This window comes from Brevundimonas sp., assembly GCF_031412435.1.
Taxonomy (GTDB): Bacteria; Pseudomonadota; Alphaproteobacteria; order Caulobacterales; family Caulobacteraceae; genus Brevundimonas.
Genome location: NZ_JANODA010000074.1, coordinates 1 through 54,496, shown reverse-complemented (window position 1 = coordinate 54,496; position 54,496 = coordinate 1). Strand labels below are relative to the sequence as shown.

The 54,496-nt window shown below is 67.3% G+C and carries 54 protein-coding genes; 27 read left to right on the top strand and 27 right to left on the bottom strand.

The features are described from left to right. Positions 1–595 precede the first annotated feature (595 nt). The 5 genes from RMO01_RS14435 (at position 596) to aguB (ending at position 7,589) form a co-directional block, all read left to right on the top strand. On the top strand, positions 596–1,987 hold the full coding sequence (locus RMO01_RS14435; protein ID WP_309629755.1) for a capsular biosynthesis protein: 1,392 nt from the start codon (positions 596–598) through the stop codon (positions 1,985–1,987). A gap of 180 nt (positions 1,988–2,167) precedes the next feature. Next, positions 2,168–2,794, top strand: coding sequence for a peptide-methionine (S)-S-oxide reductase MsrA (msrA, locus tag RMO01_RS14430; RefSeq protein WP_309629754.1), 627 nt, complete (start codon positions 2,168–2,170; stop codon positions 2,792–2,794). Between the two features lie 185 nt (positions 2,795–2,979). Continuing rightward, positions 2,980–5,577, top strand: a complete 2,598-nt coding sequence (locus RMO01_RS14425) for a TonB-dependent receptor domain-containing protein (RefSeq protein ID WP_309629753.1) — start codon at positions 2,980–2,982, stop codon at positions 5,575–5,577. A gap of 156 nt (positions 5,578–5,733) precedes the next feature. Further along, positions 5,734–6,720 carry an agmatine deiminase family protein gene (locus tag RMO01_RS14420; protein ID WP_309629752.1) on the top strand — a complete coding sequence of 329 codons (987 nt, stop codon included), beginning with the start codon at positions 5,734–5,736 and terminating at the stop codon, positions 6,718–6,720. After that, on the top strand, positions 6,720–7,589 hold the full coding sequence (gene aguB / locus RMO01_RS14415) for an N-carbamoylputrescine amidase (RefSeq protein WP_309629751.1): 870 nt from the start codon (positions 6,720–6,722) through the stop codon (positions 7,587–7,589). The genes RMO01_RS14420 and aguB overlap by 1 nt, the downstream gene beginning before the upstream one ends. On the opposite strand, the gene RMO01_RS14410 is transcribed toward aguB, so the two are convergent. From RMO01_RS14410 to RMO01_RS14395, 4 genes are read right to left on the bottom strand one after another with little or no spacing between them, the layout of a single operon-like run. Next, entirely contained in the window at positions 7,556–8,569 is a 1,014-nt protein-coding gene (locus RMO01_RS14410; RefSeq protein WP_309629750.1) for a right-handed parallel beta-helix repeat-containing protein, read from the bottom strand. The genes aguB and RMO01_RS14410 overlap by 34 nt on opposite strands. A gap of 8 nt (positions 8,570–8,577) precedes the next feature. Next, positions 8,578–9,360 (bottom strand): phosphatase PAP2 family protein, encoded by a 783-nt coding sequence (locus RMO01_RS14405; RefSeq protein ID WP_309629749.1) that lies wholly within the window; start codon positions 9,358–9,360, stop codon positions 8,578–8,580. Continuing rightward, positions 9,357–9,866: a hypothetical protein gene (locus RMO01_RS14400; protein ID WP_309629748.1), complete on the bottom strand. Its 510-nt coding sequence runs from the start codon at positions 9,864–9,866 to the stop codon at positions 9,357–9,359. The genes RMO01_RS14405 and RMO01_RS14400 overlap by 4 nt, the downstream gene beginning before the upstream one ends. Positions 9,867–9,906: 40 nt before the next feature. Further along, positions 9,907–10,287, bottom strand: coding sequence for a ribonuclease (locus RMO01_RS14395; protein WP_309629747.1), 381 nt, complete (start codon positions 10,285–10,287; stop codon positions 9,907–9,909). 141 nt (positions 10,288–10,428) lie between these two features. Between RMO01_RS14395 and RMO01_RS14390 the strand changes: the two genes are divergently transcribed. Then, positions 10,429–11,028: a PadR family transcriptional regulator gene (locus RMO01_RS14390; RefSeq protein WP_309629746.1), complete on the top strand. Its 600-nt coding sequence runs from the start codon at positions 10,429–10,431 to the stop codon at positions 11,026–11,028. Positions 11,029–11,124: 96 nt separating this feature from the next. On the opposite strand, the gene RMO01_RS14385 is transcribed toward RMO01_RS14390, so the two are convergent. The 3 genes from RMO01_RS14385 to RMO01_RS14375 all read right to left on the bottom strand — a co-directional run bounded on the left by RMO01_RS14385 (position 11,125) and on the right by RMO01_RS14375 (position 14,020). Further along, positions 11,125–12,177 carry a 1,9-bis(guanidino)-5-aza-nonane synthase gene (locus RMO01_RS14385; protein WP_309629745.1) on the bottom strand — a complete coding sequence of 351 codons (1,053 nt, stop codon included), beginning with the start codon at positions 12,175–12,177 and terminating at the stop codon, positions 11,125–11,127. 105 nt (positions 12,178–12,282) lie between these two features. Next, entirely contained in the window at positions 12,283–12,687 is a 405-nt protein-coding gene (locus RMO01_RS14380; protein ID WP_309629744.1) for a TM2 domain-containing protein, read from the bottom strand. 67 nt (positions 12,688–12,754) lie between these two features. Further along, positions 12,755–14,020, bottom strand: coding sequence for a type III PLP-dependent enzyme (locus RMO01_RS14375; RefSeq protein ID WP_309629743.1), 1,266 nt, complete (start codon positions 14,018–14,020; stop codon positions 12,755–12,757). A 250-nt stretch (positions 14,021–14,270) separates the two neighbouring features. Here RMO01_RS14375 and RMO01_RS14370 point away from each other — a divergent pair, with 250 nt between their 5' ends. The 5 genes from RMO01_RS14370 to RMO01_RS14350 all read left to right on the top strand — a co-directional run bounded on the left by RMO01_RS14370 (position 14,271) and on the right by RMO01_RS14350 (position 19,354). Then, entirely contained in the window at positions 14,271–15,503 is a 1,233-nt protein-coding gene (locus RMO01_RS14370) for a DUF2254 domain-containing protein (RefSeq protein ID WP_309629742.1), read from the top strand. Between the two features lie 116 nt (positions 15,504–15,619). Further along, positions 15,620–16,444 carry a phosphonate ABC transporter ATP-binding protein gene (gene phnC, locus RMO01_RS14365; protein WP_409013086.1) on the top strand — a complete coding sequence of 275 codons (825 nt, stop codon included), beginning with the start codon at positions 15,620–15,622 and terminating at the stop codon, positions 16,442–16,444. Then, the gene (gene phnD / locus RMO01_RS14360; RefSeq protein WP_309629741.1) at positions 16,441–17,445 is read left to right on the top strand and encodes a phosphate/phosphite/phosphonate ABC transporter substrate-binding protein; all 1,005 of its coding nucleotides are present in this window, start codon (positions 16,441–16,443) and stop codon (positions 17,443–17,445) included. Before phnC ends, phnD begins: the two co-directional genes overlap by 4 nt. Before the next feature lie 50 nt (positions 17,446–17,495). After that, on the top strand, positions 17,496–18,254 hold the full coding sequence (gene phnE, locus RMO01_RS14355) for a phosphonate ABC transporter, permease protein PhnE (RefSeq protein ID WP_309629757.1): 759 nt from the start codon (positions 17,496–17,498) through the stop codon (positions 18,252–18,254). 35 nt (positions 18,255–18,289) lie between these two features. Further along, entirely contained in the window at positions 18,290–19,354 is a 1,065-nt protein-coding gene (locus tag RMO01_RS14350; RefSeq protein ID WP_309629740.1) for a substrate-binding domain-containing protein, read from the top strand. Positions 19,355–19,534: 180 nt separating this feature from the next. Here RMO01_RS14350 and RMO01_RS14345 read toward each other — a convergent pair whose 3' ends face one another. The 3 genes from RMO01_RS14345 to RMO01_RS14335 all read right to left on the bottom strand — a co-directional run bounded on the left by RMO01_RS14345 (position 19,535) and on the right by RMO01_RS14335 (position 21,841). Further along, positions 19,535–20,218, bottom strand: a complete 684-nt coding sequence (locus tag RMO01_RS14345; RefSeq protein WP_309629739.1) for a hypothetical protein — start codon at positions 20,216–20,218, stop codon at positions 19,535–19,537. After that, positions 20,215–21,300 (bottom strand): glycosyltransferase family 1 protein, encoded by a 1,086-nt coding sequence (locus RMO01_RS14340; protein ID WP_309629738.1) that lies wholly within the window; start codon positions 21,298–21,300, stop codon positions 20,215–20,217. Before RMO01_RS14340 ends, RMO01_RS14345 begins: the two co-directional genes overlap by 4 nt. A 73-nt stretch (positions 21,301–21,373) precedes the next feature. Next, positions 21,374–21,841, bottom strand: a complete 468-nt coding sequence (locus tag RMO01_RS14335) for an Lrp/AsnC ligand binding domain-containing protein (RefSeq protein ID WP_309629737.1) — start codon at positions 21,839–21,841, stop codon at positions 21,374–21,376. A 109-nt stretch (positions 21,842–21,950) separates the two neighbouring features. Here RMO01_RS14335 and putA point away from each other — a divergent pair, with 109 nt between their 5' ends. Next, positions 21,951–25,094: a bifunctional proline dehydrogenase/L-glutamate gamma-semialdehyde dehydrogenase PutA gene (gene putA / locus RMO01_RS14330; RefSeq protein ID WP_309629736.1), complete on the top strand. Its 3,144-nt coding sequence runs from the start codon at positions 21,951–21,953 to the stop codon at positions 25,092–25,094. Positions 25,095–25,118: 24 nt separating this feature from the next. Here the strand turns inward: putA and RMO01_RS14325 are convergent, their stop codons facing one another. The 3 genes from RMO01_RS14325 to RMO01_RS14315 all read right to left on the bottom strand — a co-directional run bounded on the left by RMO01_RS14325 (position 25,119) and on the right by RMO01_RS14315 (position 29,192). Further along, on the bottom strand, positions 25,119–26,453 hold the full coding sequence (locus RMO01_RS14325) for a PAS domain S-box protein (RefSeq protein ID WP_309629735.1): 1,335 nt from the start codon (positions 26,451–26,453) through the stop codon (positions 25,119–25,121). A gap of 124 nt (positions 26,454–26,577) precedes the next feature. Then, complete coding sequence (locus RMO01_RS14320) at positions 26,578–27,495, bottom strand: hydroxymethylglutaryl-CoA lyase (protein WP_309629734.1); 918 nt, start codon at positions 27,493–27,495, stop codon at positions 26,578–26,580. Beyond that, positions 27,492–29,192, bottom strand: coding sequence for a glycosyltransferase family 39 protein (locus RMO01_RS14315; protein WP_309629733.1), 1,701 nt, complete (start codon positions 29,190–29,192; stop codon positions 27,492–27,494). Before RMO01_RS14315 ends, RMO01_RS14320 begins: the two co-directional genes overlap by 4 nt. Before the next feature lie 93 nt (positions 29,193–29,285). Here RMO01_RS14315 and RMO01_RS14310 point away from each other — a divergent pair, with 93 nt between their 5' ends. Then, on the top strand, positions 29,286–30,017 hold the full coding sequence (locus RMO01_RS14310) for a glycosyltransferase family 2 protein (RefSeq protein ID WP_309629732.1): 732 nt from the start codon (positions 29,286–29,288) through the stop codon (positions 30,015–30,017). Positions 30,018–30,109: 92 nt separating this feature from the next. Further along, positions 30,110–30,535: a hypothetical protein gene (locus tag RMO01_RS14305; protein ID WP_309629731.1), complete on the top strand. Its 426-nt coding sequence runs from the start codon at positions 30,110–30,112 to the stop codon at positions 30,533–30,535. Positions 30,536–30,670: 135 nt separating this feature from the next. Here the strand turns inward: RMO01_RS14305 and RMO01_RS14300 are convergent, their stop codons facing one another. From RMO01_RS14300 to trhA, 3 genes are all read right to left on the bottom strand, one after another. Beyond that, the gene (locus RMO01_RS14300) at positions 30,671–31,033 is read right to left on the bottom strand and encodes a hypothetical protein (RefSeq protein WP_309629730.1); all 363 of its coding nucleotides are present in this window, start codon (positions 31,031–31,033) and stop codon (positions 30,671–30,673) included. Further along, positions 31,030–31,677 (bottom strand): polyhydroxyalkanoate synthesis repressor PhaR, encoded by a 648-nt coding sequence (phaR, locus tag RMO01_RS14295; RefSeq protein WP_309629729.1) that lies wholly within the window; start codon positions 31,675–31,677, stop codon positions 31,030–31,032. The genes RMO01_RS14300 and phaR overlap by 4 nt, the downstream gene beginning before the upstream one ends. 77 nt (positions 31,678–31,754) lie before the next feature. After that, positions 31,755–32,465 carry a PAQR family membrane homeostasis protein TrhA gene (trhA, locus tag RMO01_RS14290; RefSeq protein WP_309629728.1) on the bottom strand — a complete coding sequence of 237 codons (711 nt, stop codon included), beginning with the start codon at positions 32,463–32,465 and terminating at the stop codon, positions 31,755–31,757. A 182-nt stretch (positions 32,466–32,647) separates the two neighbouring features. On the opposite strand from trhA, the gene RMO01_RS14285 reads away from it, so the two are divergent. The 9 genes from RMO01_RS14285 to accD all read left to right on the top strand — a co-directional run bounded on the left by RMO01_RS14285 (position 32,648) and on the right by accD (position 41,342). Next, positions 32,648–33,823 (top strand): acetyl-CoA C-acetyltransferase, encoded by a 1,176-nt coding sequence (locus RMO01_RS14285; protein WP_309629727.1) that lies wholly within the window; start codon positions 32,648–32,650, stop codon positions 33,821–33,823. A 466-nt stretch (positions 33,824–34,289) separates the two neighbouring features. Then, positions 34,290–35,192, top strand: a complete 903-nt coding sequence (locus RMO01_RS14280) for a class I SAM-dependent methyltransferase (RefSeq protein ID WP_309629726.1) — start codon at positions 34,290–34,292, stop codon at positions 35,190–35,192. Between the two features lie 34 nt (positions 35,193–35,226). Beyond that, positions 35,227–35,961, top strand: a complete 735-nt coding sequence (locus RMO01_RS14275; protein ID WP_309629725.1) for a pseudouridine synthase — start codon at positions 35,227–35,229, stop codon at positions 35,959–35,961. A gap of 51 nt (positions 35,962–36,012) precedes the next feature. Beyond that, a complete protein-coding gene (locus RMO01_RS14270) occupies positions 36,013–37,227 on the top strand; it encodes an FAD-dependent oxidoreductase (protein WP_309629724.1) in 1,215 nt (404 codons plus the stop codon). A gap of 31 nt (positions 37,228–37,258) precedes the next feature. After that, the gene (locus RMO01_RS14265; RefSeq protein WP_309629723.1) at positions 37,259–37,891 is read left to right on the top strand and encodes a phosphoribosylanthranilate isomerase; all 633 of its coding nucleotides are present in this window, start codon (positions 37,259–37,261) and stop codon (positions 37,889–37,891) included. Positions 37,892–37,971: 80 nt separating this feature from the next. Continuing rightward, positions 37,972–39,156, top strand: coding sequence for a tryptophan synthase subunit beta (gene trpB, locus RMO01_RS14260; RefSeq protein WP_409013087.1), 1,185 nt, complete (start codon positions 37,972–37,974; stop codon positions 39,154–39,156). A 2-nt stretch (positions 39,157–39,158) separates the two neighbouring features. Next, entirely contained in the window at positions 39,159–39,605 is a 447-nt protein-coding gene (locus tag RMO01_RS14255) for a hypothetical protein (RefSeq protein WP_309629721.1), read from the top strand. Next, positions 39,602–40,432, top strand: coding sequence for a tryptophan synthase subunit alpha (gene trpA / locus RMO01_RS14250; RefSeq protein WP_309629720.1), 831 nt, complete (start codon positions 39,602–39,604; stop codon positions 40,430–40,432). Before RMO01_RS14255 ends, trpA begins: the two co-directional genes overlap by 4 nt. Positions 40,433–40,442: 10 nt before the next feature. Next, on the top strand, positions 40,443–41,342 hold the full coding sequence (gene accD / locus RMO01_RS14245; RefSeq protein WP_309629719.1) for an acetyl-CoA carboxylase, carboxyltransferase subunit beta: 900 nt from the start codon (positions 40,443–40,445) through the stop codon (positions 41,340–41,342). Between the two features lie 3 nt (positions 41,343–41,345). Here the strand turns inward: accD and RMO01_RS14240 are convergent, their stop codons facing one another. After that, positions 41,346–42,290, bottom strand: a complete 945-nt coding sequence (locus tag RMO01_RS14240; protein ID WP_309629718.1) for a hypothetical protein — start codon at positions 42,288–42,290, stop codon at positions 41,346–41,348. Between the two features lie 188 nt (positions 42,291–42,478). On the opposite strand from RMO01_RS14240, the gene RMO01_RS14235 reads away from it, so the two are divergent. After that, positions 42,479–43,756, top strand: a complete 1,278-nt coding sequence (locus RMO01_RS14235) for a folylpolyglutamate synthase/dihydrofolate synthase family protein (protein ID WP_309629717.1) — start codon at positions 42,479–42,481, stop codon at positions 43,754–43,756. Between the two features lie 224 nt (positions 43,757–43,980). Here RMO01_RS14235 and RMO01_RS14230 read toward each other — a convergent pair whose 3' ends face one another. Beyond that, a complete protein-coding gene (locus tag RMO01_RS14230) occupies positions 43,981–45,651 on the bottom strand; it encodes a thiamine pyrophosphate-binding protein (protein WP_309629716.1) in 1,671 nt (556 codons plus the stop codon). A 91-nt stretch (positions 45,652–45,742) separates the two neighbouring features. Between RMO01_RS14230 and RMO01_RS14225 the strand changes: the two genes are divergently transcribed. Beyond that, a complete protein-coding gene (locus RMO01_RS14225; RefSeq protein ID WP_309629715.1) occupies positions 45,743–45,880 on the top strand; it encodes an entericidin A/B family lipoprotein in 138 nt (45 codons plus the stop codon). 67 nt (positions 45,881–45,947) lie between these two features. Here RMO01_RS14225 and RMO01_RS14220 read toward each other — a convergent pair whose 3' ends face one another. Next, on the bottom strand, positions 45,948–47,309 hold the full coding sequence (locus RMO01_RS14220) for a glutamate--cysteine ligase (RefSeq protein WP_309629714.1): 1,362 nt from the start codon (positions 47,307–47,309) through the stop codon (positions 45,948–45,950). Between the two features lie 82 nt (positions 47,310–47,391). Here RMO01_RS14220 and RMO01_RS14215 point away from each other — a divergent pair, with 82 nt between their 5' ends. Next, complete coding sequence (locus RMO01_RS14215; RefSeq protein WP_309629713.1) at positions 47,392–47,970, top strand: hypothetical protein; 579 nt, start codon at positions 47,392–47,394, stop codon at positions 47,968–47,970. On the opposite strand, the gene RMO01_RS14210 is transcribed toward RMO01_RS14215, so the two are convergent. Genes RMO01_RS14210 through RMO01_RS14180 form a run of 7 tightly spaced genes read right to left on the bottom strand, consistent with a single transcriptional unit; the run spans position 47,971 to position 53,319 of the window. After that, entirely contained in the window at positions 47,971–48,411 is a 441-nt protein-coding gene (locus RMO01_RS14210; RefSeq protein ID WP_309629712.1) for an ion channel, read from the bottom strand. Between the two features lie 4 nt (positions 48,412–48,415). Further along, positions 48,416–49,129 (bottom strand): 16S rRNA (uracil(1498)-N(3))-methyltransferase, encoded by a 714-nt coding sequence (locus RMO01_RS14205; RefSeq protein WP_309629711.1) that lies wholly within the window; start codon positions 49,127–49,129, stop codon positions 48,416–48,418. Positions 49,130–49,138: 9 nt separating this feature from the next. Next, positions 49,139–49,531 carry a hypothetical protein gene (locus RMO01_RS14200; protein WP_309629710.1) on the bottom strand — a complete coding sequence of 131 codons (393 nt, stop codon included), beginning with the start codon at positions 49,529–49,531 and terminating at the stop codon, positions 49,139–49,141. Between the two features lie 30 nt (positions 49,532–49,561). Continuing rightward, complete coding sequence (locus RMO01_RS14195) at positions 49,562–49,840, bottom strand: hypothetical protein (protein ID WP_309629709.1); 279 nt, start codon at positions 49,838–49,840, stop codon at positions 49,562–49,564. 35 nt (positions 49,841–49,875) lie between these two features. Next, positions 49,876–51,039: an acyl-CoA dehydrogenase family protein gene (locus tag RMO01_RS14190; protein WP_309629756.1), complete on the bottom strand. Its 1,164-nt coding sequence runs from the start codon at positions 51,037–51,039 to the stop codon at positions 49,876–49,878. A gap of 5 nt (positions 51,040–51,044) precedes the next feature. Continuing rightward, the gene (locus tag RMO01_RS14185; protein ID WP_309629708.1) at positions 51,045–52,826 is read right to left on the bottom strand and encodes an acyl-CoA dehydrogenase C-terminal domain-containing protein; all 1,782 of its coding nucleotides are present in this window, start codon (positions 52,824–52,826) and stop codon (positions 51,045–51,047) included. A gap of 4 nt (positions 52,827–52,830) precedes the next feature. Then, positions 52,831–53,319 (bottom strand): MerR family DNA-binding transcriptional regulator, encoded by a 489-nt coding sequence (locus RMO01_RS14180; RefSeq protein ID WP_309629707.1) that lies wholly within the window; start codon positions 53,317–53,319, stop codon positions 52,831–52,833. Positions 53,320–53,373: 54 nt separating this feature from the next. Between RMO01_RS14180 and RMO01_RS14175 the strand changes: the two genes are divergently transcribed. Further along, entirely contained in the window at positions 53,374–53,544 is a 171-nt protein-coding gene (locus RMO01_RS14175; protein WP_309629706.1) for a DUF2256 domain-containing protein, read from the top strand. Positions 53,545–53,626: 82 nt separating this feature from the next. On the opposite strand, the gene RMO01_RS14170 is transcribed toward RMO01_RS14175, so the two are convergent. Next, positions 53,627–54,496: TonB-dependent receptor domain-containing protein (locus tag RMO01_RS14170; RefSeq protein WP_309629705.1), on the bottom strand; the 870-nt coding region annotated here is incomplete at its 5' end.

Genomic DNA, 54,496 nt, shown 5'->3' with positions numbered 1-54,496 from the left:
CCTGGCCCGTCCGACCGCCGACGGCGTTCGCGAGCCTCTGAACCGTCGCGCCACCATCGGCATCAACTTCTAAGAACGACTGACAAGGGTCCCGTTCCCGCAAAGGAGCGGGACCCTATCAGACCGAAATAGAAGACGTCGGGGGGCGTCGGTGCGACAGGAAGGGCAACCTTCCCGAGGATGACCTTCCCGTTGATGATCCTGTGATGGGCCGCCGGTTCTTCCGTTAAGGAGACCGGCGGTTTCGCGTTTCCGGGAGGCGTTGCCCGAAAGTCTCGCTTCAAGCGCTAAGGCCCGCGCCACCGCCCTTCGAGGCCCTTCATCGGGATCGGAAGGCGTGGATTTCGTCCGATGTTGCTGGAAGATTTCGTGAAATTTCGAATACGCCACTCGCTTTTTTGGACAAGTCGGTTGATCCTCGCGACGAGGCCAGCGACAAAGGCGGCCATGTCAAAGTTCCGACCATCTCGCCCGGTCTTCGACGGAACCACGCCGCCCCTGGTCGGCGGCGGGTCCGGGCCGAGGTGCCGGACGGAGAGCAGGGACTCCGGCGTTTCATTCCGTCCCGAAGACTTCGCGTGAGCTGGTCCTGACCATGGCGGACGTTCGCATCACTCCCAGACACGCCTCGGGCGACAACCGCCATCCCGCGCCGGCGCGGGGTTCCGCGCGGGTCGTCGAGAGCGCTCAGGTCGCAGCTGTCGCGGCCGCCGTGCAAACGCCGTCCGCGCCCGGCGCCCGCATGCGCCCCGGCCAGTCTCTCGCCGGACGCCGGTTCCTGATCGTCACGGCGCCGTTCGGTCCTTTCGGTCGGACGCTGGCCGAACAGTTGACGTCCGAGGGCGCCTCGGTCGCCCGGATGCTGTTCAACGCAGGGGATGCGGCCTACTGGCGGCGTTCCGGGGCCCAGCCCTATACCGGCGACGTGCGCCGCTGGCCCGCTCGGCTGGCCAAGCTGGTGCAGGATCAGGGCCTGACGGATCTGATCGTGTTCGGCGAGGGCGGCCCCTACAATCAGGGCGTTCTGTCCCAGGCCGGGAAGCTCAAGGCCGCCACCGCGCTGGAACCTGACCGTGTCCATCCGCTTCGCATCTGGGTGCTGGAGAACGGCTATTTCCGCCCCGACTGGATCACTGTCGAGGAGAACGGCGTCAACGCCTCTTCCGGACTGCCTCGGGACCGCAAGGCCTACGATCCTCCGATCCCCGAAATGCTGCCGACGCGTCCAGTGGGCAAGATCCTGCCGCACCACGTCATCAACATCAGCCTGTACCACGCTGCCCAGCCGCTGGGTCGGCTGGTGTTCCGCCGCTACGTCTATCCGTACACCCAGTCGCCCTGGCTGCAGTTCGTGGGCCACGTCAGGCGCTATCTATCATTGACCTTCCGTTCCAAGGCGGAGAGCGACGCCCAGGTAATCCGCGCGCGGGGCCCCTTCTTCCTGGCCTGCCTGCAGCGCGAGGGTGACGCCCAGTTGCTGCGCTACTCCCACTACGCTGACAACACGGCCTTCCTGGCGGAAGTCCTGTCGTCGTTCGCCAAGAACTCGAATCCCGAAACCCGTCTGGTGATCAAGAACCACCCGCTGGACCCCGGCCTGGTCGATCTGGCGCGCATGACCCATGTGCTGGCAGTCGAGCGCGGCATAGCCGATCGCGTCGATTTCATCGACGGCGGCAACCTGGCGGCCCTTTGCCGGGCCTCGTCGGGGATGGTGGTCAACAATTCCTCGGCGGCCCTGTCGGCGCTGGGTTTCTCCACCCCGGTCAAGGTGCTGGGCGAGGCCTTTTTCGACATCGAAGGCCTGACCGATCAGCAGCCCATCGACGGTTTCTGGACTCACCCCTCTCCGCCCGAGGACGACCTGTACAAGCGGTTCAAGGCCCACGTGATCAACCGCACCCAGGTCAACGGCAACTATCACGAACCCAAGGCGCTGAAGCCGACGGCCAAGGCTCTCGCGCGCAGGTTTGCGGCTGCGCGCTGATCCTGCAGTTCGGGGCTGAGAAAACACTTCATTCCCGAACCGCCGACAACGCAGACACACCCGCCAAGACCGCTGAACGCGCAATCGCGTGTCTGAGCGACAGGCGCTTGTATCCAGATGCGATGCTCCAACGTAGCTGAGGGTAGTTGCCTGATCGGAAGGCGACGTCCGGAGGTTTCCATGTCCGTTCTGTCCCGGTTGGCCGTCATCGCCGCCATCAGCATCGCCGCCTGCTCCCAAGGCGAACCCGCTGCGAGCGCTTCGACGGTGCAGAGCGGCGCCGACAGCGGCCGGCGCGAGGTCGCCGTGTTCGCGGGCGGCTGTTTCTGGTCAACCGAAGCGAACTTCGAACACATGCCGGGCGTGGTCTCGGCGGTCTCGGGCTTCGCGGGCGGGACCGTGTCCAATCCCAGCTACGACCAGGTCGTCCGGGGCGGCACGGGCCACCTTGAGGCGGTCCAGGTCACCTATGACCCGGCGCGGATCACGTATCGCCAGCTGGTCGATCGATTCTGGCGCACCATCGATCCAACCGATCCCGACGGTCAGTTCTGCGACCAGGGCGCGCCCTACGCTACGGCGGTGTTCGCGACGGCGGCGCAGCGCCCCATAGCAGAGGCCTCACGGGCGGCGGCCGTGGCCGTCATCGGCGAGCGGCGATTCGTGACGCCGGTCCGAAATGGCGCCCGGTTCTGGCCGGCGGAAAGTTATCACCAGGATTTCGCACGCCTGAATCCGGTGCGGTACGGAGGATACACCCGGTTCTGCGGGCGCGAGGCGCGGCTGCGGGCTGTGTGGGGACGCTGAGTCTTTCGGGATTCGGAGGTGTGGCGCCGGGGTCACCCCCGGGGGCTGTCACACCAGTGTCACGCGACTGTCGTCGATGGTTCCGAGACCGACCGTAGAGGGAGCGGGATTTCGACGTTCGCGGCCCTCTCTGGCCGCATTCTGACGCGCGCCGGGCGCTGACCCGCACCATTTGGGGATACAAAATGAACTCTCGCACTCGTGCGCTCTGGGCGACCACCGCCCTGGTCAGCGGCATGCTGCTCGCCGGCGCCGCCTCGGCCCAATCGTCGGGCACGGACGCCGCTGAAGGCACCGTGGTCGACACCGTCGTCGTCACCGGCACTCGCGGCCCGCGCACCATCTCGGGCGCCGTCGTCGCCCAGACGGTCGACAAGACCCGTTCGACCATCACGCAAGAGTACATCAGCCGCCAGCAGTCCGGTCAGTCGATCATCTCGCTGCTGAACAACGTCCCGGGCCTGAACTTCACCAACAATGACCCCTACGGCAACTCGGGCGGTAACATCCGTCTGCGCGGCTTCGACGGCAACCGCGTCTCGCTGACGTTCGACGGCATCCCGCTGAACGATACCGGCAACTATGCGGTGTTCTCCAACCAGCAGGTCGATTCTGAAATCATCGACCGCGCCTCGGTCAATCAGGGCTCGACCGACGTCGACAGCCCGACCGCCTCGGCCAGCGGCGGCACCATCTCCTACGTGACCGCACGTCCGTTGGAAGAAATGGGCGCCCAGATCCGCACCTCGATCGGCAGCTTCAACTACGGGCGGGTCTTCGGTCGCTTCGACACCGGCGCCTTCGGCCCGTGGGGCACGACGGCCTTCATCACCGGTTCGTACACCAACTACGACAAGTGGAAGGGCCCGGGCGAGTTGGAGAAGAAGCAGTACAACGGCCGCGTCTTCCAGGACCTGGGCGACGGCGATTTCGCCAGCCTGGCCTTCCACTGGAACGAGAACCGCAACAACTCCTACAACACCTTCATCAACCTTTCGCAGTTCAACCTCGGCCTCAAGCCCGAGAACGACATCGCCTGCTTCCGCCCGATCCCGGGCGCAGGCACGGTGCAGAATGAATCGAACGGTTCGAGCATCATCACCTACTTCGGCGGCAATGCGACCGGAAGTTGCACGAACGATCACCGCACCCGCATCAATCCGTCCAACACGGGTAACATCCGCGGCCAGTTCAGCTACGGGCTGACCGACAACCTGCGCCTGACCATCGACCCGTCGTTCCAGTATGTCATCGCCAACGGCGGCGGCTACACCCTGACCAGCGAGCGCGACGACCGTCTGGACCAGAACACCACCAACAACGCCACCCTGACGACGGCTGCCCAGTGCGCCGCCGCCGCCATCCTGAACAGCGGCACGGACCTGAATGGCGACGGCGACAGCTGCGATAACGTCGGCCTGTATACGCCGTCGAACACCAACACCCGGCGCTATGGGGTGCTGTCCTCGCTGATCTGGGACATCAACGACGACCACCGCGTCCGCATCTCCTACACCAACGACTACGGCCGTCACCGTCAGACGGGGGAGGCGATCCGCTACAACGCCGACGGCTCCGTGCCGGAAGTGTTCGCCGGTGAGAACACCTGGGGCAACGAAGACCTGCGCGTCTTCGGCCGCGACGGTTCCTACCTGCGAAGCCGCGACCGTTTCTCGATCGCCCTGCTGAACCAGATCTCCGCCGAATGGCGCGGTCAGTTCATGGACGACGCCCTGTCGGTGACCCTGGGCGTCCGCGCTCCGTTCTTCACCCGTGACCTGAACCAGTTCTGCTTCTCGCTGAGCGGCACCTCGACGGTTCGCTGCACGACCGAAACCCCCTCGGCCACCCTGGCCAACGGCAATGTGAACTTCGCTTCGACCGGCACGGGCCAGTACATCCGTCCCTATTCCCAGACGCTGAAGTACGACGCCGTCCTGCCGAACGTGGGCGCAAGCTACCGCTTCCTGGACAACAACTCGGTCTACGCCAGCTACGCCGAAGGCATCTCGCTGCCGCGCACCGACAACCTGTACCAGCCGGTCCGCAACGCCGCCGGCGCCCTGGACTTCTCCAGCGTTCAGCCGGAGACGACCAAGTCCTACGACATCGGCTACCGCTACACGTCCTCGACCCTGATCGCCTCGATCGCGGCCTGGTCTGTGTCGTTCGAAAACCGCATCGTTACCTCGTTCGACAACGATCCGGCCTCGCCGACCTTCAACCTGTCGATCGACCGTAACCTGGGTTCGGTCGAGCAGTCCGGCGTCGACGCTCAGTTCGAGTACGCCCTGACCGACACCTTCTCGGTCGGTGGTTCGGCCTCGTACAACACCTCTGAGGTTCAGGATGACGTGCCGCTCGGCACCGGTCGCTTCCTGCCGACGACCGGCAAGTCGCTGGTCGAGACGCCGGAGTGGACCTACAGCCTGCGCGCCAACTGGGACGTGACGGAAGACTGGTCGCTGGGCCTGCAAGGCAAGTATGTCGGCGAACGCTTCACCACCGACGTCAACGACGAAAAGACCCCCGAATACACCGTCGTCGACTTCGACAGCCGTTACGACCTGACTGACACCTTCGGCATCCGCAACGCCTTCGTTCAGTTCAACGTCACGAACCTGTTTGACGAAGAATATCCGGCCTCGATCTCGTCGGGTAACAACGCGATCACCATCGACGTCGATCCGTCGGCGGCCGTGTTCAACCAGAACGGCGTGGTCCGCACCTTCTCGCTCGGCGCGCCGCGCACGATGATGCTGACCCTGGGCACGAGCTTCTAAGCTCGAACCCGATACGAAACGGGATCAGGGCGGCCCTTCGCGGGGCCGCCCTTTTCTTTTGTCCTGAACCCGCTTTCTGGCCCCGGCATTGAAGTGGGGGGAGGGGGTCGCTATCTGGCGCGGTCCCCCTGTCGTTCCAAAGGAAGTCTCCCGCCCATGGCCGTTTCGCCGATCCCCGCCGAATGGGCGCCACACCGGGCGATGTGGGTCGGTTGGCCCAGCCACGAGGAATTGTGGGTCGACAACCTCGCCGACGCCCAGGCCGAGGTGGAGGCGCTGGTCCTCGCCCTGGCGGGACCGGGCCGCGAGCAGGTCAAGCTGATGATCGGTAGCGAGGAGGCTCTGGCGGGGGCGCAGGCGCGTTTCGAGGGCGTGGCGGGAGTGACCGTGGTGCCGGGCCGGTTCGGCGACATCTGGCTCAGGGACACAGGGCCGATCTTTGGTGAGGGCTCGAAAACGGCGGCGGCCTTCCGGTTCAACGGCTGGGGCGGGCAGTTCGAGATGGAGTTCGACGACACGGTCGCGGACCAGATCGGCGAAGAGTCGGGCGTGCCGCTGAGCCGGAACGATTTTATTCTCGAGGGCGGCGCCCTGGACCATGACGGGGCGGGGACGATCCTGACCACGCGCCAGTGCCTGCTGAACCCGAACCGCAACCCCGGCTTGACCGAGGCGAAGGCGGAAGGACTGCTGGGCGAGGCCCTTGGCGCGACGCGGGTCGTCTGGCTGGGCGACGGCCTGATGAACGACCACACCGACGGCCACGTCGACAATCTGGCCCGCTTCGTTGCGCCGGGCGTCGTGGCCTGTCCGGTCGCCTTCGGAGACGATGATCCGAACGCGGAGGTTTACGACGCCTGCGCCCGCGACCTGTCCGAGGCCGGTTTCAAGGTGGTGCGGATTCCGTCGCCGGGGCGACTGGAAAACGAGGACGGCGAACCGATCCCGGCCAGCCACATGAACTTTCTGATCGCCAACGGCGCGGTCGTCGTGCCGACCTATGGCAATGAGGCGGCCGGCCGGATGGCGGGCGAGGCTCTGGCCTCCGTCTTCCCGGACCGCGAGATCATCCTGTCGCCGTCGATCAATGTCCTGACGGGCGGCGGATCCTTCCACTGCATCTCCCAGCAGGAGCCCGCCTGATGGCCCGTACCATTTCCGTCGCCGCCCTCCAGACCTCCTACGGCGAGGACATGGAGGCCAACATCGCCAAGACCGCCGACCTGGTGCGCGAGGCGGCGTCGAAGGGGGCCCAGGTGATACTGCCCTCGGAACTGTTCCAGGGCCCGTATTTCTGCGTCACGCAGGAAGAGAAATGGTTCGCCACGGCCTATCCGTGGCGCGAGCACCCGGCCGTGATCGCGATGGCTGAGGTGGCGAAGGACCTGGGAGTCGCCATCCCGGTCTCGATCTTCGAGCGCGAGGGGCCGCACTATTTCAACGCGATGGTCATGCTCGACGCGGACGGTTCGCCTCTGGGCGTCTATCGCAAGAGCCATATCCCCGACGGGCCCGGTTACCAGGAAAAATACTATTTCCGTCCGGGGGATACGGGCTTCAAGGTCTGGGACACCCGCTTCGGGCGGGTGGGCGTCGGTATTTGCTGGGACCAGTGGTACCCCGAGACGGCGCGGGCGATGATGCTGCAGGGCGCCGAGGTGCTGTTCTATCCCACCGCGATCGGGTCGGAACCGCATGACGCCGAACTCCACACCGCCGAGCCCTGGCGTCGCGCCATGCAGGGCCACGCGGTTTCCAACGTCGTACCGGTCGTGGGCGCAAACCGGATCGGGCACGAGCGTGTGACCGAGACCGGTCAGACCTTCTACGGCCATTCCTTCATCTCCGATCACCGGGGCGACCTGGTCGAAAGCTTCGGCGCGGACGAGGAGGGTGTGCTGGTGCACAGCTTCGACCTCGACTACCTCGACCGGCACCGGGCGGCCTGGGGCTTCTTCCGCGACCGGCGGACGGATCTCTACGGCGGCCTGACGGCCCCGCGTCCGGCCTGAACCGGGGACGGCAGTCCGCGGAAGCCGGTGGTGTTGTCGCTGACGATATTGCCGGTCGCGCGGTCGCGGTTATCGGCGCTCGATCCGAACGGATAGCCGGCGTCGTCGCCGCAGTAGCGGCGGCGACCCTCGCGTGAGCCGATGACGACCGGGCGAGGGGTCAGCCAGGCCGCGCCTTCAAAGCGGTTGCCGGTGATGACATTGTCCGACGGCGTCTGGTGACGGACCACGCCGTCCTCGCCGCAGTTCCGGTACAGGAAGACGCCGCCGCGCCCGTTGAGGTGGAACCGGTTGCCCTCGATGCGATTGCGGGCCGAGCCGTCGACGGCGATCTGCTCGCGGCCCGTGCGGATGTCGAAGGCGACGTTGCGGATCACGGCGCCGGCGCTCTCGGCATCCAGATAGATGGCCGTGGAGACCGACCGGCCGCGAAAGCCGCCTCCGGTCATGCGGACGCCGGTCACGCCGGGGCCGACGTAGAGGGGGATCGACCCTGTGGCGACGAAGGTGACATTGTCGAGCGTGAGACCGCTGGGAGCCGCCGCCTGAGCCGCTGCGGTATGCGCCGATGTGCGTGACGATACGCGTAACGCCTGGATGTCGTCGCGGCCGAGGCCCCAGACGCGCAGGTTGCCGTGGATCGTACAACGGGTGATGCGGACGTCACTGGGGACGCTCCAGCGCGCGCCCTCGCGGCGGGACCAGACGGCGATGGTGGGTTCGCGGGTGTTGCTGGCCAGGTCGGGCACGCCCACCGATCCGCCATTGCAGTCGAGGCCCGCGCCCGAGGCCTCAGCGCCTTCCAACACGACGCGCCGCCTGATGGAGGCTCCCGGCGGCAGGGCAGCGAAACAGGTCAGGCGGACGGCAGGGGCATCGGCGGCGACCGGAGCGGTCAGGGTCGCGACCTCGGCCGATGAGCAGGGACGGGCAACGACCGGGTCAGGCGCCAACAGGGCGATCAGGACCAGGGCGGACATCGGTCGCCCTAGGGCAGGGGCGTCGCGAGGGCGGCGCGCTCGGCGGCGCAGGCGGGGCTGGTCAGGCCGGCGGCGCGGGCGCGGCCGATCTCCTCGCGGGCGACGACGGCGTCGGCCTGGTACGCCGGCGTGGCGGCGATCTGCCGGAAGGCGGCCTTGCCCAGCTTCTCGCCCTCGGCCACGTCGGACGGGTAGTGCATGCCGCAGACCATCCGGCTGACCGCGATTTCGTGGCCGATGCGGGTCGCTTCGGCGGCGTGTTCGGGATCGAGGGCGGCGATGGCCTCGCCGTAGGCCGCGCCGACCGTGGCGCTGCCCGAAGGATAGGAGGGGCTGGCGCGTCCGGCAGGGGAGACGACCGTACAGGCCGGGCGCTCCGGATCCGCGCCGACGGGGCGGGGGCGGAAGGCGCGGGCCTTGGCCAGTTCGGCGGCCTCGTTGGCGTCATGCAGGATGCGTTCGAGGATCGACACCAGGCGGGGCGACTCCCCGGCCGTCAGGCGCAAGCCCAGGGCGCAATCGAAATGGGCGAGGGCGAAGGCGGGGCGCAGTTCGGCATGGCGGGTGGCCAGCATCCAGCGGTCCGAGTTCTCCAGCGCGCGCAGCCGGTCGGAGGCGACGGTGTCGGCCAGATCCCGGGGCGAACCGGCGACGGGCGCCGGCGGCACGGCGTCGGCCAGGGCCTGAAGGGCGGCATGATCCAGATAGCTCGCCGGCGGCGTCGCCTGGCGGGCGTGGGCCGGAACGGTCATGACGCAGGCGGCGGCGAGGATCAGGGCGGTGCGTTTCACTGTCCGCCGCTCCAGGTGAGCTGGACGGAGGTCGATCCCTCTTCGGTGGCCGAGGCGACGACCTGGAAGCTGGCTCCACTGTCGGTGCTGGCGGCGCCATAGGCGCGGGCTTCGCCCTGGTTCATGGCCATGGCGGTCGTCAGGCCGGCGGCCTCCGCGCGGGCGCGATGGAAGGCGATGACAGCGTCGGGATCCGCGTCGGTCGTGTAGGTGGCGACCCCGCCCGGGCCGGATGGTCCGGAGGCCGTGATGGCGGGGGCGTCGAGGACTGCGCCGGGATAAAGGACGGTGAACGCAGGCGCGCCGGACGCCGCGGCGGAGCCTCCGGCCGGAGCCGGCGTCGCTGGGGCGGGGGGCGGAGCAGGGGCGGCGACCGGCGGGGCTGCTTCCGCCGATGCGGCTGATTCAGGGACATCGGCGGGCGCGGGGCTCTCGGCTTTCGGGCCGCAGGCCGCAGGCAATGCGGCTGCGCACGAAAGCGCGATAACCGCCAGAATACGCTTCATTCCGTGTCGTCCCTGAGACCAGTTCTTCTCCCACCGTGGCCTATCGGTGGGGCGGCAGCAAGGCAGTCAGCCGGTCGGCGTCTGCATCCGTGGGACGCCCGCCGTCGGCGGGACCGGCGTCCGCCTCGCCAGGTCCGACGCCGGTATTGGTGATGCCGGTCGGATCGACGCCGGAGGGCGACCGGGGATCGGCGCTCGCGCGGCCCTGATCGGCCATGATGCGGTCCACGGCGGCCTGGTCGGGATCGTCGTCTGATCCCGTTGCCGCCCCGCCCTGAAGGGAGCCGGCGCGCGTGTCGGAGCCCACGCCGGATCCGGTCAGGGCCTCGCGGAGGGCATCCGTCGTGCGGCCCCGGTCGGGACGCTCGCCCATGCCGTCGGCTTCGACAGCGTCTGGTGACTCGGGTTTGGCGTCGGTCATGGATGGCTCCTGCGTTCAGTGAGGGTTGAAGGCCCGGCGCAGCACGAGGTTCCTGAGACTGCAACAAAAGATATATCGCCCACTTGCAGATCGCTTTCGAAGATATATCTTTGCACGATGACGAATAACCAAGGAGCACCCATGTTCGGACATCACAGAATGAAGCACGGCTGGCGCGAGCATCGTTGCGGGCCGGAAGGCGAGGGTCGCGGCCGAGAAGGCCGGGGCCACGGGCGGGGTCGCTTCGGCGGGCCCGGAATGTTCGGCGGACGCGGCGGCCCCGGCCGGCGCATGTTCGGCCCGGGCGACCTGAGGATCGTGGCCCTGGCCCTGATCGAGAAGGAGCCGCGCCACGGCTACGACCTGATCAAGGCGATCGAGGCGATGTTCGGCGGCGCCTATGCCCCCTCGCCGGGCGTGGTCTATCCGACCCTGTCGATGCTGGCCGACGAAGGCCTGATCGCCGGGGTCGAGGACGCCGCCGGCAAGCGCATCTTTTCGCTGACCGAGGCCGGACAGACCTGGCTGGACGAGAACCGGACCGCAGTCGACGGCGTCATGCAGCGCATGGCGCTGGCGGCGCGGCTGATCTCCGGCGAACAGACGCCGGACGTGGTCAAGGAGGCGCTGCACACGCTGCGCCAGGCCGTGATCATGAAACCCGGCGACTGGTCGGATCCGGAAACGGCGAAGGTCGTCGAGGCCTTGATGAAGGCGGTCCGCGAGATCAGCGGGCAGTAGGCTGTCAGGCAGAAAGAAGGGGCCGCGAGTTCGCTCGCGGCCCCTTTCCTGTGCGCTATCGCCCGGCTCGCGGAGTCTCGCGGCCTGCGCGCGGCCTTACTTGCCGAACAGCTTCGCCCAGCGGCGCTTGTCGCGGTTCTTCCAGGCGCCGCGGTGATAGGCGTCGGAGCCGATCAGCGGCACGACCGTGGTGGCCTCGGCGAAGACCATCTGCTCATGGGTGGTCTGGACCTTGCCCCAGGAGGCGGCCTCTTTGAGCGTCGAGGACGAGCAGGCGCCGTCGCGGACATCGGCGACCGTGATCTGGACCGCATAGCGGTGCATCTCGGCCTCGATGCCGAGGATTTCGGCGCAGACGACCGTGTCCTGGGCGAAGTTCTTGGGCACGCCCCCGCCGACCATGAACAGGCCGGTGACGCCTGCCGCGATCTTGATGTCGGTCAGTTCGCGGAAGTCGGCGACCGCATCGATCATGAGATAGGGCTTGCCGGCCGCGATCCGCTCTTTCTGGTGTTTGACCAGACCAAAGCCGGCCGAGGAGTCGACGAAGGCCGGGCAGAAGATCGGCACGCCTTCTTCATAGGCGGTCTGGATCAGGCTGCCTTCCTTCTTCGCGTTGCCTTCGGACAGCCATTTGCCCATCTCCCAGATGAACTCGCGGCTCGAATAGGCGCGCGGCTCCAGGGCGTTGCAGATTTCCAGGATCGTATGATCGCAGTTCTGGAGCTCTTCCTCGTCGATATAGGTGTCGTAGATCCGGTCGATGTAGTTGTCGCGCAGGACGTTGTCGTCCACCTCGCCGGCGGCTTGGTAGTGTTTGAAACCCAGGGCCTCGAAGAAATCCATGTCGACGATCGAGGCGCCGGTGGCGACGATCGCGTCGATCATGCCGAACTTCACCATGTCGCGGTACACGTGCATGCAGCCGCCGGCCGAGGTCGATCCGGCCAGGATCAGCCACGGCGAGCAGTCCTTGTCCTCGATGGCCATCGAGAAGATATCGGCGGCGCGGGCCGTGTCGCGCGACGAGAAACTCATCTTGCGCATGGCGTCGACGATCGGGCGGGCGTCGAAGGACGTGATGTCGATATGCTCGACGACGTTCTGGAGCAGTTCGGCCTTGGTGTTCTTTTGAACGGGTGCGTTCATTGCAAGGGTTTCCCTTTGGTTTGAGCGCCCGTCGTCAAAATCAACAGCGGCCCGGACGGAGCGACGGGCTGCTGTGTATCGTCTAGTCGGGAAACGTGACGAAGGTCAGACCGTTTCGACGGTCGTCGGTTTCATCGCATTGGCCTCGTTTGCCTGTCGAATCCAGCCCGGGATCTGCACGGCGTCGACGATCCACCAGATCGTCATCGGTATCCCAAGGTAAGGACCGAGCATCTCGGTCATGATCCAGGTCACAAACCCCGCCGCCGCCATACCGAGCGCCGATTTCCAGCGGCCGACGTAGAGACGGTGACCTCCAATCCAGCCGAGGAACAGCCACAGAACATAGCCGATCAGGATTGTGCGGCGTCCGTCCCATGGCTTGACCGAGGAATCCGAAGCCATGAACTCCGCATGAGCCATGTCATGCATCATCTGCTGATGGCTGGGACCTGGAGCGCCGTAGTCGACGCTGGGCCCCGGATCGGACGGACCGGACGAGTCGGACATCACACGCTTCCCAAGCTTTGTCTTTCGGGAAGCTGTGGCGCCGACCCGCGCCGTTCACAAGCCAATGTTACTTGCGGCTCTTCCTGCGCTGACCGGCCTTGCCCTTCGGGCGCGACAGACGAACGACCTTGCGGGCCTGCTCCTCCGCCGTGGTGCGCACGGTCGGGATGGAGCGCGGCGCGAGGCCGTAGAGCGAAGCCATCGGGGCGTCCTCCACCACGGCGACGTCGTGTTCGCCATAGCCGTTGAAGCCGGTCGACATGGCGACACCGTAGGCGCCGAGCATGCCGATCTCGATGAAGTCGCCTTCACGGATATCGGCCGGCAGCCAGAACGGACCCGGCATGTGGTCGATCGAGTCGCAGGTCGGTCCGTAGAACTGGAACGGCTTGAGATCGTCCGAGCTTTCGCCTTCCCGGACCAGCTTGGTCGGGAACGGCCAGCGCGAGTGGGTCGCGTCGAACAGCGAGCCGTAGGACCCGTCGTTCAGATACAGGGCGTCGCCCTTGCGCAGATCGACGCGGGCCAGGACCGAAGAGGATTCGGCGACCAGGGCCCGGCCGGGCTCGCACCATAGCTCGGTCGTTTCCGACACGGGCATGTCGTTGAAGCCGCGATGGATGGCGTCGGCATATTCGCTCATGTCCGGTGGGACCATGCCCGGATAGACCGAGGGGAAGCCGCCGCCGATGTCGACGATGTCCACGATCACGCCAGCGCGCGTGATCGCACGACCGACCTGGGCCATGGCGGCCTGATAGGCGGTCGGACGCATGCATTGCGAACCCACGTGGAAGCAGACCCCCATCAGCCCGTCCACGACCGCGCGACGCACGGACAGCAACAGGGCCGGGGCCTGATCGGCGGAGATGCCGAACTTGCCCGACAGGGAGTAGGCCGCGCCGTCGGCGGAGACCGCCATGCGCACGAGCAGGTTCAGGTCCGTGGCGCCACCGGTGGCGTCAAGGATCTTCTGCAACTCGTCCTCGCAGTCCAGCGAGAAGGTGCGGACGCCGTGGTCGAAGTAGGCCTTCGTGATCGCCGACCGGCTCTTGACCGGGTGCATGAAGGCGATGCGCGCGTCGGGATCGACCGAGCGCACGAGTTCGATCTCGGCGATCGAAGCCGCGTCATAGCCCTTTACGCCAGCGTCCTTCAGAGCCTCGATGACCCATCGTGAAGGGTTTGCCTTCACCGCATAGAAGACGTCAGCCTTTAGATTATCCTGGAACCAGCGCGCCGCTACGGAAACTGAACGCGGCCGCACGAGTGCGACTGGACGTTCAGGGGACCGCTCGCGGACCAGGTCCAGGGGAAATGTGTACGTGCGCAATTCACGTAAACCCCTGTAATTGTTAAACCCAGCCGGCGTTAGCAGCGCAAACGTGTAGACCTACGGGGTCCGCCGGAAGGCGCGATTTAGGGTCACGGACCTGTCATGTAAAGCGGTTTTTTAGTGGCGCGACCAGCTGGAGCGGTGCGATCGTCCGAACCCTGATCGCCTTCGTTCCGCTGCCCAGGCGTGAACTTCCAACCCCCGCCTTCGTTATGGTCAAGGTCGAGGGCCCTGGGGTGGTTGGCGAATGAATCGATGGCTGTTCTGGTGGCGCAACCTGTGCCGTCAGCTTTGGGTCCGGGCGAGCCTCTATGCCGCGACAGGAATCGGGGCCGCGTTGCTGGCTGTCTTCGCTGCGCCCTGGGTGCCTCAGGAAATGGCCGAGCGACTGGGCGGCGAGTCCGTCAGTTCGATCCTGACCATCCTGGCATCCAGTCTGCTTGGGGTGGCGACCTTCTCGGTGGGCGCTATGGTGACGGCCTATACCGCCGTGTCCCAGACGGCGACACCGCGCGTAGCCGCCTTGGTGACCAGCGATTCCGAGGTCCAGAAGGCCTTGGCGACTTTCGTCGGGGCGTTTTTGTACGCCATCGTCGCGGTGACCGCGATCAACGCCAACTATTATGGGCAGGAAGGGCGGGCCATCCTCTTCCTGTTCAGCCTGGGCGTCGTCTGTCTGGTCGCAGTGAGGCTGCTGACCTGGATCAACCGGCTGTCCAGCCTGGCGCGGGTCGGCCACATGATCGACCTCGCAGAGCTTCAGGCGAGAACCGCGATGAAGGCACAGCGGCAAGCACCGTCTCTCGGCGGCCGGCCCGGCCATGTCGATGGGAAAATCAAAATTGCGGCGGCCGACACCGGCTATATCCAGAACGTTGATCCGGCGCGGTTGCAGTTCGTCGCCGAGGCGCGAGACTGTCACGTCGAAATCCTCGCTGCTCCCGGCGCCTATGTCCGGAGTGGCGACGCCGTCGCGGTGATAACGGGCGATGACTGTGACGATGAGGGGCATGACGCGTTTCGCTCGGCCTTCACCATCGGCGGACAACGATCATTCGATCAGGATCCCCGGTTCGGGCTGATCGTGCTGGGCGAGATCGCTGGCAAGGCGCTGTCGCCTGGCGTCAATGATCCGGGCACGGCGATACAGGTCATGGGCGCGGCCGTCCGTGCGCTGGACGGATGGGCCGCGATGGCCCCCGGCGCCCTTGAGGAGGTCCGTTACTCGCGTGTTTGGGCGCCGAAGATCGAGGATGACGACCTGATCAGCGACGTGTTCGGCCCCGTCGCGCGATACGGCGCTGGCGACGTGGCCGTTGCGGTGCGACTGCAAAAGCTGTTGCGCAAGTTGAGGCGCGACGAGGGATCGCTGGCGGCCGCGGCCGATCGCCAGGCGGGCGAAGCGCTGGACCGGGCGCGTCTGGCGCTATCGCTACCTGCCGATGTCCGCGCCGTGGAAGAGGCTGCGAGGCTGGGCTGAGCGGCGCCGTTGCGCTGTCGCGCTGGACGCAGCCGCGACGGACGTGGCATTAAGACTTGCCGGACCGCCCTTCTCGCGTCATTCGGCGCCTGTTTCGTCAGCCGCCAAGCGAGTTCATGAGTTCATCAGCCGTTAGCTCCGCGCCCGGCCCCCTCGTGGCCGGGCTCGTCATGGCCCGCGACGTGTCCAAGACCTTCGGATCCCGGAAGGCGCTGGACGGCGTCTCCGTGTCCGTCGCCGCTGGAGAGATGGTCGCCCTGATCGGTCCGTCCGGATCGGGCAAGTCCACCCTGCTGCGGTCCATCACCGGCCTGCAAACCATCGACGCCGGCAAGGGCCAGATCGATGTCTTCGGAGTCTGCGTCCAGAAGAACGGCCGCACGACCGGAGCCGTGCGCGCCGCACGCCAGAAGCTGGGCATGATCTTCCAGCAGTTCAATCTGGTCGGTCGGTTGAGCCTGTTTTCCAACGTCATGCTGGGCGCCCTTGGGCGTCTGCCGGGCTGGCAAGGTCTTTTCGGGGCCTGGCCGAACGCCGACAGGGACAAGGCGATGGCCGCCCTGCACCGCGTCGGCGTCTCCGACTACGCCGCCCAGCGCGCCAACACCCTGTCGGGGGGGCAGCAGCAGCGCGGCGCCATCGCCCGGGCCCTGGTCCAGGGCGCCCAGGGCATCCTCGCCGACGAACCGGTGGCTTCGCTGGATCCCGTGTCCGCCCGCAAGGTGATGGAACTGCTGGTCGAGTTGAACCGGCGCGACGGCCTCGGCGTCATCGTCACTCTGCACCAGGTCGATTACGCCATCCGCTACTGCGACCGGGTGATCGCGCTGAAGGCGGGCAAGGTCGTCTATGACGGCCCGTCGACCAGCCTCGACACCAAGCAACTGATCGACATCTACGGTCCCGAATTTGAGGACGCGTTCTGGGAAACCAAGGCATGACCTTCGCCTCCTTCACTCGCCGGGCCGGTCTGGTCGGCGCCGCGATCGCCCTGCTCGGCCTCTCGGCCTGCGGCGACGAGGACGACGCCAGGTCGGGCGGTGCGCCGTCCAAGATCACCTTCTCCATCCTGTCCGCAGAAGGCCAGGCCTCGGCCGGGCCGCTGTGGCAGCCGCTGCTGGACGACATGTCCGAGGCGATCGGCGTAGAGGTCGAGCCCTTCTTCGGCTCGAACTACACCGTCCTGGTCGAAGCCATGCGCGGCAACCAGACCCAGGTCGCCTGGTTCTCGGCCAAGCCGGCGGTCGAGGCCATCGATCGCGCCGACGCCGAGGTCATCGCCCGCACGGTGAACAAGGAAGGGCTGGACAGCTATCGCTCGACCCTGATCGTCAAGACCGGCTCGGGCATCACGCTGGATCAGGTCCTGGCCTGCGGCAAGCGCTTCGATTTCGGCATCGGCGACGCCCAGTCGACCTCGGGTACGCTGGCCCCGATGGCCTTCCTGTTCAATCCGCGCAACATCGTTCCGGCCCAGTGCTTCGCCACGGTGCGCTCGGCCAACCACCAGGCCAACGCCTTCGCCGTGGCCACGGGCGTGGTCGATGTGGCGACCTCGAACACGGTCAACACCGTCTTCCTGAACCGCCAGAACCCGGCCATCGCGGCCCAGATCACCGAGATCTGGCAGTCCCCGCCGATCCCGGAATCGGGCATCCTGGTGCGCGGCGATCTCGATTCCGCGATCAAGGAAAAGATCCGCAGCTTCTTCCTGACCTACGGCCAGGGCACGGGCGCCGAGGCCGATCGCCAGCGCCAGGTGCTGGCCGGGCTGGAATACTCCCAGTTCCGCGCCGCCGATGACAGCTATCTGAACCCGATCCGCGAGATGGTCGCCGACCAGAAGCTGCAGGAAGCCCGCGACAAGGGCGACGCCGCCGGCGTCACCGCCGCCGAGGCCGAGTTGCAGCGCCTGCGCGCCCTGCGTGAGGTCCAGCCTTGACCGACGCTGCCCTTCCGGCCGGCTCCATTCCGAAGCCGCCGTCGAAGTCGATGGGCGCATGGGCGCTCGATGTCCTGATCTGGGGCGGGGTCCTGGCCCTTTTGGTCTACAGCGTCGGCGACGTCGATCTTGGCAACCTGTCCCGCCTGTTCACGAACAGCGCCAACATCCAGACCTTCGCCAGCGACTTGCTGAAGCCGAATTTCGCCAACTGGCGACTGTTCGTGGAGCAGATGTGGCTGACGATTCAGATCGCACTGTGGGGCACCTTCCTCGCTGTCTTCCTGGCCGTGCCGCTGGGTCTGGCCGCAGCCCGCAACATCGCCCCGGTCTGGGTTGTGACGCCGGTCCGGTGGGTCATGAACCTGCTGCGTTCGATCCCCGATCTGGTCATCGGCCTGCTGTTCATCGTGGCCGTGGGTCTGGGGCCGCTCGCGGGCGTCCTGGCCATTACCCTGAACACGGCCGGCGTTCTGGCCAAACTGTTCTCCGAAGCGGTCGAGTCGATCGACAAGGGTCCGGTCGAGGGCGTCCGCGCCACCGGCGCCTCGCCTCTGCATGAAATCGTCTGGGGCGTGATCCCGCAGGTCGCGCCGCTGTGGACCTCGTTCGCCCTCTACCGGTTCGAATCGAACAGCCGTTCGGCGACGGTGCTGGGTCTGATCGGCGCGGGCGGCATCGGCCAGGTGCTGTTCGACAGCATGAACGCCTTCGACTTCCGCTCGGTGTCGGCCATCGTCATCATCGTCGTCATCGCCGTGACCCTGATCGACATGCTGTCACAGGCCATGCGCAAACGTCTGCTTTAAGCGTCGCACATTCGCTCCGCCCGAGAGACCGCCTGATGTCGTCCATCCTGCCCCGCCGGCTTTTCGTCGCCGGAACCGCCGTCATCGCCCTGACTGTGGCCGCCTGTGGTGAGGGTGGCGGACAGCGTAACGGCATCTGGGCGGCGGGGTCCTCGACCGTCTTCCCGTTCGCGACCCGGGTGGCCGAGAATTTTGCCCGTAACAATCCTGAAGGCGCGCCGCCACGCGTCGAGTCTCTCGGCACCGGCGGCGGAATCCAGGCCTTCTGTCAGGGCCTGGGGCCCTCGACCCCGGATATCGCCAACGCCTCGCGCCGCATGAAGGGGTCTGAGTTCGATCTCTGCGCCAGCAACGGCGTCACCGAGATCATCGAGATCAAGATCGGCTATGACGGGCTGGTCGTTGCGACGGCGCGGACGGGGGCGGATTTCGTAATCGAGGGCAGTGACCTTTTTCTCGCGCTGGCCAAGGAAGTCCCCGGCCCCTCGGGCACATTCATTCCCAACCCCTACCGCACCTGGGACCAGGTCCGGGCCGGGTTGCCGGCGCTCCGGATCCAGGTCTACGGCCCGCCACCCACCTCTGGGACGCGAGATTCCTGGCTCGAGCTGGCCATGACGCCGTCGGCTGAAGCTGTTCCTGAAGTGGCTGCCCTGGCGGAGAGCGACCCGGACCGCTTTGAAGCCCTCGCACACACCCTGCGCGAGGATGGAGGCTGGATCGACTCCGGCGAAAACGACAACGCCATCGTGCAGACCCTGACACGGACGCCGGGATCGGTGGGGGCTTTCGGCTACTCCTTCCTTGAGGAGAATATCGGCGAGGTGAAGCCAGCCAGCGTCAACGGCGTGTTTCCCGATCTCGAAACGATTGCTTCGGGCGAATATCCGATCTCACGTTCGATGTTCATCTACGTCAAGAAAGCTCATGTCGGCGTGACACCAGGCCTGCAGGCATTTCTGACCGAGTTCACCTCGGAAGCTGCGACGGGACGGGGCGGCTATCTGCAAGACCGGGGCATGGTCCCGCTGCCGTCAGATGAGCGTGTCGTTCAGCGCGCCATCGCCACCGACCTGACGCCGATGGCGCGGCCCGACTAGTCGAACTATCCGGACTCCTGAAAACGAGTCCGCCGGGTCCGGATCGGGCAGCCGTCGCCGCTCATGATGTCAAAGACCCGCCTGCATCATACCACCGCCGGAAACCGTGATGGATATAGCGGCCTGGAAATCGAAAATACTCTTTGAAAACTGCTGTCTGACCGGCCCCATGATGATGGGTCAGGCGGGCTGGCGGTCCCGTTCGGCGACGCGCGCGGCCACCGCCTCGACGGTCCAGAGCGAGAAATAGTGGTCCGACCAGATCGGCTCAGGCAGGCTGTAGGGCGAGGCCCGCAGGTCCAGTTCGCGCGAGGCGCCGGGGCGGAACATGAAGAGCTCCTGATTGGCAAAGCCCGTATTTGAGGTGATCAGCAGCCAGCGCGATCCCGAGGCCGCCATATTGCGCAGGGTCGCCCAGACGTCGCGCTCGTAGAGGTGATTGACCAGATCCTTGGAGAAGATCAGGTCGGCGGGCGCCGGAACCTGGCTGGTGATGTCCAGCACCTCAAAGCGGCGCCCCGGATGATCGATGCGGTTGCGGCCGATCAGGGCCCCGACGATGTCGTAGCCGACGTAGTCGATCGCCGGCCGGTCCTTCAGGAAAAGATCGAACCTGTGGAAGTCGCCGCATGGGAGGTCGGCGATGGAGCGGACGCCGAGTTCGTCGCAGGCCTTCGTCAGCACCCGGATGGCGTGGTCGACCTGGGCTGAATCGCGATCTGAGCCAGGTCCGGAAACGGATTCGCCCAGGGCCCAGCGGCGGGTGCGGAACACGGTCTCGAACCGCTGGCGATTGGTGGGATTGCGAAGACCGTAGGCCGGGACGAACCGACGCCTCAGACGGCGCAGCCAGACTTCGATCAAGCGGCGGCTCTGCGCCTGACGCGGGCGATACGGCGAAGGCGGCGCCAGAAGCGCCCACGCTCGGGCTCCGGATAGGGCTCCAGGTTCTGAACGAACTGCTCGGCCGAGGCGCGCCAGCTGAACTTTTCGGCATAGGCGCGGGTGGCGGCGCGATCGCACTTGAGCGCCTCTAGACACGCAGTGCGCAGATCCTCGTCTATCGCGCCGGCGTTGGATCCCGGGACCAGATCGATGGGGCCGTGGGCGGGATAGGCGGCGACGGGCGTGCCGGTGGCCATGGCCTCCAGGATCACCAGGCCGAAGGTGTCGGTCCAGCTGGGGAAGACAAAGACGTCGGCGTCGCGGAAGCAGCGGGCCAGCTCCTCGCCGAAGCGGGCGCCGAGGAACTTCGCCTCGGGATATTTGGCTTCCAGCTCGGCGCGGGCAGGGCCGTCGCCGACGACGATCTTGGTGCCCGGCAGGTCGGTTTCGAGGAAGGCCTCGATGTTCTTTTCGACGGCGACGCGGCCGACGTTCAGCCAGTAGGGGCGAGGCCAGTCCCCGCCGCCGATCTGATCGAAGATGCGTTCCAGATCGGGGCGGAACTGTTCGGTGTCGACGCCCCGCGTCCAGGGCGAGATGTTCTTGAACCCGTGGTCCTCGAGTTCCTTCTTCAGCGTCGGGGTGGCGACCATCAGCCGGCCCGACGGCTTGTGGAACCATTTCATATAGGCGTAGCCGACCTGAACCGGGACCGGGAAACGCGCCGAAATATATTCAGGGAATTTCGTGTGATAGCTGGTCGTGAAGGGCAGTTTCCACTCCACGCAGATGCGGCGGGTGGCGATGCCGATCGGGCCTTCGGTGGCGATGTGGACGGCGTCCGGCTCGATCGCGCGAAGCCGTTCGCGAATCTCTTCCTCGGCGCCCAGGGCCAGCCTGATCTCGGGATAGGTCGGCGCCGCGATGGTGCGGAACTGGCTGGGCTCGATGACGTCGACCTCGTGACCCATGGCGCGGCATTCCGCGACGGTGCGGGTCAGGGTGCGGACGACGCCGTTGACCTGGGGCTCCCAAGCGTCGGTGGCCAGAACGATGCGCATGTGGGCCGAACGGCTCCGCCTTCTTATCAAGCAGGCAGCTTTAGCGGGTCATGTCGACGAAGGCGAGACAGTCCTACAAAGGCAGGGCGGTCGTGGACTTCACCTCTTCGAGAACGGCATAGGTTCGTGTTTCGCGCACGCCGGGCATGCGGGTCAGGACATCACCGAGGAAGGTGCGATAGGCGTCCATGTCGCCGACCCGGGCCTTCAGCAGATAGTCGAAGCCGCCCGCCACCATGTGACATTCCAGAACCTCGGGCTGACGACGAACCATGTCCGCAAAGGCTTCGAACTGGTCGCCGGTCGTCCGGTCCAGCAGCACTTCCACAAAGATCATGAGGCCGCGCCCGACCTTGGCCGGGTCGATCAGGGCCGCATAGCCGATGATGACCCGCCGCTCGCGCAGGCGGCGGACCCGCTCGAAACAGGCGGCTGGCGACAGGTTGCACCGCCGGGCGAGTTCAGCGTTGGACACACGGCCATCCTCCTGCAGCACCTTCAGAATGCGGCGATCGACGGCGTCCAGATTTTCAACGGCCATAGGCGTGGTTTTCCGAAGGATCGTCGTCTCAGGTCACGATCATACGATGCACATTCGGATGGGTCCGACATATAGGCAAGCTCATACAGGACAGGATCCCACCGACGCCATGATGTCCCTTACCGCTTCTCCCGTCCCTTCTCTGCCCCAGTTTCTTTCCCAGGACTGGGACGCGCTGGATCACGGCAAGTTCGCCGACGAACCCTCGACCGTCCGGGCCCTGCTGGCCGCCTCGCCGCTGGACCCGGCCGCGCGTCAGGCCGTGGTGGACGAGGCCGTCCGACTGGTCGAACACGCCCGAAAGAGCCAGAAGAAACAGGGGGTGGTCGAAAGCTTCCTGCAGGAATTCAGCCTCGGCACTCGCGAGGGGCTGGCCCTGATGTGTCTGGCCGAGGCCCTGCTGCGCACGCCCGACGAGGACACCCGCGATCGTCTGATCGCAGAGAAGATCGGATCCGCCGACTGGGCGTCGCACCTGGGGCAGTCGGACAGTCTGTTCGTCAACGCCTCGACCTGGGGCCTGATGCTGACAGGCAAGCTGGTCGACGCCGATGAACAGGCCAAGACCGACCTGCCGGGCTTCCTGACCCGCGTCGCCGGCCGTCTGGGGGAACCCGTCATTCGTCAGGCTGTGGCCGCCGCCGTCCGGATCATGGGCGAGCAGTTCGTGGTCGGCCGGACCATCGAGGCGGCGCTGAAGCGCTCGAACCGCGAGGGCTGGCTGTGCAGTTTCGACATGCTGGGCGAGGGCGCCCGGACCGCCGCGGACGCCGAGCGGTATGAAAAGATCTACGCCGACGCGATCACCGCCGTCGGCAAGACCGCCGGAGGGCAGGGGCCGGAGGTCGGGCATGGCGTCTCGGTCAAGCTGTCGGCCCTGTCGCCGCGCTATGAGGCGACGCATGAGGGCCGGGTCTGGGAGGAGCTGTATCCGCGCATCAAGCGGCTGGCCCTGATCGCAGCGCGCGCCGACATCAACTTCACCATGGACGCCGAGGAGGCGGACCGGCTGGCCCTGTCGCTGAAGCTGCTGGACCGGCTGGCGCACGAACCGGAACTGGGCGACTGGAAGGGGCTGGGCCTCGCGGTACAGGCCTATCAGAAGCGCGCACCCGAGGCGATCGCGCGGATCGCCCAGCTGGCGCGGACCTCGAACCGGCGGCTGATGGTGCGTCTGGTGAAGGGCGCCTACTGGGACACCGAGATCAAGCGGGCCCAGGTCATGGGCCGGACCGACTATCCGGTGTTCACGACCAAGGCGGCGACGGACCTAAACTATCTGGTCTGCGCCCAGGCCATGATCGATGCGTCGCCGCACCTGTACGCCCAGTTCGCCACCCACAACGCCCATTCGCTGGCCGCCGTGCACGACATGGCGAAAGAGGCCGGGGTGAAGATCGAGTTCCAGCGGCTGCACGGCATGGGCGAGGCCCTGTACGACGCCGCCGCCGAGACCTTCGGGCCGATGACGGTGCGCGCCTATGCCCCCGTCGGGGGGCATGAGGACCTGCTGCCCTATCTGGTCCGTCGCCTGCTGGAGAACGGCGCCAACTCGTCCTTCGTCCATGCTTTGCTGGACGAGCGGGTGCCGGCCTCGGCCGTCGCCGCAGACCCCATCGCCTCGGTCGAGGCCCACGCCGACCGCCACGCCAAGATCCCCACGCCCAAGGACATGTACATGGACCGCCAGAACTCGCTCGGCCGCGACTATTCGCAGAAGGCCGACCGCGAGCGGCACGCCGCCGCCCTGCAGAAGGTCGATGCGGAAAAGCTGACCTCGGGCCCCATCGTCGGCGGCAGGCTGATGGCCGGGACGAACGCCCAGGCCGTGACCAACCCCTACGACCGGTCGCAGGTGCTGGGGCATGTGTCCGAGGCCTCCAGCGAGGATATCGACAATGCGGCCCATGCGGCAGCCACGGCCCAGATCGCTTGGGACCGGTCAGGCGGCTCCCGCCGGGCGCCGGTGCTCCGGGCCATGGCCGATGCGCTGGAAGCCGACATGGACCGACTGGTGGCCTTGCTGTCGCGGGAAGCGGGCAAGACGCTGAACGACGGCGTGGCCGAGGTCCGCGAGGCGGCCGACTTCTGCCGCTACTACGCCATGCTGGCCGAGAAGGATTTCGGCGGGCCCCAGGTGCTGAACGGGCCGGTGGGCGAGACCAACCGGCTGGTCCTGCACGGCCGCGGCGTCTTCGCCTGCATCAGCCCGTGGAACTTCCCCCTGGCCATCTTCACCGGCCAGATTGCGGCGGCGCTGGCGGCGGGCAATGCGGTGCTGGCCAAGCCGGCCGAGCAGACGCCGCTGATCGCGGCCGAGGCGGTGCGCCTCTATCACAAGGCCGGGCTGAACCCCGACCTGCTGGCCCTGGTCCCCGGACGCGGCGAGACGGTGGGCGCGACCCTGGTCTCGCATGCCGGGATCGACGGGGTGGCCTTCACCGGCGGCACCGACACGGCGGCGGCGATCAACCGCGCCATCGCCGCCCGCCCCGGCCCAATCCTGCCCTTCATCGCCGAGACGGGCGGTCTGAACGGCATGTTCGTGGACACCACGGCCCTGCGCGAACAGGTCATCGACGACGTGATTTCGTCCGCCTTCGGCTCGGCCGGTCAGCGGTGTTCGGCGTTGCGAGTGCTCTATGCGCCGAAGGATTCGGCCGACAGCCTGATCGAAGGCCTGAAGGGCGCCCTGGCGGCCCAGGTGCTGGGTGATCCGTCCGACCCGGGCTCCGACATCGGCCCGGTGATCGACCCGGAGAGCCGCAAGGCCCTGGAAGCCCACGTCGAGCGCCTGGGCAAGGATGCGAAGATCATCGCCCGCGCCATGATGCCGGAAGGCTCACGGCGCGGCGACCTGTTCGCCCCAATGATCGCCGAGATTCCGACCCCGGACTATCTGGAGCGCGAGGTCTTCGGGCCGATCCTGCACGTCTATCGTTACGACCCGAAAGACCTGAAGTCGGTGGCCGGCAAGCTGGCGGCGCGGGGCTATGGCCTGACGCTGGGCGTGCACAGTCGCATCGAGGCCTTCGCCGAGCAAGTTATGCAACTTGTCCCGGCAGGCAATGTCTACATCAACCGGGGCGTCACCGGCGCGGTGGTCGGAGTCCAGCCCTTCGGCGGAGAGGGCCTGTCGGGGACCGGTCCCAAGGCGGGCGGACCGAACAGCCTGATCCGCTATGCGTCGGAAAAAGCCATCTCGAACAACATTTCGGCCCAGGGAGGAGACCCGGCGCTGCTCAACCTTTAGCCCGGCGCGCCGGCCTGCAGCGGGCTAGATCGGAAACTCTATGTCAACGACCAGGCCGGTACTTTCCCACTGTCGGGCGATGGTGCCCTTCAGCTGGCGCACTACGCTGGATTTCAGGGAGGATCCAAAGCCGTCTCGCGTGGGCGCGAGCACCGGGGGACCACCGCTCTCGCGCCACTGAAGAAGCACCCGATTCTGATCGAGCCGCCAGGTGACCGATACAAGCCCACCGCTGCGGCAGGCGCCGTACTTGTTGGCGTTTGTCGCCAGTTCATGAAGCAGCATGCTCAAAGGCTGAACCTGCTCCGGAGAGAGCCCGACCTCCGGGCCCTCGATATGGACGCTGTCAGCCGGACAAAGAGCGTCCAGCTCTTCCGTGACGACGTCTTTCAGCCAGCCGCCTTCCCAGCTGCGGCTGGCCAGAGATGTCTGTGCCCGGGCCAGGGCGCTGAACCGTCCGGCAAGGACCTCCTTGTAAGCCTCCAGACTGTCTGCGCGCGTTAGTCGGGTGATGGACTGCACGATCGCAAGCACGTTGCGGGCCCTGTGATCGACCTCGTGCATCAGCAGATTGCGGATCTCTTCGTTGCGCTTCTCGACGCTGATGTCGCGCGCCTCGATGATCGTCCCGATGATCTTGGCCTCCTCGTCGTGGATCGGGCTTGCGGTGAAGGCGATCGGGTAGAAGCTGCCGTCCTTGTGCACGAACACCTCCTCCCCCTGGGCCCCGGCCTTCTCGGGAAAGGCGCGATCGATCGCGCATTCCGAAATCGGGAAGGGCGAGCCGTCCGGATGGGTGTGATGAATCACATCGTGGAGGGGGCGGCCTGCCGTCTCACCGAGGGTGTATCCGGTCAGCGTTTCGGCCGCCTTGTTCATGAAGATGCAGTGCTGCCGCTCATCCATGAGAAACACCGCCATGGTCGTGTTCTCCAGGATGGCATCCAGTCGCATCGCGGTCGCGCGAAGGGCGGCCTCTATCTGCCGATGCGCGGTGATATCCTGAATGGCGGCGTAGAAAATCGCGTCGTCACCGTCGTCGAACATCTGAAGCTTGACGAAGACATTGTATTCCGTGCCGTCTTTCCGGCGATGGATTGTTTCGAAGTCGAGCCTTGCTGTATCGCCAGACCTCAGCGGCTCGATCAGCATCAGAAATGCTTCCCGACTGATCAGGGGCTTCAAATCCCAGGGCGTCATGGTCGAGAGTTCTTCGACGCTGTAGCCCAAGTTTTCCCGTGCCCCCTTGTTGACGAGCCGGAATTGAAAGTCTTGCGCACCAAAAAGATAGACCTCGCTGGCGGCATCTTCGACGATGCGTCCGAGGCGTTCTCTGGTCATCGCGGTCGGGAACGGCATGTTGGGCAGTCTCTGTGCAGGGCGGAGCCGGAACATCCGTATGGAACAGCAGTATCGGAGGCAAGGCCAAGGCTCAGCGACAAAGATCTGATGTCGGAGCGAAGCGGATAACTGAAAACCGCGATCAGCCCTCCCAGCCCCCCGCCCGGCTGAGCGCGCTCGGCATAGGCCGGCCGATAAGCCCTCCGATCCAGCGGGCCGTTTCGATCAGGGCGTCGAGGTCGTAGCCGGTCGCATAGCCGGCGCGTTCCAGCATATAGACCAGGTCCTCGGTCGCGACATTGCCCGTGGCTCCCGGAGCGAAGGGACAGCCGCCGATGCCGCCGACCGAGGCGTCCAGCACATCCACGCCTGCCTCGACGGCCGCGTAAGCGTTGGCGACACCTGTGTTGCGGGTGTCGTGGAAGTGCAGGCGCAGGGTCGCGTCCGGCGCCGCGGCCTTCGCGGCCTCGACCTTGCGGGTGACGCTCCACGGATCGCCGACGCCGATGGTGTCGGCCAGGCCGATCTCGGCGATTCCCATGGCGGCGAGTTCGCCGACCAGATCGGTAACCTGACCGACCGAGACCTCGCCGTCGAAGGGGCAACCCCAGACGCAGCTGAGCACCGCCGACAAAGACGGGACCGGCGCGTCCGCGCCGTCGGAGTTGTGACGGCGGGCGAGGATCTCGGACAGCATGGCGATCTGGTCGCGGACGGCCAGACCCTGGTTCTTCAGGCCGAAGCCGTCGGTCACGGACAGGGAGACGTTGACCTCGTCGACTCCGGATCCCAGCGCCCGGTCATAGCCCTTGCCGTTGAGGACGAGGCCGATACGGCTGCGGCCTTGAGCCGGAGGCAGGATGGCCATGACCTCTTCGGCGCCGGCCATCTGGGGGACGAGTTTCGGATGGACGAAGCTGATCGCCTCGATGCGGCGGGCGCCGGCGGCCTCGAGGCGGAGGACCAACCCGGCGCGGGTCGCGGGATCGAGAATGGCCTTCTCGTTCTGAAGACCGTCACGTGGGCCAACCTCGACGATCTGGATCGGGCGAGGGCTCAACGGCGGGCTTCCGCTGCTTCCGGTTCGGGGGCGTCCGGCGGGGCGTAGACCGTCAGGCGCACGTCGTCGCCGCTGGAATAGTTGTGGCCCGTGACCACGCCGACGGCGCGGCCGGGGACGCCGGTCTGGGCCGTGGCCAGCCGGAAGGCTTCGTCGTCGCCGGCCTCGACGATGGCGGGACGGCCTTCGGCGAGAGCCTTGGCGGCGCCCGCAGCGTCGGTCAGTTCGGTGTCGCGGCCCGTGACGAAGACGAAGCTGGGCTCATGGAAGGTGGTGATGGCGACCGGTCCGGGGGTCAGGCCCTGACGCGGCGACAGGCCGTTGAGTTCGAGCATCTTCTCCAGCCGGGGGGCGATCGACAGGGGACGCAACTGGCGGAGGGTGCCGGCGAGGGCCGCGTGGGCGACAATGCCGAAGCCCAGCGCGATCATGACCCCGGTGACGGCGGCGCGGTTGAGTAGCAGGAAACCGCCGATCAGGGCGGCCATGGCGGCGCAGACGACGGTGATCGTGGCCCAGGTCTGGGCCGTCGAGGTGCCGAAGGCGGTCAGACCGTAAACGGTGATTCCGCTGATCACCACGGCGCCGAAGACTGCGAGGGCGGCGCCGGTCCAGCGCGAGACCTTGCCTATCGGCCGGGTCAGGGCGGCGGCCATCAGCAGGGCGATCGCGCCGAAGGTGGGCAGGGTGTAGTGAAACAGCTTGGTCGGAGCGATCTCGAAGATCAGCCAGCACGGAACCAGCCAGCAGACGAGGAAGCGGATCGCCGGCTCGGCGCGACGGCTCCAGCCCGTCGACAGGGCGGCCGGCAGCACCAGGGTGGCGGGGAATAGCAGCAGGGGCGCGAGCACGGCGTACAAGCCGGGGAAGCCGCCATGGCTTTCGGCCGCGCCCGTGACCTTGGAGCCCAGGTCATTGCCGATTGATTCGCGCCAGAATCCGCCGTCTGTGGCGATGGTGATGGCGATGGCCCAGGGGCCGACGATCAACACGAGCAGAGGCAGGCCCCAGCCCCAGCCCAGCCGCTTCAGCCAGGCCCACTGCCGGTCCCACAGGCACAGCATCAGGACGGCCGGGACGACGACCAGCAGGCCGATGGGGCCTTTGATCAGGATGGACAGGCCCAGGCCGCTCCAGAGCATCAACTTCCACAGCCGCTGGGTCGGGTCGCCCTTGACCAGCGGTGCGACACGGGACGCCATATAGAGGCGCGCGAGGCCTGCCATGGCCAGTGTCACCGACCCGCACAGCATGGCGTCGGTCTTGGCGATGCCTGCCTCGGACGACAGCAGGAAGGTCGCGCCCAGTATGGCGCCGGCGAGGAAGCCGGCACGCGCTCCGAACAAGGCTGCCCCGACCCATGCGCAGGCCCAGGCGGCCAGCATGGCTCCGAGCAGCGAGGGGAGGCGGTAGGGAGCGATGTCGCGGTTTTCGACCTTCGACGTCAGGCCCACGGCCACGGCCTGCATCCAGTAGATGCCGACCGGCTTCTTCCAGCGCGGATCATCCTGGAAACGGATGTCGACATAGTCGCCGCTCTCCAGCATCTGCGACGTCGCCTGGGCGTAGCGGCTTTCGTCACGGTCCAGCGGCGGCAGGAGCAGCAGGCCGGGCAGGCCGGCGATCAGGGCGACCAGCGCCGCCAGGAGGGGGCCGCGCCAGCCGGCGACATATCGATCGAGGTTCGGGCGCGTCATGAGATCGTTCCTAACACGGCGATTGCGCGGGCGTCAGCGGCTCGACATCGCCGACCGTGGCGCGAAAGCGGGTTTTGCGTCTAGAGAGCAAGGATGCAGAGCGCCGAGACACCGCAAATCTCCATCGTCGTGCCGGTCCACAATGAGGCCGGCGCAGCCGGGCCGCTGGCGCGGGAGATCGCCGCGGCCTTCGACGGACGGGCGCACGAGATCATCTTCGTCGACGACGCCAGCCGCGATTCGACCCTGGCCGAACTCAAGGCCTTGATGGCCGTGCTGCCGACGCTGCGGGTGCTGGCGCACGCGGCCAATGCGGGTCAGAGCCGGGCGGTGCGGACGGGGGTGCTGGCCGCGCGGGCGCCGATCGTGGTCACCCTGGACGGCGACGGCCAGAATCCGCCCGATGACGCGCCGAAACTGGCCGATGCCCTGATCGCCGCGCCACCACAGGTCGCCTTGGTCGGCGGCGTGCGCCAGAAGCGTCAGGACTCCGAGGCCAAGCTTTGGGCCTCGCGCTGGGCCAACAGGATCCGGAAGCGGTTGCTGGGCGACGATGCCGACGACACGGGCTGCGGGCTGAAGGCCTTCCGCCGCGATGTCTTCCTGCGGCTACCCTATTTCGATCACGTCCACCGCTACCTGCCGGCGCTGATGATCCGCGAGGGTTACGAGAACCGCTATTTGCCGATCGGACACCGTCACCGGGAGACGGGTCAGTCGAAATATACGAACTGGGGGCGGCTCAAGAACTCGTTCTCGGACCTGCTGGGCGTGATGTGGCTGAAGACCCGGTCACGCAGGCCAGGGGCGATCACGGAGTTCTAAGTCGCCTGTTTGGCGAACCTGCGTAGCCGTATGGAGCGAACGGGAGTATCCGTCGTTAACAAGCTGCGCCGTTCAAACGCGAGAGACAGACCATGCTGATCGCCCTGCCCCTGCTCGTCATTCCGGTGATCCTCTACAATATCGTCGTGCTGTCCGGACTGGGCGGGGGCGGAGTGGCGGCGGCGGATGACGCCCTGCGTCAGGCGATGTTCTCGATTCCGATGGCCTCGGGCGCGAGCTGGAACGTGGGGGTCGGCGACCTGATTCTGTTCCTGTCCCTGATCCTGCTGTTCTTCGAGCTGCTGAAGTCGACGTCGAGCCAGAAAGTCGCGATCGTCAATCACGCCCTGTCGATGATCCTGTTTGTCATCTGCCTTGTCGAGTTCCTGCTGGTGCGCGGGTTCGCAACCTCGACCTTCTTCCTGATCGTGACGATGGTCATGCTGGATGTGCTGGCCGGGTTCATCGTGACCATCATCTCGGCCCGCAAGGACCTGGACTTCGGCGCCGGAGCGTAAGGTCCCGGCCCTAGATCAGGGCGGCGAAGATCAGCGAGACGACGATCACGTCGAAGGTCTTGGCGGCGAAGGCGAGGGTCATGGCGACGTCCGAAGGCGAGAGTTCCCCCCGGTCGCTGCAAGCCTCGGGCCAGATCAGAGTTCTGTCTTTTTGATCAGTCCGGCCGGCGGGCGGCGGTCCTTCTCGCCCGAATATTCGGCCCCGAGATAGCTGGCGCGGGCCGCATCCATGAGCGGCGGGCCGCCTTTGATGCCTCTGCGCTGACCGGTCTGGCCCATGATGTGGGCGGCGAAGGCGGCCGCCGGATCGAGGGGGTTGGTGTCGGCGGGGGCGGTCGATACGGCAGGGCTTGCCGGGTCGGGGATCTCATCGACGACCTTGCCGACCGGAACCAGCTCGCGGCTGGTGGAGGCGGCGCGGCGTTCGGCCTCACGCCGCTGGGCCGCGCGGCGGTCGCGGCCCTCGACCGGTCCGACAGGGCGGACCCCGTCGGTCACGGCTTTGCAGCGCCCGCGATACGGTCGATCTGGGCGCGCATCTCGTCCATCTGGCGACGCATCTCGTCGATGGCCGGGTCCGCCGCCGGCTGGGCGGCGGGAGCGGCCGGGGCAGGCGCCTCGCCGTCCGTGCGGCCATAGGCGAAGGCCGGGAACATCTTCATGGCGTTCTGGAACATGGCCATGTTCTGCTTGGCCGCCGCCTCCATGAGGCCGCCCCCCATCAGACCGGTCGCCGGGTTTGCGCCCAGGACCTTGGTCATCTGGTCGCGGAACTGCTCCTGCTGGCGGGAGAAGTTCTCGAGCGACATCTCAAGGTAGGAGGGCAGGACGCCTTCCATCTGACCGCCGTAGAAGCCGATCAACTGGCGCAGGAACTGGACCGGCAGCAGGGCCTGGCCCCGGCTCTCTTCCTCGAAGATGATCTGGGTCAGGATCTGACGGGTCAGCTCCTCGTTGGTCTTGGCGTCGAAGACGACGAAGTCGACGCCTTCGCGGACCATCTTGGCCAGGTCCTCGAGCGTGACATAGGTCGAGGTCGAGGTGTTGTAGAGCCTACGGTTGGCGTATTTTTTGATGATGACGGGGTCGCCGTCCTTGGCGCCGTCCTTGATCTTTCCGCCCGGGGTATTGCTGTCGGCCACTGCAGTGTCCTTGTTGCTATGCGGTCGTTATCCCGCACCGCGAAGCCGTGCGCCAGTGGAGATATTACGGTTCCGTGTCAGCCGAGGTTGGGGGCCAGCACCACCCCGACCAGAACCGCCGCCCAGTGCACGCCCGCGCCCGCCACCACGAACCCGTGCCAGATGGCCCGGCGGTACTTCAGCCCGGGCGAGATGAAGAAGAAGACCCCGGCTGTATAGATCAGGCCGCCGAGCACCAAAAGGCCGAGCGCTACGGGATGGACGGTGTCGATCATCGGCTTCAGCGCGATCACCGCCAGCCAGCCGAACAGGACATAGACCCCGCTCCAGAAGGCGTCGGAGATGCGGGGCGCGACCAGTTTGGCCGCCACGCCCGCAAAGGCGATGGTCCAGATCACCAGGGTGAAGCCGATGGCCCACCAGCCCTCGAACCGCTGGGTGGTGAAGGGGGTGTAGGAGCCCGCGATCATCAGGAAGATGGCCGCCTCGTCCAGCCGGCGCAGGACAGGGCGCGCCGCGCTCGGGCGGGTCAGGTTGTAAACGGTCGAAGCCGTCAGCATGGCGATCAGGCAGAGCGCATAGATCGCCGTGGCGAACACCGCGCCGAAACCCGCGTAGAAGGCCGAGAGGATGGCCAGGGCGACCCCGCCGACCGCAGCCAGTGTCAGGCCGACGACATGGACCACCAGATCGGCGGTGTGTTCGGACCGCGACTGGTAGTGCTCCTCCAGATCGATCTGATCCGGGGTGCAAATCCGTCGGGCGTGGCGCTTCAGCGTGTTCAGCATGGTCCCACCAAACTCGGCTCTTCGGCCTGTCGTTCCCTGGATAATGGGCAGGTGGGATGACTTTCACCTGAACGGGGCGACCGGACGTGACGAAACCGCGTGGATGCGGCAGAAACGCCACGCAAAGTTTCCAGCGGCCTAACGGGGCTCCCATCCGTTGAGGCCCGATAAAGGATAATCCCATGATCGACGTCGTCATCGTCTCCGCCGCCCGCACCCCGGTCGGGTCGTTTCTGGGCGCACTGTCCAGCCTGCCGGCGTCGAAGCTGGGCGAGATCGCCATCAAGGCGGCGCTGGAGCGGGCGGGCGTGTCGCCGGCCGAGGTCGATGAGGTGATCCTGGGCCATGTGCTGCAAGCGGCGGCAGGGCAGGGCCCGGCGCGTCAGGCCTCGATGGGGGCAGGCATTCCGAAGGAGACCCCGGCCTGGAGCCTGAACCAGATCTGCGGCTCGGGTCTGCGGGCTGTGGCGCTGGGCTACCAGCAGATCGCCATGGGCGACGCGAAGGTGATCGTCGCCGGTGGTCAGGAGAGCATGAGCCAGGCGCCGCACGCCCAGCACCTGCGCAGCGGCCACAAGATGGGCGACCTCGCGTTCACCGACACCATGATCAAGGACGGTCTGTGGGACGCCTTCAACGGCTATCACATGGGCCAGACGGCCGAGAACATCGCCCACAAGTTCCAGATCAGTCGCGCCGATCAGGACGCCTTCGCCCTGGCCAGCCAGCACAAGGCCGAGGCTGCCCAGAACGCAGGACATTTCGACGAGGAGATCGTCCCGGTGGTGATCCCGGGCCGCAAGGGCGACGTCACCGTCGACAAGGACGAATACATCCGTCACGGCGCGACTCTGGAGTCGATGGAGAAGCTGAAGCCCGCTTTCACCAAAGAGGGATCGGTCACGGCGGCCAATGCGTCCGGCCTGAACGACGGGGCCGCGGCCCTGGTGCTGATGTCGGCCGACGAGGCGAAGGCGCGCGGGCTGGAGCCGCTGGCCACCATCCGGTCCTGGGCCTCGGCGGGCGTCGATCCGGCGATCATGGGGACGGGTCCGATCCCGGCGTCGAAGAAGGCGCTGGAGAAGGCGGGCTGGACCGTCGCCGATCTGGACCGTGTCGAATCCAACGAGGCCTTCGCCGCCCAGAGCCTGTGCGTGCTGAAGGAACTGGGGCTGGATCCGGCCAAGGTGAACGTCAACGGCGGCGCCATCGCCATCGGCCACCCGATCGGCGCCTCGGGCGCCCGCATCCTGACGACCCTGCTGTACGAACTGAAACGGTCGGGCGGCAGCAAGGGTCTGGCGACCCTGTGCATCGGCGGCGGCATGGGCGTGGCCCTGTGCGTGGAGCGGGTCTGAGCGGACTCGAAAACACCGTCCGAAGCGTTCGTAGCGTCCGAAGCGTGCGGGAGCGCGACTCCTGAACAGACTCGACAGAGTCGACAGGGGCGCGCTGCGGGTTGGGGAGGTCCCGGACATCGGGACAGTGTGCGCCCGTTTTCAGGGGTGATGCATATAAGGCGTCTCGTCAGGACCGGCCGTTGATTTTAAAGGCGGATTCAGGGGATCCGTTGATGGGCACAGGCGTATCCTCCCTTCTCCCCTTGCGGGAGAAGGCGGCAGCCGAAGGCTGACGGATGAGGGGTAGCGCGGGCGGCCGGAGGGGCGTGACGAGGTTCACCGGTTGGAATGGCGTGACCCCTCACCCGATCACGCCAGGCCGACGGCTGCCGCCGCCGTGCGCGATCTCCCTCTCCCGCAAGGGGAGAGGGGCGGGAAGCAGCAGAGGGAGACACCGTCCCGCCCACGGTCTATTCACCCGCCGATGACGACTTCCATCCTTTATGGCCGCCCCCCGCTGGTGTTCGATCCGCCGGGCGCGGCGACCCAGACCTCTCCGCAGATCGTCGGCTCGACCGCGCTGGAGAGCCTCGCCGTCGGTTCGGTCGAGACGGCCATGGTCTATGCGCCGCCGGGCGTGCTGGAGCGGCGCTACACGCTGGCGCAGACGCTGCGGGCGCTCAAGGTCGGCGGGCGGCTGGACGTCATGGCGGCCAAGGACCGGGGCGGCTCGCGGCTCAAGAAGGAGCTGGAGGCGTTCGGGCTGGAGGTCGGCGAGACGGCCAAGGCCCACCATCGCCGATGCGTGGTCATCAAGACCGGCAAGGAGACCGGGCTGGACGCGGCGATCTCGGCGGGGGCGATGCAACTGGTCGAGGGGCTTGAAGCCTGGTCGCAGCCGGGCGTCTTCGCCTGGGACCGGATCGATGCCGGCTCGGCGCAACTGGCCGCCTCCATGCCGGCGCTGAAGGGGGCGGGCGCGGATCTGGGGTGCGGCTACGGGGCTCTGGCCACGGTGGTTCTCCGGTCGGAGGCGGTGACCTCGCTGCGGCTGATCGATCTGGACCGGCGGGCGGTCGAGGCGGCGAGGAAGAACGTCGAGGACGCGAGGGCGTCGTTCGAATGGGCCGATGTGCGGACGCTGGAGGCGGCGGGCGATCTGGACTTCATCGTCTCCAACCCGCCCTTCCATGACGGCGGGGCCGAGGACCGGCGGCTGGGCCAGGCCTTCATCCGCAAGGCGGCGGAGATGCTGAAGAAGGGCGGGACCCTGTGGCTCGTGGCCAACCGGCACCTGCCCTATGAGGCCGAACTGAAAGAGGCCTTCAAGCGGGTGACGCCGATCTCGGACGGGGGCGGGTACAAGCTGTTCGAGGCGGTGAAGTGAACCGCGCTCAAGTAGCCCGCCGGGCGATAGCGCAATGAAGAAAGTCCCCACGGCCCGGGTCGACAAGCTTCTCGGCTCGATGGGCTACGGCTCGCGCAGCGAGATCGCGCGGCTGGGCAAGGTCGGGGGGATCGTGCTGGACGGGGTCGATCTGACCGATGTGTCGAAGCGGATCGCGGTGACGCCGGACCTGCCGGGCCGTATGCAGATCGACGGGCGGCCGCTGGATCCGCCGGCTGGGCTGGTGCTGATCCTGAACAAGCCGCTGGGCATGACCTGTTCGCACAAGGAGGACGGGGCGCTGGTCTATGACGTCCTGCCCGAGCGGTGGCGGCGGCGGGACCCGGCGATCTCGACCATCGGGCGGCTGGACAAGGAAACCTCGGGGCTGCTGCTGCTGACCGACGACGGCGACCTGCTGCACCGGGTGATTTCGCCGAAACGCCATGTCGCCAAGGTCTATCGCGCGACACTCGCCCGGCCGCTGGCGGGGACGGAGGCGGCGCTGTTCGAGGCCGGCGGACTGGTGCTGGAGGGCGAGGACAAGCCGCTGGCGCCCGCGCATCTGGAAGTGCTGTCGCCGACCGAGGCGCGGCTGTCGGTGACCGAGGGGCGCTATCATATGGTGCGCCGGATGTTCGCCGCCGTGGGCAACCACGTCGAAGCCCTGCACCGCGAACGGATGGGGCGGCTGGCCCTGCCGGAGGACCTGGCGCCGGGGGACTGGCGGCCGGCGACGCAGGATGAGATCGACCTGATCTTCGCCTGATGGAACCGGCCGGTTCCCGCTGACTTAAGGCTCCGCTTCCGCGGAGTGAGAATGACCGGCGCGACCATCAAGAGAGACCTGAGGACCGGGCGTTCGGTCTGGGCCGATAGTCCCGGGCTGGGCGTGCCTGTGCGACCGCTGACGCAGGCCATCAGCGTCGATGTGTGCATCGTGGGCGCGGGGATCAGCGGGGCCTTCATGGCGCACGAGCTGAGCCGGGATCACTCGGTCGCCGTGCTGGATCGGCGGCCGCCGCTGATGGGGTCGACGGTGGCCTCGACCGCCATGCTGCAGTGGGAGATCGACCTGCCGCTGACGGCCCTGGGCGACAGGATCGGGGCGAAGAATGCGGCCCGGGCCTGGCGACGGTCGCGGTCGGCGGTGGACGCTCTGAAGCGGATCGTCGCCCGGGAGCGGATCGTCTGCGGCCTCAAGGACAAGGGGTCGCTGTATCTGGCGGGTGATGAGTACGGTCACCGGGCGCTGGAGACGGAGGCCGGGGCGCGGGCGGTGCTGGGGCTCGAGAGCCGGTATGTCGGCCCGGCCGAGCTGCGCGCCCTCTATGGCATGGAGCGGACCGGGGCGATCGTGTCGGAGGGATCCGCGAGCGCCGATCCCGCACGGCTGGCGGCAGGGCTGCTGAGGCGGGCGGCGACGAACGGGGCGCGGGTGTATTCGCCGGTCGAGGCGCTGGAGGTGCTGGGCGATCCCGACGGGGTGACCCTGACGACCGATGCCGGCGTCGTGGTGCGGGCGCGCAAGGTCGTATTCTGCTGCGGATACGAGTTCCCGAAGGGGGCGCCGACGCCGGAGGCGGAGGTGATCTCGACCTGGGCGATGGCGTCGAAGCCGCAGGCGGCCTGCCCCGCCTGGCTTCGAGACATGCTGGTCTGGGAGGCGTCCGATCCGTACCTCTATTTCCGCATGGGCGGGGATGGCCGGCTGATCGTCGGCGGCGAGGACGAGGCCGACCCGGTCGCCCACGAGGACAAGACGAAGCTGAAGCGCAAGTGCGAGACCATCGTCGGCAAGCTGAAGCGACTGTTACCGCAGGTCGAGTTCGAGATCGACTACAGCTGGGCAGGGGCGTTCGGGGAGAGCTCCACAGGATTGCCGAGCATCGGGCCTGTGCCCGGGCTGGAGCATGGCTGGGCGGTCATGGGCTTCGGCGGCAACGGCATCACCTACTCGGTCATCGCCAGTCAGATCGTGGCGGCGGAGGTGCGGGGCGGTGTGGATCCGGACGCGGACCTGTATCGGGCTTGACCCCGTCGTCGGCGAAGGTCACCTGCGACGCATGACTCAAGTGAAGATCTGCGGCCTCACCACGCCCGACGCCCTGGACGTGGCGCTCGACCATGGCGCATCGTTCGTGGGGGCGGTGATGTTCGCCCGGAGCCCGCGCGACATCTCCCCGGAGGATGCGCGACCGCTGTTCGAGCGCGCGCGGGAAAAGGCCGGGATCGTGGCGGTGACCGTGGATGCGGACGACGACCTGCTGAGCCGGATCGGGGCGCATCTGAGGCCGGACTTCGTGCAACTTCATGGACGAGAGACCGTGGCGCGGGCGCATGAGGTGCGGACCCTGACCGGGGCGGGGATCATCAAGGTGCTGTCGGTATCGACGGCGGAAGACCTTGAGGCGGCGGCGGACTGGGAGGATCACGTGGAGCATCTGATGTTCGATGCGAAGCCGCCCGAGGGATCGACCCTGCCCGGCGGGGTCGGGGCGTCGTTCGACTGGTCGATGCTGAAGGGGCGGACGTTCCGCAAGCCCTGGTTCCTCGCGGGCGGCCTGACGCCCGAGAATGCGGCCGAGGCTGCGGCGATCAGCGGCGCACCGCTACTCGATGTGTCCTCTGGCGTCGAAAGCGCCCCGGGTGTTAAGGACGCGGCCCGGATTGCGGCCTTCCTGAAGGCCGTCGTCTGAACCCTCCGCCCGGCCGTATTTCGGGCGCACGCCTGCGTGAAAGCTGACCCGTGAACGCCATCATCCCCAACGCATACGCCATGCCCGACGCGGAGGGCCGTTTCGGGCCCTACGGCGGACGGTTCGTGGCCGAGACCCTGATGCCGCTCGTTCTGGAGCTGAACCAGGCCTATGAGGCCTGCAAGGCCGACCCGACCTACCAGGCCGAGCTCGACGACTTTCTGACCCACTATGTGGGCCGGCCCAGTCCGCTGTATTTCGCCGAGCGTCTGACCGCCCACCACGGCGGGGCCGACATCTGGTTCAAGCGGGACGAGCTGAACCACACGGGCGCGCACAAGATCAACAACTGCATGGGCCAGATCCTGCTGGCCATGCGGATGGGCAAGAAGCGGATCATCGCCGAGACCGGCGCCGGCCAGCACGGGGTGGCGACGGCGACCGTCTGCGCCCGCTTCGGCCTGCAATGCGTCGTCTATATGGGCGCGACGGACGTGGAGCGTCAGTCGCCCAACGTCTTCCGCATGAAGCTGCTGGGCGCCGAGGTGGTGCCGGTGACGAGTGGTCGCGGCACGCTGAAGGACGCCATGAACGAGGCGATGCGCGACTGGGTCACCAACGTCGAGGACACCTACTATCTGATCGGCACGGCGGCGGGACCGCACCCCTATCCGGCCATGGTGCGCGACTTCCAGTCGGTGATCGGCAAGGAAACCCGCGCCCAGATGCTGGCCCGCCGGGGCAAGCTGCCCGACGCTGTGGTGGCGGCGATCGGCGGCGGGTCGAACGCCATCGGCCTGTTCCACCCCTTCATCGAGGACGCGGGGGTCCGGATGATCGGCATCGAGGCGGCCGGGCGCGGGCTGGACGGTCCCGACCATGCGGCCTCGATCCAGGGCGGACGCCCCGGGGTGCTGCACGGCAACCGGACCTATCTGCTGCAGGACGCGGACGGCCAGATCCTTGAAGGCCATTCGATCTCGGCGGGTCTCGACTATCCGGGCATCGGGCCGGAGCATGCCTGGCTGAACGACATCGGCCGGGCCGAGTATCGGACCGCGACCGACGTCGAGGCGCTGGAGGCGTTCCAGCTGTGTTCCAAGCTGGAAGGCATCATCCCGGCGCTGGAACCCAGCCATGCGCTGGCTCGCATCGGCGAGATCGCTGACGAGATCGGCAAGGGCGGCGACGTGGTGCTGAACATGTGCGGGCGGGGCGACAAGGATATCTTCGCGGTGGCGAAGCATCTGGGCGTGGAGTTGTGACGATGAAGACGATGCTGCTGGCGGCCGCTCTGGCCCTTGCGCCGGTGACGGTCACGGCCCAGGCGACGGGTATTGGCGCGCCGATCGAGGCCCCGGTCCTGCCGGGCGCCACGCTCGATCCGACGTGCGGCAGCCTCTACGACATGGCGGGCAAGGCCTTCTGCGTGACCGCACCCCTGGCCTCGATCGGCGCGCTCGCCGAGGCCTATATCGCCCACTTCGAGAGCCAGGGCTGGATCGCGGCAGCGGGCGACGACAATCGCGTGGTCTTCGTCCAGCGCCGCGAGGCCGGCGGATGCGACGGGATGCAGATCCAGGCCTTCTACGATCCCAACCGCCCGGCGGGACCGGAGGCGCCGGGCTATATCGCCATGGCGACCATTCCCGGCGACGTCTGCGCCGCCGCCCCGGCTGCTCCCGCCGCGCCCGCGACGCCGCCCGTTCAATGACCACCGCCCGCATTGACGCCCGTTTCGCGGCGCTGAAGGCCGAAGGCCGCGCCGGGTTCGTGGCCTATGTCATGGCCGGCGATCCCACGCGCGATCAGGCGCTGGAGATCCTGCGCGGCTTGCCCGCCGCCGGGGCCGACATCATCGAACTGGGGTTCCCGTTCAGTGATCCGATGGCCGAGGGGCCGCCGATCCAGCGCGCGGCCCTGCGCGGCCTGAAAGCCGGGTTGACGCTCAAGGGCACGCTCGATCTGGCCGCCGCCTTCCGTGAGGGGGATGCGGAGACGCCGCTGATCCTGATGGGCTATCTCAATCCGATCGAGAGCTATGGCTACGAGGCCTTCGCGCGCGATGCGGCGGCGGCCGGCGTGGATGGTTGCATCATCGTCGACTGCCCGCCCGAAGAGGCCGATCCGCTGACCGACGCGCTCGACGCCGCCTCCGTTTCGCTGATCCGTCTGGCCACCCCGACCTCGGACGACGCCCGGCTGGAGCTGATTGCGCGGCGGACCTCGGGCTTCGTCTACTATGTCTCGGTCGCGGGCGTGACGGGGGTGAAGGAGGCCCAGTCCGCCTCGGTCGCTCCGGCGGTCGAACGGGTACGCAAGGCCTCCGGCCTGCCGGTCGCGGTCGGGTTCGGGGTCAAGACGCCCGAACGGGCCGCCGAGATCGCCCGCGTCGCCGACGCCGTGGTCGCGGGTTCCGTCCTGGTCGACGAGGTCGCGGCGGCGCTGGACGCGAACGAACCGGCGGCGGGCCGCGTCCTGTCGAAGGTGAAGGCGCTCGCCGATGCGGTACGCGGTGCGCGCGTGAAGGAAAGCGTCTAGAGACACGCGAATGGCCGACAAGAATACTCCCAAACCCGCCCAGGAAAAGCGCGGCGGCTGGCTCAGCCGGTTCGCTCCGGGTGTCCGCAAGATCGTCAGCCGGCGCGAGACGCCGGACAATCTGTGGGTCAAGGACCCGGATTCGGGCGAGATGCTGTACCGCTCCGACCTGGAGGCCGCCCTTTGGGTGACGCCGTCCGGCCGGCACATGCGCATCAATGCGACGCAACGGTTGGGCTACACCTTCGACGACGGCGCGTACGAGCCGATCGCCTCGCCCGACGTGGCCGAGGATCCGCTGAAGTTCTCGGACGGCAAACCCTATCGCGAGCGTCTGATCGCGGCACGCAAGGCCACGGGTTCGAAGGACGCCATGTCGATCGGCTTCGGCGAGATCGCCGGAACGCCCGCCGTGGCCGTGGTCCAGGACTTCGCCTTCATGGGCGGCTCGCTGGGCATGGCCGCGGGTGAAGGCTTCATCGCCGCCGCCCGTGCCGCGATCGAACGCAACGTCCCGCTCGTCTGCTTCACCGCCGCCGGGGGGGCGCGGATGCAGGAGGGCGCGCTGAGCCTGATGCAGATGGCGCGCACCACCCTTGCCGTGCAGGAACTGAAGGACGCCCAACTGCCCTACATCGTGGTCCTGACCGATCCGACGACCGGCGGGGTGACGGCCAGCTATGCGATGCTGGGAGACATCCACCTGGCCGAGCCGGGCGCCCTGATAGGCTTCGCCGGCCCGCGCGTGATCGAGACCACCATCCGCGAGAAACTGCCGCCTGGGTTCCAGCGGTCGGAGTATCTGCAGGAAAAGGGCATGGTCGACCGCGTCGTCGCCCGCGCCGACCTGCCGGAGACGCTCGGCAAGCTGCTGTCGATGCTGATGGGCGGACGGCGTCAGGCGGCCTGAGACCTACTCCGCCCGGGCGGCGGAGCGGCGATCCCGGGTCATGATGTCGGCGACGGCTGTGGCCTGCGCGTCTGGAGAGATGCGTTGGGACCGTGGGGCGTACAGGGCCTGAAGGTAGGATTGGTCCCACTCCGTCAAGCCCGCATGACCGCCGCCGTCGAACAGGTTCAGCACGGTATCGAAGCCGACCGTTTCGGCCCGAGCGTCGATCTGGGCGAGGCCGACGAAGGCGAGATAGTCAGCGAGCTGGCCCGAGTCGATCTGACCGACCCGCTCGACGTCCACGATGACGATCGTCTTGAATAGTATATCCACGATCTGGGCGTTCAGGCGCGACGGGCTCTGCACCGAGATCTGGGGGGCGTAATCCAAGTGGCTCCCGGTGGTTTGGGCGGTGTTGAGTGTTCTTCCGCTGAATTGGCCGGGGACCCGCACCGCCCGCAATCCGGTCTCGCTGTCCACGGGCAGGCTCAGCGACCACCAGCGGACCGCAGCGTCGCCATGTTGGAAATCTCGCATGGCCGCGGGGCCGCGATCCACGCCCGTGACGTTCGGTTCGAACACCCCGGGCTCGCTGGCGACCAGGGCCTGGGCCACGCCGGGACCGTCGGTTGTGAAGATGATCACCAGATTGGCCGCGCAGCCGGGATCGCCGGTCGGAATGTCGAGCCCTGCGGCGACGGTGGTGATGCGGTCGATGATCGCCTGCGAGGCGTCGCGCGACAGATTCACCACGCCAGGGCAGACGCGCATATTCCACTGAGCCAGGCCGCGTCCGCGCACCGGGGCGGCGATGCGGCCTACGAAGTCGCGCACGGCTTCGTCCGTCGGCCGACCCGTGATGGTGACGTCGGGCAGGGACATCTGTTGCTGTTGCCGGGGCGGCGGCATCGAGCCGTCAACGTTCAGGCCGAGCATGAGCGAGGACAGGACTGCGGCGACTAACATCTGCGGACCTCCGGTTGAATGCGGAGCCTATGTTGAGCGACGGCTGTTCTGCAAGCGCTCTCGGGCGGCTGCATCGACGATGCGTATCCCAGGTTGGGTCCGCGCATCCGGCGAAAAAGGATGCCGTCGTTGCTCATCGGAGGCCGCTTCCGCCCTGTGTCGGCCACGGCTATGGGCTAATAGAGGTCATGGATCCCGTCTCCGAACGCCTGCGCCTGCGCCACCCGCAAAAGATCGACCTGTCACTGGACCGGATGCGGACCCTGTGCGCCGTGCTCGGCAATCCGCAGGACCGGTTGTCCCCGGTGATCCATGTGGCCGGGACCAACGGCAAGGGATCGACCATCGCCTTCATCCGCGCGATGGCCGAGGCGGCCGGGCTTAAGGTCCACGTCTACACCTCGCCGCATCTGGTGCGGTTCAACGAACGGATCCGGCTGGCGGGAGAGCTGATCTCCGACGAGCGGCTGTCGGCGATTCTGGACCGGATCGAGGCGGTAAAGGGCGTCGAGGCGACGGTGTTCGAGAGCACCACCGCCGCCGCCTTCGTCGCCATGGCGGAGACGCCGGCGGATCTGTGCATCATCGAGGTCGGGCTGGGCGGGACGCTGGATGCGACCAACGTCATCGAGCGGCCGCTGCTGAGCGTGATTACGCCCGTGGACCTGGACCACGCGGAGTTCCTCGGCACGCGGATCGAGGGCATCGCCGGCGAGAAGGCCGGTATTCTGAAGGCCGGCGCGCGCGGCTTCGTGGCGCGCCAGTCCGAGGCGGCGATGGCGGTGATCGAGGCGAGGGCCGCCGCTGCCCAGGCGCCGCTGACGGTCATGGGGGTGGATTTCGACGCCTGGGACGAGCGCGGCGGCATGGCGTTCCAGGATCAGGAACGGTTCTTCGACCTGCCCGCGCCCGCGCTGAAGGGGCCGCATCAGGTGGCGAATGCCGGGCTGGCCGTGGCCGTGGCGCTGGAGCTGGACCTGCCGGCGGAGGCCATCGCGCGGGGCGTCGCCGAGGCGACATGGCCGGCGCGGATGCAGCGGATATCGGCCGGTCCCTACGGCGAGATGGCGCGCGCGGCGGAGGCGGAGCTGTGGCTGGACGGGGGACATAATCCGCACGCAGGGCGGGCGCTGGCCGAGGCCCTGGCGGAGCGGCAGCGGAAGTCGCCGCGGCCGCTGGCCCTGATCGTCGGCATGCTGGCCAACAAGGACCACGGCGGGTTCTTCGAGGCGCTGAAAGGGTCCGACGCGCACGTCTTCACCGTCGGCTTCGAGGGGGCGGCGGCGGACCCGGCGGCGCTGGCGGCCGTGGCGCGCGGGCATGGGCTGGGCGCGCAGAGCTCGTCGTCGGTCGAGGCTGCGTTGAGCCGGGCGCTCAGGCTCGGAGCCGGGCGGGTGGTGATCTGCGGGTCGCTGTATCTGGCCGGCGAGGTGCTGGGGGCGAGCCCGGAGACCTGGCCGGTCTAGTTTCAACGGCCTTCGATCTTGTCATCCCGGAAATCGCGCCAGCGATTATCCGGGACGGAAGACGGGCTTTCGAGCTCCCGGAAGACGCGAAGCGGCTGTCCGGGAGAAGGCTGAGGGGTGGCAGGCTGTCTCCCGGACAATCGCTGGCGCGATTTCCGGGAGGGCCGCATTTCGCAATCCACGTCCCGGCTCTTCGCTTCGCTACGGCCGGGATGACAAGGGTCCTACCCCTTCCGCAACCCCGTGATCGTCCTGTTCGGCGCGATGTCCTCGGCTGAGGTGATCAGATGCACCAGAGCCGGGCGGTCCTTCGCGGCGTCGCGGGCGGCCCGCAGAGCGGCGGGGAAGTCGGCGGTGGCCTCGCAGCGGATGCCGAAGGCGCCGAAGGCCTCGGCGTATCTGACGAAGTCGGGGTTCTTCAGATCCGTCGCCATGACCCGGCCGGGATAGTGACCCTCCTGGTGCATGCGGATGGTGCCGAAGGTGCCGTTGTCGACCACGATGACGACGACATTGATGCCGAACTGGACGGCGGTGGCCATCTCCTGACCGGTCATCAGGAACTCGCCGTCGCCCGCGACGCAGATGACCTCGCGCTCGGGATGCAGGGACTTGGCGGCGATGGCGGCGGGGTAGCCGTAACCCATGGCGCCCGAGGTCGGGCCCAGCTGGGTCCGGCAGGCGCGGTGGCGGTAGAAGCGGTGCAGCCAGGCGGCGAAGTTGCCTGCGCCGTTGGTGACCACGGCGCTGGGCGGCAGGACCTCGCCGAGATGGGCCATGCACTCGCTCATGTTCACCGCGCCGGTGACCGGCACGGGGGTCGAGAAGGCCTGGTAGTGGTCGTGGGCGGCCCGGGCGGCGTCATGCCAGGTGCGGCCGGGCTCGAGCGTGGCCAGGGCGTGGGCGGCGAGGCTGTTGTCGGCGGCGGCGCTGAGCAGGGGCGTCCAGACGCGGCCGAGTTCCTCGGGGGAGGGGTGGATGTGGACGAGCCGGTCGGCCGTGTGGTCGCGCGTGAACAGGGTGTAGCCCTGCGTCGGGTTCTCGCCGAGCCGGGCGCCGAGCGCGATCAGCAGGTCGGCGTCGCGCGCGCGTTGCATCAGTTCCGGATTACAGCCGAGGCCGAGGTCGCCGGCGTAGTTGGACCGGTCGTTGGAGAGGATGTCCTTTCTGCGGAACGACAGGGCGACGGGCAGGCCCAGACGCTCAGACCAGTCACCGATGGCCGTGGCGGCCTCCTCGGTCCAGCCGGAGCCGCCGAGGACCAGCAGGGGCCGTGCGGCTTTCGACAGACGGTCGCCGAGCTCGGCGAGGAAGGCGGGGTCGAGGCCGCTTCTGGCCGGCGTGACGGCACGGACCGGGGCGGGGCCGCCGGGTTCGTGCAGGATGTCCTCGGGCAGGGCGATGACGACCGGACCCATGCGACCCTGCTGGGCCGTGGCGAAGGCGCGTTCGACGATCTCGACGGTGCGCTCCGGGCTCTCCAGCTCGGTGGCCCATTTGGCCAGGCCGCCGAAGACCTCGCGATAGTCGACCTCCTGGAAGGCGCCCCGGCCGCGGTCGGTCAGGGCGATCTGGCCGACGAACAGGATCATCGGGGTGGAGTCCTGATGCGCCGTATGCACGCCGATGGAGGCGTGGGTCGCACCCGGACCGCGCGTGACCATGCAGACGCCGGGGCGGCCGGTCAGCTTGCCATAGGCCTCGGCCATGTTGGCGGCGCCCGCCTCATGGCGGCAAGTGATGACCTCGATCCCGGGATGGTCGACCAGGGCGTCGAGCACGGCGAGGTAGCTTTCGCCCGGCACGCAGAAGACGCGGGTGACGCCGTTGATCGCGAGGGTCTCGACAAGGCGGCGGGCGGCGGTTCCGGGGGCTTGAGCTTTGTCCTGGGTCATAACCGCCACTAGCAGATCATCCCGCGCGATGGCCATGGAACCTGCGGTGACGCTTGGCGTTTGCAGAGCTTCATCATTGGGGAACTCCACCATGAAAAAGATCATCACCCTGTCGCTGGTCGCCGCCGCCCTGGCCGTGTCGGCCTGCAACACCATCTCGGGCGTCGGCCGCGACGTCTCGGCCGCCGGCAACGCCGTCGCGACCGGCGCCGAAGAAGCCAAGAACTAAGGCCAGGCCTCGAGGCCTGACCGGCAGAAGCCCGTCGCGATGCGGCGGGCTTTTTGCTGTCTGCGGATCAGTAGGCGAAGTCGCGGTAGATGCGGTCGACGTCGCCCTTCCACTCGCCGTGGTACAGGTCGAGCATCCGCTCGGCCGGGGTGACGCCGGTGTCGGCGATGTCTTCCAGCTCCGACAGATACCCGCGCTCGTCAACCATGCCGCCCGAGAATTTGGCGCGGTTCTTCAGGCCTTCGCGGGCGATGGCGACCATGTCGACGGCGATGTCGCGCACGGACCGGCCGGCGACCTCGGCGCGGAGGCCCAGCCGGGTCACGTCACGACGCAGCCGCTCGTGGTCCTCGATATCCCAGTCCTTGCAGAGGTCCCAGGCGGCGGCCAGCGAGGGCGCGTCATAGAAGATGCCGGTCCACAGGGCGGGCAGGCCGCAGATGCGGCTCCACGGGCCGCCATCCGAGCCGCGCATCTCCAGATACTGTTTCAGCCGGACTTCGGGGAACAGGGTGGTCAGGTGATCGCCCCAGTCCTTCAGCGTCGGTCGTTCGCCGGGCAGGGCGGGGAGCTTGCCGTCGAGGAAGTGGCGGAACGATTGACCCGAGGCGTCGATATATTTCTCGCCGCGCTTGGCGAAATACATCGGTACGTCGAGCGCGTAGTTGGCATAGGTCTCGAAGCCGAAACCGTCCTGGAAGACGAAGTTCAGCATGCCGGTCCGGTCCGGATCGGTGTCGGTCCAGACATTGGCACGGGCGGACAGGAAGCCGTTGGGGCGACCCTCCGTGAACGGGCTGCAGGCGAACAGGGCCGTGCCGATCGGCTGGAGCGCCAGCGAGGTGCGGAACTTCGCGACCATGTCGGCCTCGGAGTCGAAATCGAGATTGGCCTGGATGGTGCAGGTGCGCAGCATCATGTCGAGGCCCAGATTGCCCTTCTTCGGCATATAGGCGCGCATGATGTCGTAGCGGCCCTTGGGCATGACCGGCACGTCCTCGCGCCGCCATTTCGGATCGAAGCCGGCGCCGAGGAAGCCGAGGTTCAGCTCGTCGGCGACCATCTTGACCTCCATCAGGTGCTGGCCGGTCTCCGAACAGATGTCGTGGATGGTCTGGAGCGGGGCGCCGGACAGTTCGAACTGGCCGCCGGGCTCCAGACTGATGGAGGCGGTGTAGCCCTCGTCGTTCTTCCGCTCGAGGGCGATCACATGGCCGGCCTCCTCGACCGGGGCCCAGCCGAACCGCTGCAGCCCGGTCAGCATGGCGAGGATGCCGTTGGGACCTTCGTAGGTCGGGCGGCGCAGGGTCGACTTGTCGAAGCCGAACTTCTCGTGCTCGGCGCCGACGCGCCATTCGGACTTCGGCTTCATGCCCTTGGACATGACGCCGACCAGGTCGTCGAAAGTCAGCGGCGCGGTGTCGGTCATGAGAACCCCAGCGGGCGACTGGCCCGTTGCGGCTAGATGGGTGAGATTGCCGCCGGTCTCAAGGGGTTGGACGGAGGATGACATGGGGCGCGAGGCGTTCGTGGAGGCGGCCTATGCCGGGCGATCCGGAAAGGCGAAGGCCCTGCTGGAGGCCGAGGGGATCATCCTGCGCCGTCCGCTGGGGCTGACGATCGCGCGCGGTTCGATCCGGGGCCTGACCGTCGACGGCGGCGACCTGGTCGGCCAGGCGGATCAGGGACCGTTCCGGCTGGGTCTGGGGGCCGGCGAGGCGTTGAAGTGGAAGGCGATGCTGGAGAAGCCGCTGCCGACGCTCGCCGGGAAGATGGGCCTGTCGCAGGGGCTGGGGGTGTGGACCTTCGGGGCGCTGGACGCGGCGGAGCTTGCGGAAGCGCTCGCGGGCGTCGAACACGTGGAGTCGGACCTGGCGGCTCAGGGGATTGCGCGGGTGGAGGGGCCCGAGGCGATGGAGGTCGTCGCGGCCCTGGCGCCCTCACCCGTCTGGATCATCCACGGCAAGGGCAAGGCGACCGCGTTCGGCGACACCGCCGTGCGGACGGCGATGCGGGCGGAAGGCTGGATTGATGTGAAATCCTGCGCCGTGTCGGAAAGCCTTTCAGCGACGCGCTACCGCAGGCGCTGATCAGCCGTGATGCCGGCGGGCCGGCAGGAAGCGGGTCATCAGGGTGACGAAGAAGGCGACCGACCACCCCAGCAGGAGGGCGCCGTTGATGCCTTCCAGCGCACCCAGCAGCTTCCATTCCGGGGCCATGGCGGCGTCTGAAAAGCCGATCGAGGCATAGGCGATCGTCGAAAAATAGACGGCGTCCCGCATCGGCTCCACCGCCCCGATCACGCGATAGAGAAGGGCATAAAGCCAGATCTCCACACCGTGCAGAGCCAGCAGGCCCAGCGCGGAGAGCACGGCGACGATCGCCCCCTCGATCGAGGTCGGGTTGACCCGCGACTGGCCGGTCGAGCGCTCGCGCCATTCCATCAATCGGCCCAGGACCAGCAGTCCGCCGCCGTGCAGGATGACGGTGAGCAGGACCATCACCGTGGCGATCAACAGCTCGGCCAGCATGGCCCTAACGCTCCCAGTCGCCGACGGCGGCCTGCCACAGGGACATGGCGGCGATGGCGGCGGTGTCGGCGCGCAGGATGCGAGGGCCGAGGGATACGGCGGTGGTGAAGGGCAGGGCGCGCAGGCGGTCGCGCTCCTCGGGCGAGAAGCCGCCCTCGGGGCCGATCAGGATGGCCCAGGGGCCGGGTTGGGTGATGGCGGAGCCAACGGGGGCGCCGCCGGTCTCGTCGCAGAACATCAGCCGCCGCGAGGCGTCCCAGCCGTCGAGGATGGCGGCGAGCTTCAGGGGGTCGTCGACGGTGGGCACGTCGAGGCGGCCCGTCTGTTCGGCGGCCTCGATGGCGATGGCGTCGAGCCGGTCGAGGCGGACGTGTTCGACATTGGTGCGCTGGGTCACGGTCAACCGGACCCGCGCAGCCCCCAGTTCCGCGGCCTTTTCGACGATGGTCTCGACGCGCGATTTCTTGACCACGGCGACGATCAGCTCGAGGTCGGGACCGAGGGTCTGGGACCGGACCTGGTCCTCGGCGCGGAGGACGACGCCCTTCTTGAGCACCTCGGCAATGGTCGCGCGCCACTCGCCGTCACGGCCGTTGAAGATCAGCAGGTCGTCGCCGAGCTTCAGCCGCATGACCTGGGTCAGATAGCGGGACTGGTCGAGCGTCGGGGCGACGCCGACGCCGGGGGACAGGTCGGGGGTGACGTGGAGGCGGATCATCGGATGATCCTAGCCGCCAGGCGGCGTGTCCGGAAGTTTGACGCCGAAGGTTCGCGCGACGACCGGGAAGATGGCGTCGGCCTCGTCTTCGGTGGTTCCGAACGGTCCGCGCAGGTCGAGCCAGTACTCGCGAAACTCCGCACCATTGCTGTTCGCCAGCACGGTCAGGGCGGCCTTGATGCGGGTCTGGGTCTCGCGTGTCAGTTCGGCGAAGGGACCGGCGATGTCGGTCTTGAGGGCGCGGGCGACATCTTTCGCATTCAGAGGGTCGACCGGGCCGAGGCGGGACAGGGTCGCCTCATTGTTCGCCTGGCCGATCCAGGCGTCGAACAGGCTGTCGAGCAGTTCCGACCGGGCCCGGGCCTCGCGTTCCGCCAGTCGCTGAGGGGCCGTCTTGCGCATGGGGCCGTCTTACATCAGTCGGGCGCCTTGTCATCCCCGACGGAGCGAAGCGGAGATCGGGGATGGCAAGGCGGCGGGTTTCCGGGGGGTATCAGGGTCGGCATCCCCCGCAACCTCGACCACCTTCTCCTCGCGGGCTTCGATCAGATGCTCCGTTGACGGGGCGATGAAGGACTGCATTTCCAGAAGCGCCCCGCCCATGCCGCCCGCGCCGGACCTGCGCCGGCTGTTCCGCATCGATCGGACAGCCCAAGGCATGACCAGAACGAAGCCGGCCAGTAGCCCCGCCGTCACGATCCATTCCCACACGCGCCCGTCCCCGTCCGTCAGAGGACCGAAGGTGGCTACAGCGACCGTGCGATCAAGACCTTCATGATCTCGTTGGTGCCGCCGTAGATGCGCTGGACGCGGGCGTCCTTGTAGAGCTGGGCGATCGGGTACTCGTTCATGTAGCCGTAGCCGCCGTGCAGCTGGAGCATCTCGTCCAGGACCTCGCCCTGGATGTCGGTGACCCAGTATTTGGCCATGGAGGCCATCACCGCGTCGAGCTGGCCCTTGAGGTGCAGGCCGATGCAGTGGTCGACGAAGACACGGGCCACGGTCAGCTTGGTCTTGACCTCGGCCAGTTTGAACTGGGTGTTCTGGAACTCCAGGATCGACTTGCCGAAGGCCTTGCGGCCTTTCACGTATTCGATGGTTTCCTTGAGACCGCGCTCGGCGGCGGCGACGCCTTGGACGGCGATGTTCAGCCGCTCCTGGGGCAGCTGCTGCATCAGCTGGATGAAGCCCATGCCCTCGACACCGCCGATGATGTTGTCGCCCGGGACCTGGACGTCGTTGAAGAAGAGCTCGGAGGTGTCGTTGCCCTCCATGCCGATCTTGTGGAGGTTGCGGCCGCGTTCGAAGCCGTCCGCGCCGTCGGTCTCGACGACGATCAGCGACGTGCCCTTCGAGCCCTGGGTGGGGTCGGTCTTGGCGACGACGATGATGAAGTTGGCCAGCTGGCCGTTGGTGATGAAGGTCTTGGAGCCGTTCACGACATAGCCGTTGCCCGACTTGATCGCCGTGGTCTTGATGCCCTGAAGGTCCGAGCCGGCGCCCGGTTCGGTCATGGCGATGGCCCCGACCAGTTCGCCGCTCAGCAGACGCGGGAGCCAGCGCTTCTTCTGCTCCTCGGTGCCGTAGTGCCAGATGTAGGGGGCGACGATGGCGTTGTGCAGCGAGATGCCGAAATGGTCCGCGCCCTTCCAGCCGAGCTGGCGCATCAGCACGACCTCGTGCCGATAGTCGCCGCCCATGCCGCCGTCTTCCTCGGGCATCGACAGGCCCAGAAGGCCCGCCTCGCCGGCGTCGTTCCACAGCTGGCGCGGGACGCTGGAATTGGCGATCCACGACTGGACCGCCTCCGGCGACGCGTGCTCGTCGATCCATTTGCCGACGCTGTCGGAGAAGAGGGTGATCTCCTCGTCCTGCATGAAATCGGGCTCAGGGACATTGAGGACGTTCAGACTCATCAGAACGCCTCGGCCGGCATCTGCATCAGGACCTCGGCTCCGGTCTTCAGCTTGACCAGGTGCGAGGCGGCGTCGGGCAGAATGCGTTCGACGAAGTAGCGGCCGGTCTGCATCTTGGTGACGTAGAAGGGATCGGTCGAACCGGCGTCGATCTTCGCCTGCGCCGCCTTGGCCATCTGGGCCCAGAGGTAGGCCAGGGCCGTGATGCCGAACAGGTTGAGGTAGTCCGTCGAGGCGGCGGCGGCGTTGTCCGGGTTGGCCATGCCGTTCTGCATCAGCCACATGGTGGCCTCTTGCAGCTTCTTCTTGGCGTCAGCCAGACCGTCGACGAAGGGCTTCACCGGACCCTCGCCGCCGTTGTCGGCCACGAAGGCGTCGATGTCGGCGAACCAGCTCATGATCGCGCGGCCGCCGTTCGACGGCAGCTTCCGACCGACCAGATCCAGAGCCTGGATGCCGTTGGTGCCCTCGTAGATCATGGTGATCCGCGCATCGCGCAGATACTGCGAGGCCTGGAAATGCTCGGTGTAGCCGGAGCCGCCGTGCACCTGCATACCCAGCGAGGCGACGTGGAAGCCCTTGTCGGTCAGATAGGCTTTCAGGACCGGGGTCAGCAGACCCATGTAGTCCTTGGCCTTCTGGGCCGTGGTCTCGTCGGCCGACTTCTCGAGGTCGGCCTGAAGCGCGGTCCAAAGGATGAAGGCCTGCCCGCCTTCGACGAAAGCCTTGGCCTCCAGCAGCATGCGGCGGACGTCGGGGTGGACCATGATGGAATCGGCAGGGCCGTCGGGGTTCTTGGGTCCCGTCAGGCTGCGGCCCTGGAGGCGGTCGTGGGCGAACTGGACGGCGGCCTGATAGGCGGCGGCGCCGATGGCCAGGCCCTGCAGGCCGGTGCCGAGGCGGGCCTCGTTCATGACCACGAACATGTTGTTCATGCCCCGGCCTTCCTCGCCGATCAGCCAGCCCGTGGCGTCATCGTAGGACATGACGCAGGTGGCGTTGCCGTGGATGCCCATCTTGTGTTCGAGACCGGCGCACTGGACGCCGTTGCGCTCACCGATCGAGCCGTCCTCGCCGACCATGAACTTGGGCACGAGGAACAGCGACAGGCCCTTGATGCCGGCCGGGGCGCCTTCGACGCGGGCCAGGACGGTATGGATGATGTTGTCGGCGAAGTCGTGCTCGCCGGCCGAGATCCAGATCTTCTGACCGGTGATCCTGTAGGTGCCGTCGCCCTGCGGAACGGCCTTGGTGCGCACCATGCCGAGATCGGTGCCGCACTGGGGCTCCGTCAGGTTCATGGTCCCGCCCCACTCGCCGGTGGCCATCTTGGGCAGGTATTTGGCCTTCAGCTCGTCCGAGGCGTTGGCGTGAATGCCGGCGTAGGCGCCCGCGGTCAGGCCCGGATACATCGAGAAGGCGGCCGAGGCGCCGGCCGTGAACTGGCCGAACGCCATGCCGACGACGGCGGGCATGCCCTGGCCGCCATAGGCCGGATCCGCCGACAGGGCGGGCCAGCCGGCCGCGACCATGGCCTGATAGGCCTCCTTCCAGCCCTTCGGGCCGGTGACGACGCCATTGTCCCAGTGGCAGCCTTCCTTGTCGCCCGAGTGGTTGATCGGGGCGATGACTTCGTCGGCGAACCTGGCGCCCTCTTCCAGGATCTGGCCGACCAGATCCGAGGAGATGTCCTCGAAGCCGGGCTGGTTCGTATAGCGGTCGATCTCCAGAACTTCGTTCAGAATGAAGGTCAGGTCGCGGACGGGCGCCTTGTAAGCCATGGGATTAAGCTCTCGCTTTGAAGGGCTGGTGGTGATGGGGATCGGGATTGAGCCGGGCCTTCAGCAGGTCGGCGTATTCTTCGGCACCGGGCAGCAGGTCCGGGCGGTATTCGCCCAGCTTGCGTTCCATCACCGCGCAGGCTTCCTCGGCCGTCTCGATGGCAGCGTCGAGGTCTTCGCGCTGCTGTTTCAGCGCCGCGATCTGGGCCCGGTGACGGCGCAGGGCGACCGACATCTGGTGGGCGTTGTGGTCGTCGTGATCGTACAGATCCAGCATCTCCTGGATCTCCAGAAGGCTGAAGCCGATGCGCCGGCCTCGCAGGATCAGCTTCAGCCGGGCCCGGTCGCGGGCGTCATAAACCCGCGTCTGTCCCTTGCGGGCGGGCGTCAGCAGCCCCTTGTCCTCATAGAATCTCAGTGCGCGGGCCGTCGCGCCGAACTCACGGCACAACTGGCGGATTGAATAAGTGCGGTGATCGTCGGCGGTCGCCATACCAACATCTAAGCAAAACTTGACGCGCACGTAAAGGGAAGGTTTGGTCGCGCCATGGCCCGCAAACACGTCAACCTCGGCACCGCCCCCGACAAGCGCGACCTGCCGCAGAAGACCTGCGCCGTCTGCGCCAAGCCCTTCACCTGGCGCCGAAAATGGGCGCGCGACTGGGATCAGGTGAAGGTCTGTTCCGACCGCTGCCGGGCGGCCGGCACGGGTTCGTGACGGAACGGAGCGACCGCCGCAGTTCGTTTGACAAATCAGCACCCGGCCTCAGTCCCGCGACGGCCTTGCGTAGCTGAAGTCCCTACGGGAACGCGGCTCGCACGGTGAACAGAATGGCCCGGGGGGGAGCGAACGTACGCTGGATGAATCCGTAGTTGGTGATGGGCAGGGCGTCGGAAACCACAACCTCGTCGGTCAGGTTGCGCACGGCGAGCGTTGCCGACAGTCCGGATCGGGTATGGCCAAGCGTCAGGGCCGCATCCACGATGGTTCTGGACTGTGATTCCAGCAGCGGATCGTTGGTGTTGTCGAAGAAGATGGCGCTGCGATAGTTGACGCCAAGATCGGCACCGAGGGTCCAGTCCCCCGCGACGGCCCCGCTCCAGGACAGGGCCGCCACAGCCGAAAACTCGGGCGAGGCCGTCAGTCTGTTGCCGGATCTGTCGACGCCGTTGGCGTCGACAAAATCGGTGAAGGTGGCGTCAAGCCAGGACGTGCTCAGGCGCAGGTTGGCATTCCAGGGCAGGACGGCCCGCACGGTGACATCGATCCCCTTCATCTCCGCATCCGCGCTGTCGAGGACCTGTCGCGCCGGGGGCGGGGTGGACCGGAGGGTGAAGTCCTGCAGGTCCGTGTAGTCGTAGAAGAAGGCCGCGGCATTGACGGCGAGGCCCGGCGTAAACCGCCACGTCGTGCCGGCCTCCCAGGCGGTGACGAACTCTGGCGCCACCGGACCGATCGTGTCTGTCGGGAACAGGGCACCGCCGTTGAAGCTGCCGGACTTGAAGCCCCGATTCACGCTGGCATAGGCGACGCGATGGGGCGTCAGCGCATATCTGGCGGCCAGGCGCCACGACAGGGCGTCGTCGGTCTGGCTGCCGCTTCGCCGGGGCGAGAGGACCGGGTTGGCGGTGACTTCATCAAAGCGGGTCTCGGTTTCAAAGGACGTCCG

Bases quoted from the DNA above. Each gene is read 5' to 3' on its own strand.
- RMO01_RS14435 (WP_309629755.1), top strand. From the start codon at position 596: ATGGCGGACGTTCGCATCACTCCCAGACACGCCTCGGGCGACAACCGC.
- msrA (WP_309629754.1), top strand. From the start codon at position 2,168: ATGTCCGTTCTGTCCCGGTTGGCCGTCATCGCCGCCATCAGCATCGCC.
- RMO01_RS14425 (WP_309629753.1), top strand. From the start codon at position 2,980: ATGAACTCTCGCACTCGTGCGCTCTGGGCGACCACCGCCCTGGTCAGC.
- RMO01_RS14420 (WP_309629752.1), top strand. From the start codon at position 5,734: ATGGCCGTTTCGCCGATCCCCGCCGAATGGGCGCCACACCGGGCGATG.
- aguB (WP_309629751.1), top strand. From the start codon at position 6,720: ATGGCCCGTACCATTTCCGTCGCCGCCCTCCAGACCTCCTACGGCGAG.
- RMO01_RS14410 (WP_309629750.1), bottom strand. From the start codon at position 8,569: ATGTCCGCCCTGGTCCTGATCGCCCTGTTGGCGCCTGACCCGGTCGTT.
- RMO01_RS14400 (WP_309629748.1), bottom strand. From the start codon at position 9,866: ATGAAGCGTATTCTGGCGGTTATCGCGCTTTCGTGCGCAGCCGCATTG.
- RMO01_RS14395 (WP_309629747.1), bottom strand. From the start codon at position 10,287: ATGACCGACGCCAAACCCGAGTCACCAGACGCTGTCGAAGCCGACGGC.
- RMO01_RS14390 (WP_309629746.1), top strand. From the start codon at position 10,429: ATGTTCGGACATCACAGAATGAAGCACGGCTGGCGCGAGCATCGTTGC.
- RMO01_RS14385 (WP_309629745.1), bottom strand. From the start codon at position 12,177: ATGAACGCACCCGTTCAAAAGAACACCAAGGCCGAACTGCTCCAGAAC.
- RMO01_RS14380 (WP_309629744.1), bottom strand. From the start codon at position 12,687: ATGTCCGACTCGTCCGGTCCGTCCGATCCGGGGCCCAGCGTCGACTAC.
- RMO01_RS14370 (WP_309629742.1), top strand. From the start codon at position 14,271: ATGAATCGATGGCTGTTCTGGTGGCGCAACCTGTGCCGTCAGCTTTGG.
- phnC (WP_409013086.1), top strand. From the start codon at position 15,620: ATGAGTTCATCAGCCGTTAGCTCCGCGCCCGGCCCCCTCGTGGCCGGG.
- phnD (WP_309629741.1), top strand. From the start codon at position 16,441: ATGACCTTCGCCTCCTTCACTCGCCGGGCCGGTCTGGTCGGCGCCGCG.
- phnE (WP_309629757.1), top strand. From the start codon at position 17,496: ATGGGCGCATGGGCGCTCGATGTCCTGATCTGGGGCGGGGTCCTGGCC.
- RMO01_RS14350 (WP_309629740.1), top strand. From the start codon at position 18,290: ATGTCGTCCATCCTGCCCCGCCGGCTTTTCGTCGCCGGAACCGCCGTC.
- RMO01_RS14340 (WP_309629738.1), bottom strand. From the start codon at position 21,300: ATGCGCATCGTTCTGGCCACCGACGCTTGGGAGCCCCAGGTCAACGGC.
- RMO01_RS14335 (WP_309629737.1), bottom strand. From the start codon at position 21,841: ATGGCCGTTGAAAATCTGGACGCCGTCGATCGCCGCATTCTGAAGGTG.
- putA (WP_309629736.1), top strand. From the start codon at position 21,951: ATGATGTCCCTTACCGCTTCTCCCGTCCCTTCTCTGCCCCAGTTTCTT.
- RMO01_RS14325 (WP_309629735.1), bottom strand. From the start codon at position 26,453: ATGCCGTTCCCGACCGCGATGACCAGAGAACGCCTCGGACGCATCGTC.
- RMO01_RS14315 (WP_309629733.1), bottom strand. From the start codon at position 29,192: ATGACGCGCCCGAACCTCGATCGATATGTCGCCGGCTGGCGCGGCCCC.
- RMO01_RS14310 (WP_309629732.1), top strand. From the start codon at position 29,286: ATGCAGAGCGCCGAGACACCGCAAATCTCCATCGTCGTGCCGGTCCAC.
- RMO01_RS14305 (WP_309629731.1), top strand. From the start codon at position 30,110: ATGCTGATCGCCCTGCCCCTGCTCGTCATTCCGGTGATCCTCTACAAT.
- trhA (WP_309629728.1), bottom strand. From the start codon at position 32,465: ATGCTGAACACGCTGAAGCGCCACGCCCGACGGATTTGCACCCCGGAT.
- RMO01_RS14285 (WP_309629727.1), top strand. From the start codon at position 32,648: ATGATCGACGTCGTCATCGTCTCCGCCGCCCGCACCCCGGTCGGGTCG.
- RMO01_RS14280 (WP_309629726.1), top strand. From the start codon at position 34,290: ATGACGACTTCCATCCTTTATGGCCGCCCCCCGCTGGTGTTCGATCCG.
- RMO01_RS14275 (WP_309629725.1), top strand. From the start codon at position 35,227: ATGAAGAAAGTCCCCACGGCCCGGGTCGACAAGCTTCTCGGCTCGATG.
- RMO01_RS14270 (WP_309629724.1), top strand. From the start codon at position 36,013: ATGACCGGCGCGACCATCAAGAGAGACCTGAGGACCGGGCGTTCGGTC.
- RMO01_RS14265 (WP_309629723.1), top strand. From the start codon at position 37,259: ATGACTCAAGTGAAGATCTGCGGCCTCACCACGCCCGACGCCCTGGAC.
- trpB (WP_409013087.1), top strand. From the start codon at position 37,972: ATGCCCGACGCGGAGGGCCGTTTCGGGCCCTACGGCGGACGGTTCGTG.
- RMO01_RS14255 (WP_309629721.1), top strand. From the start codon at position 39,159: ATGAAGACGATGCTGCTGGCGGCCGCTCTGGCCCTTGCGCCGGTGACG.
- trpA (WP_309629720.1), top strand. From the start codon at position 39,602: ATGACCACCGCCCGCATTGACGCCCGTTTCGCGGCGCTGAAGGCCGAA.
- accD (WP_309629719.1), top strand. From the start codon at position 40,443: ATGGCCGACAAGAATACTCCCAAACCCGCCCAGGAAAAGCGCGGCGGC.
- RMO01_RS14240 (WP_309629718.1), bottom strand. From the start codon at position 42,290: ATGTTAGTCGCCGCAGTCCTGTCCTCGCTCATGCTCGGCCTGAACGTT.
- RMO01_RS14235 (WP_309629717.1), top strand. From the start codon at position 42,479: ATGGATCCCGTCTCCGAACGCCTGCGCCTGCGCCACCCGCAAAAGATC.
- RMO01_RS14230 (WP_309629716.1), bottom strand. From the start codon at position 45,651: ATGACCCAGGACAAAGCTCAAGCCCCCGGAACCGCCGCCCGCCGCCTT.
- RMO01_RS14225 (WP_309629715.1), top strand. From the start codon at position 45,743: ATGAAAAAGATCATCACCCTGTCGCTGGTCGCCGCCGCCCTGGCCGTG.
- RMO01_RS14220 (WP_309629714.1), bottom strand. From the start codon at position 47,309: ATGACCGACACCGCGCCGCTGACTTTCGACGACCTGGTCGGCGTCATG.
- RMO01_RS14215 (WP_309629713.1), top strand. From the start codon at position 47,392: ATGGGGCGCGAGGCGTTCGTGGAGGCGGCCTATGCCGGGCGATCCGGA.
- RMO01_RS14210 (WP_309629712.1), bottom strand. From the start codon at position 48,411: ATGCTGGCCGAGCTGTTGATCGCCACGGTGATGGTCCTGCTCACCGTC.
- RMO01_RS14205 (WP_309629711.1), bottom strand. From the start codon at position 49,129: ATGATCCGCCTCCACGTCACCCCCGACCTGTCCCCCGGCGTCGGCGTC.
- RMO01_RS14200 (WP_309629710.1), bottom strand. From the start codon at position 49,531: ATGCGCAAGACGGCCCCTCAGCGACTGGCGGAACGCGAGGCCCGGGCC.
- RMO01_RS14185 (WP_309629708.1), bottom strand. From the start codon at position 52,826: ATGGCTTACAAGGCGCCCGTCCGCGACCTGACCTTCATTCTGAACGAA.
- RMO01_RS14180 (WP_309629707.1), bottom strand. From the start codon at position 53,319: ATGGCGACCGCCGACGATCACCGCACTTATTCAATCCGCCAGTTGTGC.
- RMO01_RS14175 (WP_309629706.1), top strand. From the start codon at position 53,374: ATGGCCCGCAAACACGTCAACCTCGGCACCGCCCCCGACAAGCGCGAC.